This window comes from Curtobacterium sp. AB7 (assembly GCF_044909335.1).
Taxonomy (GTDB): domain Bacteria; phylum Actinomycetota; class Actinomycetes; order Actinomycetales; family Microbacteriaceae; genus Curtobacterium.
This window is the reverse complement of record NZ_JBIYED010000008.1, coordinates 1-54,542: the sequence shown is the minus strand read 5'-3', so window position 1 is coordinate 54,542 and position 54,542 is coordinate 1. Positions and strand designations below refer to the sequence as shown.

The following is a 54,542-nucleotide window of genomic DNA, read 5'->3' as shown; positions in this document are numbered from 1 at the left end:
GGCAGCGCGAGCTGCGCGTCCGCCTTGCCCCAGTACTTGACGAGGGCGATGTTGGGGTGCGCGACGGCGGTGGCGGTCATCAAGCGCGGGCTCCGATCGTGGTGGTCCAGGTGGCTGCGGCCCCTGCGCCGCGGAGTGCGGCCGCGATGCGGTCCGCGTGGTCGTCGTCCGCGGCGAGTGCGAGCACGCACCCGCCCCGCCCGCCGCCGGTCAGCTTCGCGCCGAGGGCGTCCGCAGCACGTGCGGCGTCGACGAGCCGGTCCAGGTCGGCACTCGACACGTCGAGTGCACTGAGCAGGTCGTGCGCGGCGTCCATCGTGGCACCGAGCCCCTGTGCGTCGCCAGCCTCGAGTGTCCCCCGCGCCCGGCGTGCGAGCGCACCGATCCGGTCGATGACCGCGTCGACGACGACCGGGTCCTGGTCGTGCCGTTCCCGCACGGCCGCGACCGCCTGCCGGGTGTGGCCGGGGACACCGGTGTCGGCGACGACGAAGGTGAAGCGGGCCCCGAGGGCGACGGGCTCGATGCGGCCCCCCTCGAACCAGACCGGCACCGCGGCGACGACACCGCGGGCGTCGAGTCCCGACGGGCGACCGTGGGCGACCCGCTCGCACTCCTGGATGAGGTCGTGGTGGGTGTCGGCGTCGAGGGTCTCGCCGAGGGCGTCCGCGACGGCTGCCGTCACGGCGGCGGCGACCGCTGCGCTCGACCCCATGCCCCGGGCGGTCGGGACCTCGCTGTCGACCCGGACGTGGAAGTGCCGGTCGGTCACGCCGAAGTGCCGCAGCGTCGCGGTGACGGCGGTGACGGTCGGCATCACCGCTGCGGGCGCGAGGTCGAGGGGACCGGTGTGCACCGTGGACTCGAGGGTGTGGCCTGGGGCCCCGCCGGAGACCGGCGTCACCGTCGCGACGACCCGGGCGTCGAGCACCGGCAGGACGAGTGCGGGTGCGCCGTAGACCACGGCGTGCTCACCGATCAGGATCGTCTTGCCGTGGGACGACGCCGATCCGTTGCCGGGGGTCGTGGTGGTGTCGAGGTGGGTGCTGGTCATCGTGGGTCACGTCAGCCTAACCGTCCGGGCCGTCGGCGTGTTCGTCGTGACCTGAGCATCCACTGCGATGAGTTGTGCACAACCGGGTTGCGTGACAGGCTGAAGCCATGCCCGTGACCGACGAGATGGTGTGCTTCTCCCTCTACGCAGCGAGCCGCGCGACCACGCAGGCGTACCGCACGATGCTCGAGCCCTGGGGCCTGACCTACCCGCAGTACCTGGTGCTCGTCACCCTGTGGGTGGAGGGCGACCAGACCGTCTCGAGCCTCGGGGAACACCTGCAGCTCGACTCCGGCACCCTGTCGCCATTGCTCCGCCGCATGGAGCAGAGCGACCTGGTCCGCCGTGAACGCCGCAGCACCGACGAGCGCGTCGTGACGATCACGCTCGGCGACCGCGGCCGCACCATCCGCGCCGACCTCGCGCACATCCCGGCGACGATCGCCGCCGGCATGGGGCTCCCCGACGAGCAGGCCGCCACGGAGCTCATCGCGACCCTGCACCGGTTGACCGAGACGATGCACGCCGCGGCCACGAACACACCGACTCGAGACTCGGCCTGAGCGACACTTCCCGCCGCGCAGCGCCCGAGATCTGTCGGCCAGCCCGAGTCTCGGGCCAGGCCGCGACTGACCCCACGAAGGAAGGAACACCATGGAAGCCCTCTACACCGCCGAGGCCCTCGCCACGGGTGACGGCCGCAACGGCCACGTCGCCACGAGCGACGGCACGGTCGAGTTCGACCTCGCCATCCCCAAGGAGATGGGCGGCTCCGGCAACGGCGCGAACCCCGAGCAGCTGTTCGCCGCCGGGTACGCCGCGTGCTTCCACTCCGCACTGCAGGGCGTCGCCCGCAGCCAGAAGGTGAAGATCGCCGACTCGTCCGTCGGCGGTCGCGTCCAGATCGGCCCGAACGGCGACGGCGGCTTCCAGCTCGCCGTGCTGCTCGAGGTCGTCCTGCCCGGGCTCGAGCACGACCAGGCCCAGGCCCTCGCCGACGCTGCGCACCAGGTCTGCCCGTACTCGAACGCGACCCGCGGCAACATCGAGGTCACCATCACCGTCTCGGAGGACTGAGCATGACCGACACCACCCCCACCACCATGCGCGCCGTCGTCCACGAGACCTTCGCCGAGCCCGCCGAGGTCCTCGGCGTCCAGGAGCGCCCGGTCCCCAGGCCCGGCGCCGGCGAGGTGCTCGTCCGCACGGTCCTCTCCCCCATCCACAACCACGACCTGTGGACCGTCCGCGGTACCTACGGCTTCAAGCCCGAGCTGCCCGCAGCCTCCGGCACCGAGGCGCTCGGCGTCGTCGAGGCCCTGGGCGAGGGCTTCACGAACCTGACGGTCGGCCAGCGCGTCGCCGGCGGTGCCTTCGGCGTCTGGGCCGAGTACTACACCGCGAACGCCGCCGGGCTCGTCCCGGTGCCGGACGCCATGACCGACGAGGCCGCAGCCCAGCTCGTCTCGATGCCGTTCAGCGCCATCAGCCTGCTGCACTCGCTCGACCTGCACGAGGGCGACTGGCTGATCCAGAACGCCGCGAACGGTGCCGTCGGGCGCATGGTCGCCCAGCTCGGCGCGGCCCGCGGCATCAACGTGATCGGCCTGGTGCGTCGCGCCGCCGGTGTCGAGGAGCTGCGCGAGCAGGGCATCGAGCGCATCGTCGCCACCGACGCGGACGACTGGAAGGACCAGGTCGCCGCGATCACCGGAGGCGCCCCGATCGTCGCCGGTGTCGAGTCCGTGGGCGGCAAGGCCGCCGGGGACATCGCCAGCGTGCTGGGCGAGAACGCGACCCTCGTCGTCTTCGGCGCGATGGCCTCGCCCACGCTCGAGATCCCGTCCGGCAAGGTCATCTTCGGCCAGCTCACGGTGAAGGGCTTCTGGGGCAGCGTCGTCAGCAAGACGATGCCGGCCGAGACGAAGGGCCAGCTCTTCGGCGAGCTCATCACCCGCGTGCTGGACGGCTCGCTGACGCTCCCCGTCGCGGAGACCTTCGCCTTCGAGGACGTCCGCGACGCCGTGCGCGCCTCGGACACCGCCGGCCGCGTCGGCAAGGTGCTCCTGCGCCCGTAGCGCGACCAGCAGACGGACGGGAGGCCCGGTGCCAGCTGGCACCGGGCCTCCCGTCCGTCTGTGCGCGCGATCACCGCGCCACGTGCGCGACCTAGCCGCGCGACGCCTTCTGCGGGACGGTGAAGATGTTGCCGGTGGTGACACCCTCTTCGACTTCTTCGAGGGTGCGACCGCGGCTCTCCGGCACGAACTTCCAGATGAAGAGCAGCGCGAGCAGACCGACGATCCCGAATCCGAAGAACGTGCCCGTGATGCCGGTCGCGGCGACGATCGTCGGGAAGTACAGCCCGAGGAACGCGTTCGCGATCCAGAGGCAGAACACCGAGATGCCCATGCCGAGCGCGCGGATCTGCGTCGGGAAGATCTCCGACAGCACCACCCACACGGCGATGTTGAGGAAGGTCTGCATCGAGCCGACGAACGCGACGACGAGGAACAGGATCACCCACGGGCGGGCCGGGTTGCCCTCGGGCAGCGCGACCGAGGCGATGCCGATCAGGAAGTGGCAGACCGTCGTGAGCGAGAACCCGATGATCAGGGTCGTCCGGCGGTTGATCTTCTCCATGTTGTACAGCGCGATGACGCCACCGACCACGGCGATCACGCCGGGGGCGATGTTCGCGATGAGGGCCGCCGACGCCTGGAACCCGGACTCGATGAGGACGGTCTGGCCGTAGTACATGATCGAGTTGATGCCGGTGAGCTGCTGGGCGACGCCGAGCCCGGCACCGATCAGCACGATGCGGATGAGCCACTTGTTCCCACGCAGCGTCTGCCACCCGCTGACGCGATCGACCTTCGCCTCGAGGTCGTTGCTCCGCTTGATGTCGTCGAGCTCGGCGGTCGCACGCTCCGTGGTCCGGACCTGCTGCAGGACGGACAACGCTTCGTCGTACCGCCCCTTCGACGCGAGCCACCGCGGCGACTCCGGCACCCGGAGCATGCCGACGAAGAGGGCGATCGCCGGGAGCGCACAGACGGCGAGCATGACGCGCCAGACACCGTTGCCCTCACCCCAGAGGTTGCCGATGATGGCGTTGACCACGAACGCGGCGAGCTGCCCGATGACGATCATGAGCTCGTTGCGGCCGGACAGCGAACCCCGGATCTCGAACGGGGCGAGTTCGGCGAGGAACACCGGGACGACGGTCGATGCCCCACCCACCGCGAGGCCGAGGAGCACGCGGCCGACGACGATCACTCCGAACGTCGGGGCGACGACGCAGATGAGCGTGCCGAGGAAGAACGTCACGGCGAGGGCGATGATCGTCTTGCGGCGGCCCCACCCGTCGGCGATGCGGCCGCCGAGCATGGCACCGATCGCGGCACCGAACAACAGGGAGCTGGTGACGACGCCCTCGGTGAAGTTCGTGAGACCGAGCTCGGCCTTCATCGGGTTCAGGGCACCGTTGATGACACCGGTGTCGTACCCGAAGAGCAGTCCGCCGAACGTGGCGACCAGGGCCAGGACGCCGAGGCGGCGTCGGTGTGGTCCGGTCCCGATCGGGGGCAGTGCGACAGTCGGGGCTGTCGGCTTGATGTCGACCATTCGGTGACTCCTTCGTCGGTGATCGCGCTTCAGTGCGTGCACCGATGGTAACCCGAATCCATGTCCTGTCAATTAGACATTCTGTCGTCAGGACGATTGGATCGGTCCACATAACGCCTGATCAGAGCGGGAGCGCTCCAACAGACCCTGCGGGTGCGTCAGGACTCGTCGGGCGCCGGGCTGTCCCCCAGCACGTCACCGAGCGACGCCATGTCCGCGCCGTGGTCGGTGTAACGCCGGACGGTTCGTCGTGCTGCTGCGCTCGCGGCACCGGACAGTGCCGGGTTGCGACGCGCGGCATCGGCCACCCGGCCCGCGTGCCCCGCGGTCGAGAGCAGGACGTTCGCCAACGCCCGGGCGTCACCGCGCTCGGGCACCCCCGTCACGGTCCACGCCGTGCGCACCTGGGCGTCCGGCGTCACACCCCGTCGGGTGCCCATGCGGTGCCAGTCGGACAGCACGCCCTCGGTCCGGGACGCCGCCCGGTCGGCCTCGCCGGCTCGACGGCGCGCGGCGTCGCGCGCGTCGGATTCGCTCGCGCCCTCGACCGTGTCGTAGCGGTCGGTGAGGCCGTCGGCTCGGCGGCGGACGCTCTCCGCCCGTTCACGAGCAGCGCCGTCGTCACCGCCTTCCTCGGCGATGCGGGCGGCGTGCGCGGCGGCAGCCGCGGCGAGGATCTCCGAACGCTCCATGGCCTCGACGGTAGCCGTTCCGACCGACACCGGCGACCGGCGCTCCGCCGGATCCGCGGTACGTCCGCAGACACACGACGAGCGCGCGGCGTTCAGCCCGGGGACACCGTGCGGTTAGCATCGAGCTGAGGGGGAATCATGAACCGGACGCTCGCGATCGGGGTCGTCGTCGCGGCCACCGTGGCGCTGTCGGGGTGCTCGCTGCTGCGCGGGTCGGACCAGCCCCTCCCCGCCCCGTCCACCCCGGCGACGACGCCGACCTCGTCCGCCACCTCGACACCGACGCCCGACGCCGACCCGGAGGGCGACCTCCTCGAGTCGTCGGCGCACCCCCGCACGCCGACCCCGGAACCCACCGAGCCGGCGGCTCCGGCTCCGACGCTGACGCCGATCCCCGCCGGGACCGTCCTCGCCCAGGGTGACGTCGCGTCCCCGAAGGGCAGCGTGCACTTCCGGTTCCGCGTCGTCGCGGTCGGCGACGACACGTTCACCGCGCAGTACTCCGGCTTCACCTCGACCCTGCCGGTGCCGGTCGGGGTCGGCCTGTTCGACCTGCCGCGCGCGGTCGGCGACGGACTGACCTACCCCGGCGTCGGCGACCGGACGCTCGGCGGGCCGACCAGCACGGCCAGCGCGGTGGACGTCCCACTGAGCGGCTCCGGCGTCGACCCGTCGCACCTCACCACGCTCGTGACCTACTCCGCGGCGGGGGCGGGGCAGGAGGTCCCGGTCGAGATCGGGGCCGGCAAGGTGCTCGCGGTGACCACCGTGCGGTGGTCCGTCCCGGCGCGGCAGACGAACGTGCACCCGGAGGACGCCGGTACCCGGCCGAACGCGACTGGTCCGGTCACCGCGACGACGACGGGCGGGGCACCGCGGTCGTACACGGTCGCGCCGGACGACCTCATCGGCGACGTCGCCGCGCGCTTCGGGATCAGCGTGCGGGCGCTCGTCTGGCTCAACGAGGGCGTGCAGGTGTTCGGGACGGACCAGCACCTGTACGAGGGAACGACGCTCAACCTCGACCCGCTCGGCCGCTGACCGCGAGTCTCGGAGCGCATGGCCCGAGACTCGCGCTCAGCGACAGTTCTAGGCGCGCGCGTCCCGCGAACTGTCGCTCACCCCGAGTCTCGGGCCGCGTCCGCCCCGCGCCCAGCGCGACCGGCAGACGGACGGGAGGCCCGTGGCGGATCCGCCACGGGCCTCCCGTCTCGCAGGTGGGCACCTCGCTACTTGCGCAGCTCCAGGTACTTCGCGATGAGCGCCTTGGTCGAGGCGTCCTGCGCGTCGAGCGCGGCCTGGTCGCCCTCGACGGCAGGCGTGACCTGCAGCGCCAGCTGCTTGCCGAGCTCCACGCCCCACTGGTCGAACGAGTCGATGCCCCAGATCGTGCCCTCGGTGAACACGATGTGCTCGTAGAGCGCGATGAGCTGGCCGAGCACGCTCGGGGTGAGCTCCGGCGCCAGGATCGACGTCGTCGGCTTGTTGCCCGGGAACGTGCGCGCCGCGACGATTCCCTCGTCGGTGGTGCCCTCGGCACGGACCTCGTCGGCGCTCTTGCCGAACGCCAGCGCCTTGGTCTGCGCGAAGAAGTTCGCCAGGAACAGCGTGTGCACGTCGGTGCCGGGTGCGACGCCCTTGCCGTCACCGGTCTCGTCCTTGAGCGGACGGGCCGGGTTCGCGACCGTGATGAAGTCGGCCGGGATCAGGCGGGTGCCCTGGTGGATGAGCTGGTAGAACGCGTGCTGGCCGTTCGTGCCGGGCTCGCCCCAGAAGACCTCGCCGGTCTCCGTGGTGACGGGCGAGCCGTCCCAGCGGACGCGCTTGCCGTTCGACTCCATGGTGAGCTGCTGCAGGTACGCGGCGAAGCGGTGCAGGTACTGCGTGTACGGCAGGACCGCGTGGCTCTGCGCACCGAGGAAGTTCGTGTACCAGACGTTGAGCAGGCCCATCAGGACGGGGACGTTCTGCTCGAGCGGCGTGGTGCGGACGTGCTCGTCGATGGCGTGGAAGCCGGCGAGGAACTGCTCCCAGTTCTCCTGGCCGATCGCGACGATGACGCTCGTGCCGATCGCGGAGTCGACGGAGTAGCGGCCGCCCACCCAGTCCCAGAACCCGAAGGCGTTCTCAGGGTCGATGCCGAAGGCCTCGACCTTGTCGAGCGCGGTGGACACGGCGACGAAGTGCTTCGCGACGGCGTTCTTCTTCTCGTCGTCACCGGCGTCGGTCAGGCCGAGCTTCTCCCAGAGCCACTGGCGTGCGAGTCGCGCGTTGGTCAGGGTCTCGAGGGTGCCGAAGGTCTTCGACGCGACGATGAACAGCGTGGTCTCGGGGTCGAGGTCCACGGTCTTCTCGTAGATGTCCGCCGGGTCGATGTTCGACACGAAGCGCGCCTCGAGGCCGGGCTGGACGTAGGGCTTGAGTGCTTCGTAGACCATGACGGGGCCGAGGTCGGACCCGCCGATGCCGATGTTGACGACGGTCTCGATGCGCTTGCCGGTGACACCGGTCCAGGAACCGCTACGCACCTGCGACGCGAACGCGTAGACCTTGTCGAGCGTGGCGTGCACGTCGGCGTCGACGTCCTGGCCGTCGACGGTCAGCGGCGCCGCCGGGACGAGGCCCTCGGTCGCCTTCGGACGGCGGAGCGCGGTGTGCAGGACGGCGCGGTCCTCGGTGACGTTGATGTGCTCGCCGGAGAGCATCGCCTGGAAGCGCTCGGCGACGCCGGTGTCCTTCGCGACCTGCAGCAGGGCGGCGAGGACGTCCTCGGTGACGAGGCCCTTCGACAGGTCCACGGTCAGGTCGGCGGCCTGGAACGTGTACTGCTCGGCACGGCCGGGGTCGCTGTCGAACCACCCGCGCAGGTCAGGGGTGAAGTCGGCAGCGATGCTGTCGAGCTTCTTCCAGCCTTCGGTCGATGTGGGGTCGACGGGAGCGGATTCGGTCACTTCGGTCCTCCTGGGATCACGTTCGAGACGTACAGCCCGCAGGTCACCGCACCAGTGCGTCGCGGACCGTCTTCGAGCGTAGTGCCGTCGGCACCGTCGTGCGCACCGCCGGACGGGAGGCGCGGGGCGCGTTCGCTGCGCGCGTCACGTCCGGCGGGTGGTCGGCCTCAGGGCCGGGGTGCAAAACGCCGCAGCCGCAGGCTGTTCGTCACGACGAACACCGACGAGAACGCCATGGCGGCGCCGGCGAGCACCGGGTTGAGCAGCCCCGCCATCGCGAGCGGGATCGCCGCCACGTTGTACGCGAACGCCCAGAACAGGTTGCCCTTGATGATGCCGAGCGTGGCCCGCGACAGCCGGACGGCGTCGGCGACGACGGTGAGCCGACCGCTCACGACCGTGATGTCGCTCGCCGCGATCGCCGCGTCGGTGCCGGCACCCATCGCGATGCCGAGGTCGGCCGCGGCGAGCGCCGCAGCGTCGTTGACACCGTCACCGACCATGGCGACGCTCCGTCCCTGGGCCTGCATGCCCCGGACGGCGTCGAGCTTGCCGGCCGGGGTCACGCGGGCGTGGACCTCGTCGATGCCGACCTGTGCGGCGACGGCCCGTGCGGCGCCGTCGTTGTCGCCGGTGAGCAGGACGGGGTGCAGGCCGAGCGCCACGAACCGCGCGACCGCGTCGGCTGCCTCGGGCTTGACGGTGTCGCCGACGACCACGACGCCGAGCACGCGGCCGTTCCGCGCGACGACCACCGCGGTGCCCCCGTCGGTTTCGGCAGCGGTGACCGCGGCCGTGGCCTCGTCGGGGACGGCGACCGCCCAGGACGCCGCGAGCCAGCGGGTCCCGCCGACGAGCACGACATCGCCGTCCACGACGGCCTGCACGCCGGCGCCGGCGGTCGACTCGAACTGCTCGGCGGTCGGGACGTCGAGGTGCCTGGCCGTCGCGGCCCGGACGACCGCACGCGCCACGGGGTGTTCCGAACCCTGCTCGACGGCCGCGGCGAGCCGGAGCACGGCGTCCGCGCCGAGGATCGCGTCCGTCGGGGTCACGGCGCGCAGGGTCATCTCGCCGGTGGTGACGGTGCCGGTCTTGTCGAGCACGATGGTGTCGACACCACGGGTCCGTTCGAGCACCTGCGGGCCGCCGATCAGGATGCCGAGCTGCGACCCGCGGCCGGTGCCGACGAGCAGTGCGGTCGGCGTCGCGAGCCCGAGGGCGCACGGGCAGGCGATGATGAGCGTGGCGACGGCCGCGGTGAACGCTGCGGTGACCGACCCGCCGAGCACGAGCCAGCCGACGAACGCCAGCACGGCGAGCGCGATGACGATCGGCACGAAGACGCCGGAGACCCGGTCGGCCAGGCGTTGGACGTCGGCCTTGCCGGTCTGCGCGTCCTCGATGAGCCGTCCCATCCGGGCGAGCTCGGTGTCGGCGCCGACGCGGGTGACGGCGACCACGAGCCGGCCGCCGACGTTGATCGTCGCGCCGGTCACCCGGTCGCCCGGTCCCACCTCGACGGGGACGGATTCGCCGGTGACCATGCTGCGGTCCACGGCCGAGGACCCGTCCTGCACGAGGCCGTCGCTGGGGATCCGCTCCCCCGGCCGCACGACGACGACGTCCCCGACGACGAGCGCCGACGCCGGGACACGCTGCTCGACGCCGTCGCGCAGCACCGTGGCCTCCTTCGCGCCGAGTTCGAGCAGGGCGCGGAGTGCCGCCCCGGACTGCTTCTTGGCGCGGGCCTCCATGTACCGGCCGGCCAGGATGAACACCGTGACGGCCGCCGCGACCTCGAGGTACAGGTCGGTCGCCTCGGGGTCGGTCGCGATCCACGAGAACGTCATGTGCATGCCGGTCGTGCCGGCGTCGCCGAGGAAGAGCGCGTAGAGCGACCAGCCGAAGGCCGCCAGCACACCCACACTGACCAGGGTGTCCATGGTCGCGGCACCGTGTCGGGCGTTCACCCAGGCGGCGCGGTGGAACGGGAGCGCACCCCACACCGCGACGGGCGCGGCGAGCGTCAGGGCGAGCCACTGCCAGTTCGGGAACTGCAGGACCGGCACCATCGAGAGCAGCACGACCGGCACGGCCAGGACCGTCGACACGACGAGTCGTCGGCGCAGCGCACCGGCCGGGTCGTCGGCGTCGTCGTCCGGCTCCGTCGTGTCGGCCGGCGGCGCGGGGACGGTCGCACCGTAGCCCGCGGACTCGACGGCGGCGATGAGGGCAGCGGGGTCGGCGGGGCCGTCAGGAGCGACCTGCACCTGTGCCTTCTCGGTGGCGTAGTTGACGGTGGCGGTGACCCCGGGGAGCTTGCCGAGCTTCCGTTCGATGCGGTTCGCGCACGAGGCGCAGGTCATGCCCGTGATGTCGAGCTCGACGATGCCGTCCGTCACGACGGCACGACCTCGTACCCCGCCTCGGCGACCGCGCCGCGCAGCGCATCGGGGTCGACGGGTGCGTCCGAGGTGACGGTCACCGACGAGGCACCGCCGGGGACGAGCGCGACGGCGACGTCGGACACCCCCTCGAGTTCGGTGAGTTCCTCGGTCACGCTCAGCACGCAGTGCTCGCAGGTCATGCCCTCGACGAGCAGCAGTTCGGTGGTCACGGTGTCTCCTCCTGTGGTTCGGGTGCGGACGGCGGTCACGAGCGCACGAGCCGGGCGATGGCCTGGCTCGCTTCGCGGACCTTCTCGTCCGCGGCGTCGCCGCCCTCGGCGACCGCCTCGGCGACGCAGTGCTTGAGGTGGTCCTCGAGCAGCGACAGCGCCACGCGTTCGAGCGCCCGGTTCGCCGCCGAGATCTGGGTGAGGACGTCGATGCAGTACGTCTCGTCCTCGACCATGCGGGCGATGCCGCGCACCTGGCCCTCGGCGCGACGGAGCCGCTTGAGCAGGTCGTCCTTGTCGCCGATGTAGCCGACGTGTTCGTGCATGGTGGCCTCCACGGTCCTCAATACGGTACCCCCCTAGGGTATTCCCTCAGTTGGACGCGCGGACACGAACGAGGGTATTCACCTCGCCGTGCCGTCGATGTCATGATTTCGACCATGACCGATCCGGCGACGAACGGCTTCCGCAGACTGCGGTTCGCCGACGGCGACGGCTCCGACTACTCCGACATCTTCGAGGCGGAGTACCACGGGTCCGACTTCGCCTCGGAGACGTACGCGACGAACGACACCCGCTACGAGTACACGGTGGTGGGCGACGACGACCTGACGCTGCGGACCATGCGCGCCGAGGGCGGGCGACGCGGCGGGGTCATCGGGGCGCGGGAGGACCACGTCGTCTTCTGGCTCACCAGGGGCCGGCTCGAGATGCACTTCCCCGACCGCACGCGCGTGGTCGAGCCGGGCAGCCCGTACATCGCGAGTGCGTCCGAGGCGTACCGCTTCGAGTCCGACGGCACCGTCTACAACGGGGTGCACATCGCGGACTCGTTCCTGCGGACCGTCGGGCGCGACCTCGGCTACCGGCTGCCGGACGGCCCGCTGCTGTTCGAGCAGCAGGACGAGGTCATCGCCCGCCGCGAACCCCTGCGCCACCTCATCGGGGAGCTCGGCCCGGCACTCGTGGACGACCGCGTGGTCGGTCCGATGCGGACGGCGCTGAACCGTCGACTGGCGGTCGTCGTGCTCGACACCTTCCCGATCCGCAACCGCGGCGACGACGTCCCCGTCGCGAACCGTCTGCGCGACGCGATCCGCTACGTGGAACAGCACGCAGCCGAACGTCCGGCGGTGTCGGACATCGCCGCGGCCTGCGGGCTCAGTCAGCGGGGGCTGCAGGACGTGTTCGCCCGCACCCTCGACTCCACGCCGCACCGGTTCCTGCGCGAGCACCGGCTCGACCGTGCCCGGAGCGAGCTCCTGCGCGCGGGCGACGACCGGGCCCCCGGTGCCGACGGGGTCGCCGTGGTCGCGCGTCGGTGGGGCTTCACCAATGCGGGCCGGTTCGCCTCCGCCTACCGCGAGCGGTTCGGCGAGGACCCCGCCACCACGCTCCGCACGTCGCTGTCAGCACGACCCGACAGTGGTCGGTCGTCGTGGCGTGTCCGCCGCGCGGTGGCGTTCATCGAGCAGCACGCCGACGACGACCTCTCCCTGCAGGACATCGCCGACGCCGCCGGGGTCCTGCCGCGACGCCTGCAGCAGCTCTTCCGGGCCGAGCGGGGCGAGTCCCCGATGGCGTGCGCCCGGGCGATCCGCGCCGCTGCAGAACGCAACGCGGCGGACGGAACACGCGAAACCGCCTGAGCGAACGACCAGGGGTACAGCCACACCCCCGTGTTCCCGCGGATTCCTGGACTTCTGCCGAATCCGGAAAGTCATGTGTGACGAATCTCTGGTGCAGCCCGTCTCATCCGTGAACAGCAACCGCTGGGAACGCCCGGCGGGTCAATCGGAAGGAACGAACCATGGCTGACTCCATCACCACCACCCCGGCCACCACCGCCGCGGCCCGGACCACCTCGCACGCCGGCTCGAACAGCGGCGTCACCGGCAAGACCGTCATCGACGACACCGTCGTGTCGAAGGTCGCCGGCATCGCCGCCCGCGAGGTCAACGGCGTGCACTCGCTCGGTGGCGGCGCAGCCCGCGCGATCGGTGCGATCCGCGACGCGATCGGCCAGCGCGACTTCGGTCAGGGCGTCAAGGTCGAGGTCGGCGAGAAGCAGGTCGCCGCGGACATCGTCATCGTCGCCGAGTACCCCGTGTCGCTCCAGCAGGTCGCCGACGGCGTCCGCAGCAGCGTCGCACGTGCCCTCGAGCAGATCGTCGGCATGGAGGTCGCCGAGGTCAACGTGACCGTCCAGGACGTCTTCATCCCGGGCGACGACGACGACAACGAGAACGACGAGAAGAAGGAAGCGCGAGTCGCATGAGCAACACACTGATCGGTGCCCTCATCGGTGCCGTCCTCGCAGTCGTCGCACTGCAATTCGGGTTCTGGGGCTTCGTCCTGGTCATCGTCTTCGGTGCGATCGGTGCCCTCGTGGCTGCCCTCGCCACCGGCAAGATCGACCGTGGCGCCCTGACCGACGTGCTCACCGGGCGCCGGAGCTCCCGGTGAACGCCGGCCCGGACGTCGTCCCGGGCCGCGTCGAGATCACCGCTCGTGCACTGACCTCGCTGGCGCGGGCCGTCGCAGCCGAACGGCTCGGCGCCCCCGCCAAGCGGGTCAGGGTCGGTCTCGGAGACGCGGCCGGAGCGATGGCCCTCGACGTCACCGGCCCCATCGCCGCGGGCGACGACCTCGTCGCCCGTTCGGCCCAGGTCGCCGACGAGGTCAAGCGCCGCGTGAGCGAACTCACCGGCCGCCGCGTCGGCAGTGCCCACATCGAACTCACCGGGATCGTGCGCGAGCGCGAGTCCCGAACCCGGTAGGAGACCATCATGAGCAACGGTTCCGTCGAACGACGCATCCGTCGTCGGAGCGTGCACCGCTCCCGCTCGACCGCAGTGGCGGTGGCGCTGGTGGTCCTCGCACTGGTCGCCGCGTGGATCGGCACGGAGTCGGTCCTGCGGGCGATCGGGCGGCCTCCGCTCCTCGCCGACCCGCAGACCGCCGTCGATGCCGCGCTGCAGCCCGACGCCGCGTTCGTCACGATCGCCGAGGTCATCGCCGTCGTGCTCGTGGTCCTGGGCGTCGTGCTGATCGTCCTGGCCCTGAAGCCGGGTCGCCAGCACCGTTCCGTCGTCCAGCACGACCGCGGCGCCGTCGTCATCGACACCCGCATCGTCGCCTCGACGGCGGCCAACGCCGCCGGCACGGCAGCAGGGGTTCCCGAGGGCAACGCCTCGGCCACCGCCCGCGGTCGGCGTACCGACGTCCGGATCGTGCCCGTCACCGGCATCCCGGTCGACGAGCAGGCCGTGCAGGCAGCCGTCCGTGACCGCCTGAGCGGCCTCGACGAACGGTTCGGCCACAACGTCCGCGTCCGCATCGACGAGAAGGGGACCCTCGCATGACCAAGAGCAACCGGACCATGAACCGGATCATCCTCTTCGTCCTCGGCCTCGTCGCCGTCGTCGTCGGCCTCACGATCGGCGCGGGCGTCCTGCCCGCCGTGCAGGACGCGATCAAGCCGTACGTCGACCTGCCGAGCAACCTGGACGTCCCCGCGTCCTCGCTCTGGATCGTCGCCGCCGCCTGCGCCGTCGTGATCGTGCTCGCCCTGGTCTGGGCGTTCAGCCGCGGCGGGGGCGGCACGTCCGTCGCCGTCCGCGAGCGCTCGGGTGAGGACGCCGTCACGGTGAACGTCGCACTCGTCCGCGACGTCGTCGAGCACGAGCTCGCCGGTGTCCGCGACGTCGTCGGCTCGCGCGTCGACACCTACCTGGTGCGCAAGCAGCGCGCCGCGCGCATCCGCGTCGCGGTCCGCCGCGGCGGGGACGCCGTCTCGGTGCTCGACGCCGTCGACCGCGCCGTCGCGGTCCTCGACCGCACGCTCGGCCGCCAGGTGCCCGTCCTGGTCCATCTCACCGGTGGCACCCGTTCGGCGCTCGCGAAGTCGACCCGCGTCCACTGACACCCGTCAGGCGGACGCAACCCCGGGCCTCCCGGCCCGCCGAAGACCCTCGCAACACCCACCACCGGGCGAACGCCCGACCGATGAAAGGACCCGTCATGGGACTCGACGACAAGATCAAGAACGCTGCCCAGGACCTCGCCGGCAAGGCGAAGGAGGCCGTGGGCAAGGCCCAGAACGACGACTCCAAGGTCGCCGAGGGCCAGAAGGACCAGGCCGCTGCGAGCGTCAAGAAGACCGGCGAGGACGTCAAGGACGTCTTCAAGAACTAGGACGCTCGATGCGTGTCGGGGCACTCGCGACGTCGAGTGCCCCGATGCGTTCCGCGGACCCGAACGAGGAGGAACCATGCAGCACGACCCCCATGCGCACACGCAGGTCACCGAGGTGGCCCTGCCCGCAGAACTGACGGAGCCGCTGCCCGACGACGCGACCCCCGCGATGCTCATCGCGCGCACCGCGGCGGAGACGGCGCTCGGCGTGCCCGGCGTGCACCACCTCGGCGGGACCGTGTCCCGAGCCGCCGACGAACTGCGGAAGCGGCTCGGCCGCTCCGCCGGGACCGCAGGCGTGCAGGTCGACGACGAGGACGGCACCTTCGCGGTGCAGGTCTCCGTGATCGTGACCTACCCACGGAACGTCCGCGAGGTCGCCGACGAGGTGAAGCGACAGGTCGCCGCAGCAGCCGGCCAGGTCGCCTCCGTGCCGACGACCGTGGACGTCCGCGTGCTGGACGTACACGGACCGTTCGACGACGAGCCCTCGCCCGTCGAGCGTGCGGCCACCGCTGTCGGTGATGCCGTGCAGGACGCCGCCAAGGCGACGAGCGAGACCACCAAGCGCGTGGCGACGGCGACCGTCGACGCCACGAAGCAGGCAGCCGACCAGGCCGCCGAGGCGACGAAGCGCGCTGCGGACGCCACTGCCGACGTCACGAAGCAGGCGGCCGAGGTCACTGCGGACGCCACCAAGCGTGCCGCCGAAGCGACGGTCGACACTGCCGAGCGTGCTGCCTCGGCCACCGCCGAGGCCACGAAGCAGGCCGCCGACCAGGCCGCGGACGCCACGAAGCGTGCCGCCGACGTCACCGCGGACGCCGCGGAACAGGCCGTGGACGCGACGACCGCCACCGCCGGCCGCGTGCACGAAGCCGCGTCCGATGCGCTCGACCGTGCATCCGAGGGCGCACGGGACGCCGCCGACACCGCGCGCGACGCCGCCGGCCGCGCACGTGCGGCCGTCGCCGACGAGGACACTGCGACCCCCGTCGTGGTCTCCGAGACGGCTGCCGACGCCGCCGTGCGTGCCGCCGACTCGGCCGAGGACGCCGCGCAGGACGCCGCCGACGCCGCAGCCGACGCGAGCGAGGCAGCGCGGGCAGCAGCCCGCGACGGCGACCAGCCGATCGTCCCGACCGCGGACCGACCGTGACCACCGCCTGGTCCGGGGGCCGTCGGCCCCGCACCCGGCGGCCCCGGCCGCGCGGCGTGTGGATCGCCGGTGGCATCGGCGTGGTCCTGGTCGCCGGGGTCCTGCTCGGGGCGTTCCTGCCCCTGGTCGGGTTCCTCGGCGGTGTCACCGCCACGACCGCGGGCCTCGTGCCGTTCCCGTTCGTGCGGGTCACGGTCGTCGCGGTCCTCGGGCTGGTCGTCGTGCTGGCACTCCTCGCGCTGGCGCTCACCCGTCGACACACCACGACGGCGACGATCTCGGTCGTGCTCGCCGTCCTGGTGAGCATCGCCGTCACGATCGTGCCCGTGGTGCTGGTGGCCGTCGGGTCCGCCGACCGCGCCGGCGACGTGTGGCCGATCGTCACCGAGCTCTGGCAACGCTTCACCGGCTGATCCGACAGCACCTGCACCATCGACCAAGGAGTCCCACCATGCGCAACCGCATCATCGTCATCGGCCTGATCGTCCTCGTCGGGTTCTGGTTCGGCTCCCGCGCCAACCGTCCGGTGATCAAGACGTCCAAGAGCGAGACCGTCCGCAAGGCCTGGAACGACCCGCACGCTCGCAAGGCCCGCAAGAAGCTGGGCAAGAAGATCGCCAAGGCCGCCAAGCGGCACGGCTGACACCTCCCGCATCACCATCGGATCACGACACGGACGCATCGTGTCGTGATCCGTGTCATGTTCGGCCTCTTCACGACATTGTCGTAGTGAAGGGAGCACCGTGGACAACACCGCAGATGACGACGCCGGCCTCGCACGGCGCCTCGCCTCGGGGGACAGAGCAGCACTCGCGACCGCGTTCGACCGGTTCGCGCCCACGCTCACCCGGTACGCGTGGGCGATCGCGGGCAGCAAGCAGGACGTCGAGGAGCTGGTCCAGGACACGTTCCTGACGCTCTGGCAACGCGCCGACGGCCTCCAGCTCCCCACCGGCACGCTCCTGCCGTGGCTGCTGGTCGTGTGCCGCAACCACGCGAAGAACCTCGGTCGGCGCAACGCGAAGCACGCCGGCGACGAACTGCCCTTCGACCTCGCCGCCCCCGCCGACACCACCGATGCTTCCGAGCAGCTCCGGTGGGTCCGGAGCGAGATCGCCGCGCTGCCGGAGACCGATCGCCGCATCTGCGAGCTGTGCCTGCTGCAGGGGTACTCCTACGCCGAGGCCGCACAGCTGCTCGGACTCAGTGTCGGAGCGGTCACCCAGCGGGTCTCGCGGTCCCGCCGACGACTCAAGAAGGCGGTGACGCACGATGAACACTGAGCCTCCCGAGGGAGACGACCTGCAGCGCATGCTCGTCTCGATGAAGCAGAACGTCCTCGAGCAGGCCACCCCTCGCCCGAAGCGCCACGGCCGTCGAGTCGGCACCGCGATCGGCGTCGTCGGGGTGCTCCTGCTCGGAGCCGCCGGCGGTGGGGTCGCACTCGGCCTCATCCCGACGTCGATCACCGCGGAACCCTCGCCGACCGCGTCACCGTCCACGGCACCGACGCCGACCGAGACGCCGTCGGGCGCCCCGGTCGTCGGACAGCCGACGCCGACGTCGACACCGTCGGCGACGCCCACCTCCAAACGGGCGCCGTACTCGCTGTCGGACCCGGACACGTGGACGATCTCCGGCAGCGAGGTGGGGCCGATCGCGCTCGGCGGGGAGTACACCGCCGAGACGGACGACCTGGACGGCGTGTACACGGCGAGCGACGGCTGCCTCAACCCGAACGTCGTGTTCTGGTACCCCGACGACCGCAACGACCCGGCACTGACCGTCGTGAAGGGCGACGACGGCACGATCGCGAGCGTCATGGTCGGGAGGAACTCCGACGAGGTGGCGGGACCGACGACGGCTGCGGGACTCGGGACCGGCAGCACCCTCACCGAGTTGCGAGCGGCGTACCCGGACCTGCACTACACGGAGCCGGGCAACGACGCCGCCCAGCCGTCGGACTCGCCCTACGGCGGCTGGACGACCACCGTCAACGGGGTGTTCGTGAGCTTCCGGTTCCCACCCGTGGGCTCGGGCGATCGGGCGAACTCGGTCTGGGTCAGCACCGTCGACCAGTCGCCACCGCCGGAGTTCTGCGGCTGACGCCGCGTCCGGACGGGAGGCCCGGATCACGTGCGCCGATCGGCGCACGTGATCCGGGCCTCCCGTCCGCTACCCTCGCGACGTGAAGCGTCTCTCCCCCGGCCAGCGCTGGGTCATCGGTCTCGGCGCGTTCGCGCTCGTCTGTCTCGTCGTCGGCATCATCGCGATCGCCGTCGGCGCCGGTTGGGGGATCCTCCTCGTCGTCGCCGGACTGCTGCACCTCGGCCTCACCGGCGTCACCGGCGCACTCGTGTGGACGTCGACCCCGACGATCGGTCCGAAGCCGATCCGTCGCTCCGCAGCGTGGTCCGGCACCACGCACCGGGTGTTCTCGTACGGCACGCTGCGGCAGCCGCTCGTGCAGGAGTCGCTGTTCGGCGAACACGTCCCCACCACCCCGGACACGCTGCCCGGCTGGCGACTCGACTGGGTGACGATCACCGACCCCGAGGTCATCCGGGCGAGTGGCTCGGACCGCCACCCGATCCTCCGCCGGGGCGCAGCGGGCGACGTCGTCGACGGCGTGGCCCTGACCCTGGGCCACGAGTGGCACCTGCGTGCCGTCGACGCCTACGAGGTGTCGGACTACCAGCGCATCCGGGTCGAGCTCACCTCGGGTCTGTCGGCCTGGGTCTACGTGGCGGCCGACGAGGTCTGAGCCGCGTTCGCGTGAGCGCGAGACTCGGGCTGCGCGACACTCCTCGGGGCGCAGCGTCCGAGAACTGTCGCTCAGCGCGAGACTCGGGCCGCGGCCGCCGCCAAGCGTGCGAGGCCCTCGTCGATCGACACCGACGGGCCCCACTGCAGGTCAGTACGGGTACGGCGCTGGTCGAACCAGTGCGCCGTGGAGAGCTGCTCGGCGAGGAACCGCGTCATCGGCGGCTCGTCCTGCCCCGGACGCACCCGCCACACGGCCTCGACCAGCGACCCCGCGGCCCGTGCGACCGCTGCCGGCACGTGCCACCGCGGTGCCGCGACCCCCGAGGCCGCGCAGATCCCGGCGAGCAGGTCCGCGACGGGCCGGGGCTCGCCGTTCGTGACGACGTAGGCGTTGCCGTGCACGTCGTCGTCCGCAGCGTGCTCGAGCGCCGCGACCATGGCCGACGCTGCGTTGTCGACGTACAGGGTGTCGATCAGGGCGGCACCGGAGTCCAGCAACGGCAGTCGCCCGGACCGTGCCCGTTCGACGATGCGGCCGATCAACTGCGTGTCCCCCGGGCCCCACACCAGGTGCGGCCGGACGGCGACGACGGCGAACCCGGGGGCGTCGGCCTCGAGCGCGAGGAGTTCGGCCGCGGCCTTCGTGCGGGCGTAGTCGCCGCGCGCATGCTGCGGTTCGGCGGCACCGGCCCCGGCGCCGACGAGCGACGACCCGGTGTGCGCGACCGACGGTGACGAGACGAACACGAACCGCTGGACACCGGCACGCCGCGCGGCGTCGACGAGCGCTCGGGTGCCGTCGACGTTCACGCGGACGAAGTCGGCCGGGTCACCCGCCAGGGAGACCTTGGCGGCGAGGTGCACCACGGCGTCGACCCCGTCGACCGCGCGGGCCACCGCCGCGGCGTCGGTCATCGAACCGGCGACGTCCTGCACGCCGTTGACGCCGGACGGCCGTCGCTGGAACGTGCGGACCTCGTGCCCAGCGTCCCGCACGGCAGCGGCCGTCGCCTGTCCGAGGAAGCCGCTCGCCCCGGTGACCAGGACCGTCACGGGCGGGCCATCCGTCCACCGGACAGCACCGAGGTCGCCCAGCGGGACAGCCGGGCGCGGTCGACCTTCGAGTTGTGCCGGATGTCGGTCGGCAGCACGGGAACCGTCAGCACGGCAGCGAGCGGGACCCCGGCCGCGGCCCGGACCGAAGCAGCCAACGCCGGCGGAGCCAGGGCGGGCCGTCGGGCTCGTCGCCTGCCGGTGGTCTCGACGACGGCCACGACCTGTTGCGTGCCGCGCGGGCCGATCCCCGCGACGCCGGCACGGCCGACCCCGGGTACGCCCTCGATGCGCTGCTCCGGTCCGACCGGGGTGACGACGCCGTGCGGGGTGGTGAGTACGTGCTGCATCCGCCCTTCGACCCAGAGCCGCCCGGAGGCGTCCAGGTGTCCGACGTCGCCGGTGCGGTGTCCGCGCGGGTCCTCGACACCGAGGCGCGCGACGCGGTTCGTCCGCCAGAGCCGGTCGTACCGGTCGCGCACGTGCGGTGCCGCGACGACGATCTCGCCGGTGACGCCCGCCGCGTCGGTGAGCGCACCGGTCGCAGCACCCGCGGCGTCGAGCGGCGCGATCCGCACCCGGACGTTCGCCGCCGGGAACCCGACGCAGATGCCCTCGTCGTCCGAGGCCGCTGCCGACCGGACGCCGTCCAGGTCGACATCGGTCATGAGCAGCCCTTCGGTCATGCCGTAGGGGGTGTGCGCACTCGCGTTCGGCATCAGCTCGGTCGCCGCGGTCAGCAACGCGGCCGACACCGGGGCGCCCGCCGACAGGAACAACCGGACGCGCGCGAGCGCCGCACGGTCGGCGTCGGTCAACTCCGACGCCGTCGCCACGACGTTCGCCAGTGCCGCCGGCGACAGGAACACCACGGTCGCGTCGGCCGCTGCCACCGACGCCGCGACGGCGCGCGCCGTCAGGGTGCGGGGCGCGGTGACGTCCATGTCCGGCGCCACCGACCGGGCCCCGAGGGCCGGGCCGAGCAGCGCGAAGGGCGCGAAGCCCGCGACGAGGCCGGTGCCGACACCGATGTCGTACTGGGCCGCCAGCACGTCGCGGACGGCACCGAGCTGTCCGTGCGTGTAGACGACGCCCTTCGCCGGTCCGGTCGACCCGGAGGTGAACAGGATCGCGGCCGGAGCGTCGGGCGCCGGCACCGTGGGCAGCACGGAACCGTGCGCCAGCCGACGGGCACCCCGCCGGGCGACGTCGACGAGCGTGTGCTCGACGCGCAGTGCACGCCGTGCGGGCGCGGGCAGCGGGACGGTCGCGATGCGCCGCCCCGGCCAGCCGAGTGCACGAGCGGCTCCGAGTCCGGGCAGCGCACCGATGATCCAGTCGGGCCGGGCTCCGCGCACCGCACGGGTCAGGCCACGCAGACCGAGTCCGGCGTCCGCCACCACGACGACCGCGCCGATCCGCACGCAGGCGTACAGGACGGCCGTCAGGTCGGCTCCCGGCGTGACGAGGAGCGAGACACGGTCACCGCTCCGGACACCGAGCTCGTCCAGCCCGGCGGCGATCTCGTCCACCCGACGGGCGAGCAGGCGCCACGTGATCGTGCGGGGACCGCCGGCCGCGGCCATCTCGACCAGGGCGGGTTCGTCGCTGTCGCGCAGGTCCTCGAGCGCGGCGCCGAGCGGGCGGCTCACGCTGCTCGTGTGCTGCACTCCGGCCGGGAGGCCCGTGGTGACCGACGCAGGCACGTGTCCGTCCGGCAGGCGGTCGCCGATCCAGTCGAACACCGCGCCCGCCACGTCGGCGTCGTCGGGCAGCAGGTGGCCGGCCCCCTCGAACCGGTGCACGTCGGCCTGTGGCAGCCGCTCGGACAGGTCGTCGAGGTAGCGCTCCAGGAACACCGGGTCGCGGGGACCCCAGAGCAGCAGCGCCGGGACGTCGAGCGCCGCGACCCCGGCAGCGATCCGGTCGAGCTCGGGAGCACTCCGGTGCCGGGCGTCGACGGGGATGTCCGCCACGAACCCGCCGATACCGCCACGACGTGCCGCACCGCGGTAGGGGGCACGGTAGCCGTCGGCCACGGCACGGTCGAGCTTCGGGTGCGCGATGCCGAGCGTCGTCTCGAGGAACGCCGGCGTCACGACGGTCGCACGGCCGAGCAGCCCCGGCCCCAGGGCGAGCCGCAGCGGCGCCGGGATCGGGGCGTCGTCGGGCTGGTGCACGGCGGTGTTGCACGTCATCACGGCAGCCAGGACGTCGGGGTGGTCGACCGCCCAGCCGAGCGACACCACGCCGCCCCAGTCGTGGCCGAGGGTGACGACCGGGCCGGTCAGCCCGAGTTCGTCGGTCAGTGCTCCGAGGTCCGCGACGCGCTGCGGCAGCCCCCGTTCCACCCCGGTGCGCTCCGAGAAGCCCATGTCGAGCTGGTCGACGGCGACCACGCGCCAGGCCGGGCCACCGGCCCGTGCGACCTCGAGCGAGGTGCGGAGCACCGACCGCCACAGGTACGACCACGTGGGGTTGCCGTGCACGCACAGGATGGTGCCGACCGGTTCCACGCCGAGCGCGGCCAGGGACCCGGCCGTGTCGAGGAGGTGCCAGGTGCGCGCGGCGCGATCCGTTCCTCCCGTTCGCTCTGCAGACCACGCGGGGACAGTGACCAGACGCGACCACGCCGGATCGAGACCGGGCAGGGAGGGCGGCTGCGTCGCCGGAGCCGTGCTCGCGGCGACGCGGGGAAGCCGGGACCTCACCAGTGCAGTTCCATCATCGCCGTGTTGATGCCGGAGCCCACGCCACCCAGGAACACGCGGTCGCCGCGGCGGATGCCGCCGGACTCGACCTCGTCGGCCAGGGTGATCGGGATCGACGCCGGACCGACGTTGCCGAACCGCTGGTACGTGGTGGGGACCTTGTCTCGCGGGATGCCGATGGCCTCGACGAACGCGTTGGTGTGCACATCGGAGACCTGGTGCAGGACGTAGCGGTCCATGTTCGCCCAGTCGAAGTGGGCGCGGGCCTCGGTCCACGCGGCGACGACGAGCTCCATGCCGCCCTTGAGCAGCATCTTGGCGTCCGTGAACATGCCGTCCACGCTGCCGACGCACAGGTCGTACCACTGGGTCGCCGCGCGGGTGACGCCGCCGACGATCCGGTGACCCTCGGGGTGCAGGTCCGCCGGGCCGAGCACGGCGGCTGCGGCGCCGGACCCGAGGGTCAGGCTGGCGAACTCGCTCATGAAGTCCTTGCGGTTCCGTCCGCCCTGGTTCAGACGGTCGATGGTGTTGAGCTGCACCTGGTCGGCGTCCTCGCCGTCGACGACGAGCGCGTACTTGATCTGACCGGAGTCGATCATGCCCGCCGCGACGCTCATGGCGTTGACGAAGCCCAGGCATGCGTTCGCGATGTCGAAGTTGATCGCCGACGACGGCAGGCCGAGCCCGTGGTGCAGGCGCACGGCGACCGACGGCTCGAGGTGCGGACGGGTCACCGAGGTGTTGATGAGCAGCCCGATCTCGTCGGGACGCACACCCGCCTCGGCCATCGCGCGACGACCGGCGTCGATGGCGGCGTCCTGGAAGGTCTGGCCCTCGCCCCAGTTGCGTCGCTCGATCACACCGGCGACGCGCTCGAGCAGGCCCATCGGCAGACGGAGTCGGCGGAGCACGCCGCGGAGCCGGGCCTCGATGTCCGCAGAGGTCGTCACGCGTTCGGCCGTCGTCGTCGCCACGGACAGCAGGGAGACGTTGTGGTGCTTCGCCGTGGCGTTGCCGGGCTGCTCGGGTTCGCTGCTCGGCGTCCGTTCACTGCCTGCACGTTCACCGCTCGCTGCCCGGTCGACCGGCCGTTCCGTCATGATCGTCACCGATACATACTTCCCCATCCGGGCTGTGTGTGCGATCCGGATACGCCGAATCGCACCCGCCGCGCCGCAACGTACTGCACATCGAGCTCGACTCGCCCTTGAACGACGGCAGCCACGACCTCGAGATCGTGGTCGAGGACAAGGCCGGCAACGAACCTGACCACTGCGCCGAGCTCGGCGGTTGGCTCGTCGCAGCGCTGAGTGCTCTCGGCCTGGGTGTCGTCCTGCGACTGCTCGGGCGTCGCCGCCGCGAACGCGACGTGCGCGGCGACTGAACCGAGGCCCGAGACGGAAGGCCCGGCTCGCGCTCCCCTCGCGGGGGACGCGGGCCGGGCCTCCGGTCCGTCAGCTCTCCGACTGGAGCGGCTCCTTGGGAAGCTTCCGCACCTTCGCCCGACGCTTCCGGCGTTCGGGGATCATGGAGCGCATCTCCTCGAGTTTGCCGAAGCACAGCAGGCGGTCGCCGGGTTCGAGAGCGACGCCGCTGCGCGGGTTCGGGATGACGTTCGAACCGCGGTGCAGGGTGAGCACCGTGATGTCGCGGTCCCAGAGTCCGGACTCCTTGATGGTCTTGCCGACCAGATCGGCGTTCGTGTGCACGAGGAGCTCGGCGACCCCGTACCCCGTCGACACCGACAGGCGCTGCCGGACGTCGATCTCCGGGAACGCGACCTGGTTCGCCATGAAGTCGATGATCGCGCCCGCGATGTCGAGACCGGTCGCGCGCTCGACTCCCTCGAGTCCCGGTGACGAGTTGACCTCCATCACCAGCGGCCCGTCGTTGCCCTCGAGCATGTCGACGCCCGCGACCTTCAGGCCCATGATCTGCGCCGAGCGCACGGCCACGGCCTCGTACTCGGGCGACAGCGTGACCTTCTCGACGGTGCCGCCGCGGTGCACGTTCGACCGGAACTCGTCGCCGGACGCCGTCCGGCGCATCGCGGCCACGACGCGGTCGCCGACGACGAGCGCACGGATGTCCCGGCCGCGGCTCTCCGAGATGAACGACTGGATCAGGACGTTCTGCTTGGTGGAGTGCAGGGTCTCGACGATCGACTCGGCGACCTTCGCCTCCGGTGCCAGGATCACGCCGATGCCCTGCGTGCCCTCGAGGAGCTTGATGACGACGGGCGCGCCACCGACCCGTTCGATCGCCCCGCGCACGTCGTTGCGGCCGGCCACGAAGGTCGTCGCCGGCATGCCGATGTCGTGTCGGGACAGGATCTGGTTCGCCCGGAGCTTGTCGCGCGAGTTCGTGATGCCGTTCGCGGTGTTCGGCGTGTACACGTCCATCTGCTCGAACTGCCGCACGACGGCGGTGCCGTAGTAGGTGATCGAGTTGCCGATCCGGGGCAGCACTGCGTCGTAGTCGGACGGGAGCTTGCCGCGGTAGAGCAGGTCCGGGTCGTCGCCGGACAGGTCGATCGCGAAGCGCAGGGTGTTCAGGACCTTGACGTCGTGGCCGCGGTCGAGCGCTGCGGCACGGAGGCGCTGGGTCGAGTACGCCTGCGGGGCGCGGGACAGGATGGCGAGTTTCATCGAGGGGTTCTCCGCGGGGTGGGATCGTCGGCGACGGTCCATCCAAGCACGCGAACACCGCTCTCGGGCGTACGACAAGATGGGGCCATGGCCCGTGCTCCGAAGTCCCCCGACGGCGGGCTCGTCGTCGCCGGCTGGCGCGAGTGGGCCGGCCTGCCGGACCTCGGCCTGCCGTGGATCAAGGTCAAGCTCGACACCGGTGCACGCAGCTCGGCACTGCACGCGTTCGACCTCGAGGAACTGCCCGGCGACCGGGTCCGGTTCTCGGTGCACCCCTGGCAGGACACCGATGCCGACGCCGTCACGATCGAGTGCGACGTGCACGACCGGCGCATCATCCGCAGCTCGACCGGGCACACCCAGGAGCGCATCGTCGTGCTCACCACGATCGCCCTGGCCGGGCGCGCCGTCGTGTCCGAGGTCACCCTGAGCAACCGCGACCAGATGGGGTTCCGGATGCTCGTCGGGCGCGAGGCCCTGCGGCAGGGCTTCCTCGTCGATCCTGCGAGGTCCTTCATGGCTGGTCGGGCGCCGAAGGAGATCCGGCGCCGCAACCGCGGGCGAGCCTGAGCGCTGCTCGCCTCGCGGCACGGGCCGTGGACGCGACCGGTCGACGGTCTGGAGGCGCGGTGCGGGGCCGCCACGGGCCTCCCGTCCGTCTCGGCGACCGCCCATGGCGCGGGCTGGGTCAGCGACCGAGGTGACGGCCGAGGAAGGCGACCTGCTGCGGCGCCAGGCGGCGCCAGTAGCCGTGCGTGTGGGCGCCGGGCTCGAAGCCCCCGGCGGGCGGCGTCGCGAAACCGTCGACGTAGGCGTGGGCCGCAGGAGCGAACCCGTCACCGTTGCCGCAGTCGACACGGACCGCGATGCCGTCCAGCGCGCGCTGCCGACCGAGGACGGTGTTCGCGCGGAAGTCGGCCGCGTCGTCGAAGGCTCCGCGCGCGGTGTCCGCAGCCGATGTCCAGAGCGCCGGGCTGATCGCCGACACCGCGCGGACGCGGGATGCACCGAGCACCCCGCCGAGCCGGAGCGCACCGAACCCGCCCATCGAGTACCCGGTCAGCGCGAGCCGGTCGGTGTCGAACCCCCGCCGTGCGATCCGGGGCAGGAACTCGTCGACCACCATCGCCGCAGGGTCGTCCCCGTCCGAGCGGTGGTGCCAGTACCGGTTGCCGCCGTCGATCGAGGCGATCGCGAAGGGCGCCCCACCGTCTGCGATGTGCGCCGCGAGGAACCGGTCCCAGCCGAGCTCCCGCCCGAAGAACGCCGCGTGGTTGTCGCCGTAGCCGTGCAGTGCGACGGCCACCGGCAGCGGGGTGTCCGACTCCGGAGCGGCGATGGTCCAGCCGACCGTGCGCCCCGCGCGGGCCGCCGACACGAAGGTGCCGGAGACCGAGGGGACCGGGTCGACGTCGGGGATCGTGCCGTCGGCACCGTTGAGCCCGAGCACGCGGTACATCGTCGACCGGCCGGGCAGGAGGTCGAGGTCCACCGCCTCGGCGGCTGCACCCGCGGCGACGATGCCGGCTCCCCCGATCAGCAGCGACCGACGGGTGATCGTCGACGCACGCGAACGGGTCATCCGAGGGGCACCGTTCCGTCAGAGGTCACGCGCTGCATGACGAGGGTCGAGGAGAGTCGCTGCACACCGGGCAAGATACCCAGCGTGGCGTCGGAGAACCCGGGGCGCTGACAAGCGGTCAGGCTGCTGCGACGAGCGCGGCGGCGACCGTGCGCGCCGTCGCCGTGCCGACCGACGGATCGCGCAGACGCATCGCGAGGTACCCGGAGACGACGAGCAGCAGCTGGTCGGCCAGGGCGCCGGCGCGCTCGCCGACGACGGGTGCGGCACGTTCGGTCAGCCGGGTCCGGAGCGCACCGGTCTCGCGGTCGAGCACCTCGTGCACCTCGGCGGGGGCGTCCGCGTACTCGGCAGCGGTCCCGAGGAACGCGCACCAACGCGAGCCTGCGGCGGTCGACCGGTAGTCGTCGAGCGCGTCGAACACCGCGAGCAGGCGCCCACGATCGTCCGGAGCGGCCTCGACCGCGCGGTCCCACGTGGCGAGCCAGTCGTCGTGCCGGCGGTCGAGGGCCGCGGCGACCAGGGCTTCCTTGCTCGCGTAGCCGCGGTAGAGCGTGGCGCTCGAGATCCCGGCGCGGTCGAGCACGGCGTCGATCGGGGTGGCGGCGATGCCGCGCGTGAAGAAGAGCTCCTCGGCCGCGTCGAGCAGCCGCTGCTCGGTTCCTGGACGCATCGCCATGCAAGCACCCTAGGCTCTCAAAAGTGAAACGATCGTTTTCGTTACGACAGTGGGTGCTCCTCGGCAGCGGGCTGGCCCTGATCGCGGCGACGTACGGGCTGGTACGCCTGGCGTTCGGCCTCTTCCTGCCCGACGTCCAACGCGACCTCGGCCTGCGCCCGGACGCTGCTGGGTGGGTCTCCTCGGGGGCCTCGGCGATGTACTGCATCGGCGCGGTGGTCGGGTTCCTGGTCGCCGCACGCGTCCCCCGGGTGCTCGTCGCCGCAGCCGCCGCGGTCGCCGGGGTCGGTGCGCTCGCGATGGCAGCGGCGCCGGGGCCGTGGCCCTTCGGGATCGCCGCCGTGGTCGCCTCCACCGGGGCCGGGCTCGCCTCCCCGGCCCTCGTGCAGCTCGTGTCACGCGCGGTGCCCGGTTCCGCGCAGGGAACGGCGCAGGCGGTCGTCAACTCGGGGACCGGTCCGGGGCTGGTCGCCGCCGGGGCGCTCGCACTCGTGCTCCTGCCGGACTGGCGGACGGCCTGGGCGTGGTCCGGGGTCTCCGCGCTCGTCGTCGGCATCGTGCTGTCGGCGGTGTCCCGTCGGAGCGGGTCCGGCGGCGACCGGCCAGCCGCACCGGGGACGGCGTGGTTCGCAGCGCACCGACGGGTCATCGTGCTCGCGCTGCTCTTCGGCGCCGGGTCGGCGGTCGTGTGGACGTACGGCCGCTCCGCGCTGGTCGACGCGGGCGCGCCCGTCGTGGTGTCGGTGTCGGCGTGGATCGCGCTCGGGGTCGGCGGTGCTGCGGTCGCCGTGACGGCACGGTGGACGAGCGGACTCCGCGCACGGACGCTCTGGGCGCTGACCGCGGGCGCCGTGGCGGTGGCGGTCGTCGCACTCGGTACCGCGCCGCAGTCCACGGCGCTGGCGATGCTGGCGTGTGCGGTGTTCGGTTGGGGCTACACGGCCGCGACCGGCGCGTTGATCGCCTGGACGACCGAACTCGACGCTGCGCGGTCGTCGGCCGGGACGTCGATGCTCTTCGTCGCGCTCGTGCTCGGGCAGGCCGTGGGAGCGGCGGCAGCGGGAGCGCTCGTCAGTACGGCGGGCTACGCGGCGACGTTCCTGGTCGGGGCGGGCGTCACCGCGGCGAGCGCCATGCCCGCCGCGGTCGGCAGGCGCGGAGGCCCTCCGCACGGTGACGCCGCCGTCACAGGAGCGGACGCAGCTCGATCTTCCGGTTGCACGCCTGCGACGCCTCGTGCGCCACACGGAGCGCGGTCTCGGCGTCCGGCAGCTCCATGACCCAGAACCCCGCGACGAACTCGGAGCTGTCGGCCACCAGTCCGGGCGTGGTGTCCGAACCGCCACCGCGGGCGTCGACGACGGTGCCGTCGGCGGGCGCGGACACCCCGGCGGCGAACACGACGGCGTCACCCAGGCGTTCGTTCAGGGCGTCGACCGCAGTGGCCTCGGCCTCGGTGGCGGACTCCGTCCGACCGGCGGCGACGGCCTGCCCGTCGTCGAAGACGTTGACGAGGAACTGCATGGTGACTCCCCTGCTCGTTGGCGGGAGGCTACTCCCCGACCACCCGCTTCCGTGACGCTCCGTGACGGGCGACGGGACCGCGAACCCTGGGACGTGCCTACGCTCCCTCCGACGGCGACCCGGCCGCCCACGACCACGGAGTACCCGATGCCCCACGACACCATCGCTCGTCGAGTCGACGAGTTCAACGCCGGCTTCACCGCGCAGATCGGCCCCGAGCTCAGCGCCGTGTTCGACCGGGAACAGGCCGACCTGCGTGCCGACGGCGTCCCCGACGGCGTCCTCGCCGTCGGGGACGACGCGCCGGATGCTCCGCTGCTGGACGCGACGGGCGCCGCCACCTCGCTGGGCGCCGCGCGTTCTGACACGCCGACCGTGCTGGTGTTCTACCGCGGCGCCTGGTGCCCGTACTGCAACCTCACGCTCCGCACCTACCAGCAGGAGCTGCTCCCCGCACTGCAGGGACGCGGGGCACGCCTCGTCGCCGTCTCGCCGCAGACCCCCGAGGGCACCGAGCTGTCGATCGCGAACGGCGAGCTGGCGTTCCCGGTCCTGTCCGACCCGGAGAACGTGCTCGCCGGTCGGTTCGGCGTCGTCACGGCACCGAGCCCGGAGGCTCGAGCAGCCCACACGGAGCTCGGGTTCGACGTCGCCGACAGCAACGCCGACAGAACCGCCGCGATCCCGTTCCCCTCGGTCTTCGTCATCGACGAACACGGTGTGGTCCGGTTCGTGGACGTGCACGTCGACTACACGACGCGCACCGAGGTCGCAACGGTCCTCGAGGCCCTCGACGGCCTGGACGAGGGCGGCACCCGCTAGCGTTCTCTGCATGGGGACGACGACGGAGTGGTCGCGGCTGCCCGTGGGGCGCCGCGAGCACCGGCAGGACGCCGTGCTCGCGCTCGTGCTCGCCGCGGGCCTGGCCGTCACCACGGTCCTGTACGGGTCGGCCGGGACCTACGGCGACGACCAGGCGGCCTGGTGGGTCTCGGCGCTGATGATCGTCGCGAACGCCGTCCCGATCGCGTTCCGCCGCCGGTTCCCGATGTCGGCCGCCGTGGTGTCCGCGCTGGCGTTCGCGGCCACGCAGCTGCTGCAGGTGCCCGAGGTGTTCCTGGTCAACTTCACCCTGTTCATCTCGCTGTACTCGGTCGGCGCGTGGTGCTCCGACCGGGTGCGTGCCGAGGCGGTCCGGTGGGTCGTCATCGGCGGGATGTTCGCGTGGCTGTTCATCGCGATCTCGTTCGGGTGGGCGGTGCCGAACGCGCTGCCGAACGACGAGGGTTCCCTCATCCCGCCGTACATCGCGTACTCGCTGCTGAACATCGTGATCAACGTCATCTACTTCGGTGCCGCCTGGTACGCGGGCAACCGGGCGTGGGCCTCGGCGGTTGCCCGGCACCAGCTCGACGAACGCACCGCGGAGCTCGCGGCCGAACGGGAGCGCAGCGCCGCCCAGGCCGTGACGATCGAGCGCGTCCGGATCGCCCGCGAACTGCACGACGTCGTCGCCCACCACGTGTCCCTGATGGGCGTGCAGGCCGGCGCTGCCCGACGGGTCATCGACCGTGATCCCGACCAGGCGACGGCGTCGCTCGGCGTGGTCGAGGAGAGCGCGCGCACGGCAGTGGAGGAGCTCCGGCGGATGCTCGGCACCCTGCGGTCGGCAGACGAACCGGGCGCCGGCGACCATGGTGTCGGGGACGCTCCGAGCACCGAGGGCATCGCACGCATCGCCGAGCTCGCCGAGTCCGCCAGGGTCGCCGGTCACCCGACCGAGTACGTGGTCGTGGGCGACGAGCGTCCCGTGCCGCCGACGGTCGCCGCCGTGGCGTACCGGATCGTGCAGGAGGCCGTGACGAACGTCCTCAAGCACGCCGGCCCCACCGCCCGCGCGGACGTCCGGCTCCGGTACCTCGACGACGGCGTCGAGGTCGAGGTCACCGACGACGGGCACGGCGACCGTGCTGCGCGGAACCCGTCGGGCAGCGGCCTCGGGCACATCGGCATGCGGGAGCGGGTCGCCGCGGTGGACGGACGGATCGAGATCGGGCCACGCGCCCGGGGAGGCTACCTGGTGCGGGCATGGCTGCCGACGACCTGACGATCGTGCTCGCGGACGACCAGGAGCTCGTGCGCGCCGGGTTCCGCGTGATCCTGGAGTCCGAGCCGGGGTTGCGGGTGATCGGCGAAGCCCCCGACGGAGCCCGTGCGGTCGAGGCCGTCCGGACCCTGCGCCCCGACGTGGTGTGCCTCGACGTGCAGATGCCCGGCGTCGACGGGCTCGAGGCCGCTCGGCGGATCGCGGCGTTGCCGGACCCGCCGGCGGTGCTCATCCTGACGACGTTCGACAGCGACGACGCGCTCTTCCAGGCGCTCGAGGCGGGTGCCAGCGGCTTCCTGCTGAAGAACGCCTCCCCCGAACGGCTGATCGACGCCGTCCGGACCGTCGCCGCCGGGGACGCCCTGCTCGCCCCCGACGTCACGCGCCGGGTGATCAGCCGGGCGACGGCGGCCCCGGCTGCGAGCGGCCGTGCCCCCGACCGCTCCGACGCCGCCGCCCTGGCAGCAGCCGGGCTCACCGAGCGCGAGACCGAGGTGCTCCGGCTGCTCGCCCGGGGGCTCAGCAACGCCGAGATCGCCGCCGAGCTGTACGTCGGTGACGCCACCGTGAAGACCCACGTGTCGAACGTGCTCCAGAAGCTCGCGCTGCGGGACCGGATCCAGGCCGTCGTCTGGGCGTTCGAGCACGGTGTCGCCGGCTGACCGAGGCCGACTCGCCGACCGACCGGCCGCCGCCGCCGCCGCGAAGTCCGACGTTCCACGAGACGTTCGACGCGTGGAACGTCGGAACATGCACACGCATCCGGCCTGGAGGCACGTCGCGGCACCACGGGACGACGCCGCCCACCCGCCCCCTCCCCCGCGCGGTGGAGCCGACCACCCGCCCGAGTCCCGCCGGACGGCGGAGGCGCCCCGGGCCTCCCGGCCAATAGCGTCGACGCAGGCGGCGCAGGCCGTCGCGAGAGGGGTACGACATGCTCACCATCGAAGGGGTGACCAAGCACTTCGGCGACCGCCGGGTGCTCGACGACGTGGGGTTCACGGTCGGCAACGGCCGCCTCACCGGGTTCGTCGGCGGCAACGGCGCCGGCAAGACGACCACCATGCGCATCATGCTCGGTGTGCTGCAGGCCGACGCGGGATCCGTCTCGATCGACGGCACCGTGGTCCGGCCCGCCGACCGCCGCCGCTTCGGCTACATGCCCGAGGAACGCGGGCTGTACCCGAAGATGCCGGTGGCCGAGCAGATCACCTACATGGCCCGGTTGCACGGCGTCGACAAGCGCGCGGCGACCACGCGGACCACCGAGCTGCTCGAACGGCTCGAGCTGACCGGCCACGCCGACGACGCCGTCGAGAAGCTGTCGCTCGGCAACCAGCAGCGGGTGCAGATCGCCGCGGCCCTCGCCCACGATCCCGAGGTGCTGGTGCTCGACGAGCCGTTCTCGGGCCTCGACCCGATGGCGGTCGACACGGTGCTGGGCGTCCTGCGCGAGACCGCGGCGCGCGGGGTCCCGGTGCTGTTCTCGAGCCACCAGCTGGACGTCGTCGAACGGCTCTGCGACGACGTCGTCGTGATCGCGGGCGGCACCATCCGTGCCGCCGGCCCGCAGGACGAACTCCGCAAGCAGGCAGGGCCCGCCGCCTGGGAGCTGCTGGTCGACGGCGACGTCGCCTGGCTCCGCGACGAGCCCGGTGTGACGGTCCGCGATTTCGACGGCGGCTACGCCGTCTTCGAGGCCGACCCGTCCACCGCCCAACACGTCCTGCAGCGGGCCGTCCAGCACGGCACCGTCGGGTCGTTCGCCCCGCGGGTCCCGCGGCTCAGCGAGGTCTTCCGGGAGGTCATCCGATGAACGACTCCTTCGTGCAGGCCGTGCGGCTCGTCTCCGCACGCGAGATCCAGGCACGCATCCGCAGCAAGGCCTTCGTGGTCTCCGCCCTCATCCTGATCGGCATGGTCGTCGCGTCCATCGTGGTCGGCGGGATCGTCGGCAAGGCCACCGCCGACGACACCACGCCGGTCGCCGTGGTCGACGGCGTCTCCCTGCCCACCACGAGCGGACTCGACGTCACGAAGTCCGGTTCCGTGGCCGACGCCGAACAGCTCGTGCGGGACGGCGACGTCGACGCGGCGGTCGTGCCGTCCGACGACCCGCTCGGCTACAAGGTCGTCGGACTCGACGAGGCCCCGACCGACGTCGTCTCCGCGCTGAGCGTCACACCGCGGATCGAACTGCTCGACCCGGACGCGCTGCCCGGCGGACTCGTCTACCTCATCGCCATCGCGTTCGGCGTCGTGTACTTCGCCTCGGCCGTGACCTTCGGCCAGTCGATCGCGCAGAGCGTGGTCGAGGAGAAGTCGACCAGGGTCGTCGAGATCCTGATGTCCGCGATCTCGGCCAGGGCGCTGCTCGCCGGCAAGGTCCTCGGCAACAGCGTGATGGCGTTCGCGCAGATCGTCGCCGTGGCCATCGCCGCGGTCGTCACCCTGGCGGTGACCGGGCAGGACAACATGTTCTCGATGCTCGGCCCGAGCATCCTGTGGTTCGTCGGGTTCTTCGCCGTCGGCTTCGTGCTCATCGCGTCGCTGTTCGCCGCGGCGGCCGTGCTGGTGTCGCGCCAGGAGGACGTCGGCAGCGTCACCACGCCGGTGATGATGCTCGTGATGATCCCGTACATCCTGATCATCGTCGCGTACAACAACCCGACGGTGCTCGGCATCATGTCGTACGTGCCGTTCAGCGCACCGATCGGCATGCCGATGCGGATCTTCCTCGGCACGGCCGAGTGGTGGGAGCCGATCCTGTCGCTCCTGATCGTGGTCGCCGCGGTGGTCGTGGTCGTCCTGGTGGGCGCCCGCGTCTACGAGAACGCGCTGCTGCGGACGGGCAGTCGCGTGAAGCTGACGGAGGCGCTGCGCGGCTGACGCCGCGATCTGACCGGGAGGCCCGGATCACGTGAGCAGGTCAGCTCACGTGATCCGGGCCTCCTGTCCGTTGCCCGGTGTCGGTCCGGCACGCAGCGCCGGTCCGACACGCAGCGCCGGTCCGGCACGCAGCGCCGGTCAGGCGCTCAGCGTCGCGAAGGCGGACCGGTGCCAGACCAGCGGGCTGTGCGCGAAGTCGGACATGAGTCCGAGCACCCGGAGCACGACGATGTCGTGGTCGCCGGCGGGGTACGTGTGCTCGACCGAGCACTCCAGCCAGATCGGGGCCCCCTGCAGGAAGACCGCTCCCGTGTCGGAGACCGTCGTGTCGACCCCGACGAACCGGACCGACTTGTCGCGTGAGGCGAGCTGCCGCGTGACCTGTGCGTGCCCCTCGCCGAGGATCGAGACGCCGATCGTGCCGGCGTCGCGGAGCACCGGCCACGTGGTCGAGGTGTGCTGCACGGCGAACATCACCAGCGGTGGGTCCTGCGAGACCCCGACGGTGAACGACGACGCGACGAGCACGGTCGGTTCACCGTCCACGACGGCGGACAGGGCGGCGACACCGCAGGGGAAGCCCGAGAACGCCTGCTTGAGTGCGGAGAGGTCAGGGGCCTCGGTGGAGTAGGGGCTGATCATGACGCGGTTCCTTCCGGGTGGCTGACGGTCGCACCGAGGACGACGTCCCGCCAGCGGGCGAGCCAGACGTCGGTCGACGCGGGGTCCGAGTACTGCTTGTCGTTCAGGTACAGGGCGGGGGCGGGGACGGTCGCGCCGAGTTCGACCAGCACCGGTTTGAGGAAGACCTCGGGGGCGAGCGCGTGGGCCGGACCGGCACCGAGCATGAGCGGCACCGCGACGACGCCGGCGAGCCCGTCTCCGGTGCCGAACTGGTCGAGGAACAGCTTGAGCACGCCGGTGTAGGTGGCCTTGAACGTCGGCGACGCGACGACCACGAGGTCGGAGCCGGCGACGGTCCGGACGGCGTCGGACACCGCTGTGTCGCCCCAGCCGAGCAGACCGGCGCCGAGGTCGATGACGTCGACGACGTGGTCCGGGGCGCGACCGGTGAGGCGTTCGAGCACGACCGTCGCGGCGTCGAGCGTCCGTGAGGCCGGCTTGGGGTTGCCGGCGACGACGGTGGTGATCATCGGGGTGCTCCTGTCGTGGTGGCGGGGGAGGTTCGTTGGTGCAGTCCACCGCTCGTTCGTTTCGCCGCCGTGCCGGATCCGTATCGGCTGGGTTACGCCAGCGGCCCCCGGACCGGCGACGCCGGAATGTCCCGGTCAGCCGGGCTGTGCGGCCGGGGACCCGGGGCATTCCGCCAGCCGTGGTGCGCGGTCGCCGCCTGCGACTTGTGAGAGCGCCGTTACCGGAAGTCGCCTCGGATGCGTCCGGCGTGTTTCGCCCCGCCGTCGCCGCCCCGTCACCGCCCGGATCCGTGCGGGCGCGGGCCTCGGTGGCGCAGTCGTCCGCCGCGGAACCACGCGGCTGACACCCCGCGCGCACCATCGCGGCAGGTGGCCTAACACCAGCGAAACAAACGCCTAACAGGACCGTTACCGGGCGACCGCCTGCTGGCTCCCCGCTGCCGTTACATTCGCATCAGCCCCACTGCAGCGGCCGGCGTCACCCCGACGCCCCGCCGCCGGTGAACGTCTCCCGGCTCCCTGCACACGCCACCCCGCGCCGCGGGGTGTTCGTCGTACCCGCTGCAGCTTCCCCGTACCTTCCCTGCTCCACCCGTCCAGGAGGTCCCCGACCGATGTCGTCCCCCGCACCGTCCCGAACGCGTCTCCCCCGTCCCGCGCTCCTCGCCGCCGCACTCTCCGGCGTGCTGTTCCTGTCCGCCTGCTCGGCCACCTCGACCGCGTCGACGAGCTCCGGCGACGACACCGCCGGGGTCGAGCACGCCACGAGCCAGATCGAGGCGGCCAGCGTCGACCCCGAGTTCACCTTCGAGGGCGAACCCTTCGACATGTCGGGGATCGCCGGCAAGACGATCTTCAACATCCCGAACTCGTCCGCCGTCCCCTTCATCACCGCGGTCGACGAGGCCGGCGAGAAGGTCGCCGAGCAGTACGGCGCGAAGTGGATCGAGTACACGAACCAGGGCACGCCCACCGAGCACTCCGCCGGCATCGACCAGGCGATCAGCCGCGGCGCCGACATCATCGTGCTGGCGCAGGGCGTCAACGGTGAACTCATCGTCCCGGCGCTGAAGCGTGCGAAGGCCGCGGGGATCCCCGTGCTGATCAGCCACACGTACCAGACCGGCGAGGCGCTGCCGGACCAGCTGCAGGACCTCGTCGCCGCGCAGGTGACCGCCCCGTTCCACGAGGCCGCGAAGCTCAACGCCGACTGGGCCATCAAGGAGACGAAGGGCCAGGGCGACGTCCTGATCATCACGTCCTCCGAGGTCCCCCCGTCCGACGGCATCGTGCAGGCGATGCAGGACGAGTTCGAGGCGCAGTGCGACGGCTGCACCGTCAAGGTGACGAACGTGCCGGTCGCCGACTGGGCGACGAAGATCTCGTCGACCGTGCAGTCCGCCGTGCAGTCCAACCCGAACCTCGACTACGTGCTGCCGGTCTACGACTCGATGACCCTCTACGTCGAGGCCGGCGTGACCGCGGCGGGCAAGACCGGCCAGGTGTTCACCTCGTCGTACAACGGCACCCCCGCCGTGCTGAAGATCCTGCAGGACGGCAGCGTCCTCACGATGGACATCGGCGAGAACATGGAGTGGCTCGCGTACGCCACGCTCGACCAGGCCGGCCGCATCCTGACCGACACCCCGATCATCGAGGACGGCGACGAGAAGACCCCGCTCAAGGTCTTCACGAAGGACAACGTCGACGAGACCGGCACTCCGCCGGCGCCGAGCAAGGGCTACGGCGACGCCTACAAGACCGGGTACGAAGCCATCTGGGGCGCGGCGAAGTGACCGCCACGCCGGTGCTGCGGATCAGCGGACTCACGAAGCGCTTCGGCGGACTGACCGCACTCGACGACGTCGACCTCGAGGTCCTGCCGGGCCAGGTCCACGCGCTCCTCGGCGAGAACGGCTCCGGCAAGTCCACCCTCATCAAGATCCTGTCCGGCACCTACGCGCCGGAGCCGGGAGCGACGATCGAGGTCCGTGGCGCCCGACTGCCACTGCCGGTGCCGCCCGGGTACTTCCGCCGCGTCGGGATCAGCTTCGTCCACCAGGACCTCGCGCTCGTCCCGTCGCTCGGCGTGACCGAGAACCTGCGGCTCGCGACCGTCGTGGCCGGCCGGGGCCCCTTCGTCCGCTGGGGCGCCGAGCACCGCGCCGCCGCCGAGCTGTTCGCCCGGTACGGGGTCGACATCGACCCCCGCGCACGGATCGACGAGCTCTCCGACACCCAGAAGGCGCTCGTCGCGATCCTGCGGGCCGTCGCCGAACTCGGCGACGACCGCGCGCTCATCGTGCTCGACGAACCGACGGTGTTCCTGCCGAAGGAGGACGCCGACCTGCTGTTCCGGGTCGTCAAGGACCTCGTCGCGGACGGTCGCACCTCGGCACTGCTGGTGTCGCACGACATGTCCGAGGTCCTCGAGCACGCCGACCGGGTCACCGTCCTGCGGGCCGGCCGGGTCCAGGCGCACCGTGACACCGCCACGACGACGGCCGACGAGCTCGTCGCGCTCATCGTCGGCCGCGGGCTCGACGGCGCCGCCGCCAGGACCCCGCGTCCGGCGACCACCGGTGACGCCGTCGTGGCGGTCCGAGACCTCCGGGTCGGTGTCGTCGACGGCCTGTCGTTCGACGTCGCGGACGGCGAGGTCGTCGGCATCACGGGCCTCGCCGGCTCGGGCGTCGAGGACGTGCTGCCCGGCCTGTACGGCGCACGACCTGCGACCGGTTCGCTCACCGTGCGGGACCACGAGGTGCAGGCAGCCCCGATCGACCTGGCCCGGGTGTCGCCCGGTTCCTCCATCGCCCGCCGTGTCGTGTACGTCCCCGCCGACCGCAAGCGCGAGGGCGGTGCGCTCACCCTGTCCGTCGAGCAGAACGTCACGCTCCCCGTCCTCGGGAAGCTCCGCGGACTGCTCGGCCTCTCGCCCGCGCGGGAACGGTCGCACGTCGCGGGACTCGTCCGTGACTACGACGTCCGACCCGCCGACCCGTCCGCCCTGTTCGGCACGCTGTCCGGCGGCAACCAGCAGAAGGCCGTCCTGGCGAAGTGGATGCAGGACGACCCCCGGCTCGTGCTGCTGCAGGAACCGACCCAGGGCATCGACGTCGGCGCCCGTGCTGCGATCTTCTCGATGCTCCGCCGGAGTGCGGAGCAGGGCGTCGCAATCGTCTGCGCCTCCACCGACTACGACCAGCTCGCGCAGCTGTGCGACCGCGTCGTCGTCCTCGCCCACGGTCGCGTGCACGACGTGCTGACCGACGGACGCGTCGACCGCGACGTCATCGCGGCCGCCGTCGTGGCGAGCCTCGTCGACGCGGCCGAACCCGCCGCGCCGTCCCCTGCTGCTCCGTCCCCTGCTGCTGTTCCCTCCCTCGTCAAGGAGAACGCCTGATGTCCACCACCGCCGACCCCGTCCTCGAGACCTCGATCGTCCGTCCGACCCGCCCGCGCTTCTCGTGGGGGCACACCGAGCGCTACGCCCTGCTCGGTGCCTGGCTCGTCATCGTCATCGCGTTCAGCATCGTGCTGCCCGACACGTACCCGACCCTCGGCAACCTGCAGAACATCCTCGGGTCCCAGTCGGTGCTGCTCATCCTGGCGCTCGGGTTCCTCTTCCCCCTGACCGCGGGCGAGTTCGACCTGTCCGGCGCCTCGACGATGTCGCTCTCCGCCATGACCATCGCCGTGCTCAACGCGAAGATGGACGTCCCACTCGTGCCCGCGATCGCCGCCGGTCTCGTCATCGGCGTCGTGGTCGGGCTCGTCAACGGCCTGCTCACCGTCGGCTTCCGCATCGACTCGTTCATCGTCACGCTGGGCACCTCGACGTTCATGATCGGGATCATCCAGTGGATGAGCGCCTCGTCGTCGGTGACGGGCATCGATCCCGCCCTGGTGCAGGCCACGGTCGGGTGGCGCGGGCTCGCCGGCCTGCCGCTGGCCTTCGTGTACGGCCTGATCGCCACCGTCGTCGTCCTGGTCGTGCTGAGTGCCACCCCGGTCGGCCGACGGCTGCTGTTCGTCGGCACCGGCCGAACCGTCGCCGAGCTCTCCGGGCTGAACGTGCGACGGCTCCGGGTCGGTGCGTTCGTCGGCGCCGGCCTCACCGCCGCGGTCGCCGGGGTCGTCTACGCCGGCACGCTCGGCGGCGCAGACCCGTCGAGCGGACAGTCGTTCCTGCTCCCCGCGTTCGCCGCCTGCTACCTCGGCGCGACCGCCATCATCCCGGGCCGCTTCAACGCGATCGGCACCTTCATCGCCGTGTACTTCCTGTTCTCCGGGGTCGTCGGCCTGCAGATGCTCGGCGCCGACAACTTCGTGCAGCAGCTGTTCTACGGCGGCGCCCTCATCGTCGCCGTCGCCGTGTCGCAGACCATCCGGCGGCACTCCGTCGCGACCGCCGCCAAGGCCGCCGCGAAGCGTTCCTGACCCACCTCGTCCTCCCCTCCCTGCTCGACACCCACCACAGAAAGCGAGTCCCCCATGGACATCGGAGTCTTCATCCCGATCGGCAGCAACGGCTGGCTCATCTCCACCACGTCGCCCCAGTACAAGCCGTCCTTCGACCTGAACCTCGAGATCGTGCAGAAGGCCGAGGCGTACGGCTTCGACTTCGCGCTGTCGATGATCAAGCTGCACGGGTACGGCGGCCCGAGCGGATTCTGGGACGAGAACCTCGAGTCGTTCACGCTGATGGCCGGTCTCGCCGCCCGCACCGAGCGGATCCGCCTGTTCGCCACCACCGCGGTCCTGACGATCCCGCCGGCGATCGCGGCGCGCATGGCGGCGACGGTCGACTCGATCTCGCACGGTCGCTTCGGGCTGAACCTCGTCGCGGGGTGGCAGAAGGCCGAGTACGACCAGATGGGCCTGTGGCCCGGCGACGACGTGCACTTCAAGCGCCGCTACGCCTACCAGACCGAGTACATGCAGGTCATGAAGGAGCTCTGGGAGCACGGCGAGTCCGACTTCAAGGGCGACTACTTCACGATGAACGACTGCAAGATGCTGCCGAAGCCGACCGGACACATCCCGATCGTCTCGGCCGGCCAGTCGTCCCAGGGCATGGCGTTCGCCGCCCAGTACTCCGACTACAACTTCTCGATGGGCGTCGGCGTGAACACCCCGACCGCCTACGCCGACCAGAACAAGGCCCTCATCGAGGCGCGGGCGAAGACCGGTCGCGACGTCGGCTCGTACGTGCTGTTCATGGTCATCGCCGACGAGACCGAGGAGGCCGCCCAGGCCAAGTGGGCGCTCTACAACGACGGCGTCGACGTCGAGGCGATCTCGTGGATGACGGGCCAGGCACTCACCGACACCGAGGGCGAGGAGGGCAACACCGCCAAGCGGATCTCCCTGCCCGAGGGCGCCGTGAACATGAACATGGGCACGTTGGTCGGCTCGTACGAGCAGGTCGCGGCGATGCTCGACGAGGCCGCCGTCGTCGAGGGCACGAAGGGCATCATGCTCGTGTTCGACGACTTCCTGCAGGGCATGGACGACTTCGGCACGCGCATCCAGCCGCTGATGCGCACCCGCGAGGGCGTGGAGTCCGTCGCCCCGAGCGCGGTCACCGCATGAGCGCCGCATCGAGCCGACCGGTCATCGAGGTCGCGGTGGTGCAGGCCGGACAGACCCCGGCCGACGGCGACGCCGCGCTCGACGAACTCATCACCCTGTTCGAACAGGCGGCCGAGGGCGCCGACCTCGTCGTGTTCCCCGAGCTCTGCACCACGCCCTACTTCTGCGGCGTGGTCAACGACAGCCGCAAGGCCTGGGCGCAGCCCGTCCCCGGCCCGGCGACCGCACGGTTCGCCGCCGCGGCGAAACGTCTGGGTACCGCCGTCGCCTTCGGCCTGTACGAGGACGCGGGCGACGCGCAGTACAACAGCGCCGTGCTCATCGACGCCGACGGCACGCTCGTGCACGGTACCGACGTGCACGGCGAGCAGGTGGCGTCGTACCGCAAGACCTCGATCCCGACCAACGCGATCTCCGACGTCGACGAGAAGCACTACTTCGCCGCCGGCTCCGGACCGGTCGTGTTCGACGCGCTCGGCACCCGCTTCGGCATGCTCATCTGCTACGACCGGAGCTTCCCGGAGTACTGGCTCGCATCGCGGGCCGCCGGTGCCGAGGTGATGCTCGTGCTGGTGTCGTCGATGGGCTTCCGCGAGACCCTGTTCACCCAGGAACTGCAGGTCCGCGCGCTCGAGACGCAGACGTGGATCGTCGCCCCGAACCGCGGTGGCGAGGAGACCGTCGACGGCAAGACCGTGAGCTACTTCGGTCGGTCGTCGGTCGTCTCACCGCGGGGCGACCTGGTCGTCTCGGCACCTGCCCACCAGGCGGGGCCGATCATCCGGGCCACCGTCGACGTCGGCGAGGTCGCGGCGGCACGCGACGACTTCCCACTCGGACGCGACCGCCAGCCCGGGGTGTTCCGGTACCTCGCCGACGCCCACGCACCGGCGGCGGTCCCCGCATGACGGACGTCGCCGCCGTGGTCCGCGGCACCATCGCCCCGCAGCTCGACCGGGCGCTGGCCGCCAGCCGCGCGAACCCGTTGCCGGCCGCCCCGTCGGCGCTGCGCGCGGAACCGGCACACAGTGCGCAGCTGTTCGACCGGCTGCTGGGCGCCGCGATCGACGCTGCGCCCACCGCAGCACGGCCCGAAGACCCGCCGTCGGCATCCCGCCCCGCCGCCGACCCCGCCGCCGACCCCGCCGCCGACCCCGCCGCCGACCCCGCCGCCGACCCCGCCGCGGCCACGGTCGTCGAGCTCCTCGACGCCTACCGTTCCGGCACCACCACCCCGTCCGCCGTCCTGGCCGCACTCGCTCCACACTGGACGAGCGACGACGTCTGGTCGGACGCGGTCCTGCGCCTGGTGGACGGGGCCGAGGCGGCCGCCGCCGAGTCCACCCGTCGCTGGGCGAACGACGAGGCCCGACCGCTCGAGGGCATCCCGTTCGCCGTGAAGGACATCATCGACGTCGCGGGGACGATCGTCACCAGTGGCTCGCTCCAGACCGGCGACCGTGTGGCCCCGGCCGACGCGACCGTCGTGGCCCGACTCCGTGCAGCCGGCGCGATCCCCGTGTTCACGGCGGCCACGACGGAGTTCGCCTGCGGTGGGCCGCACAACGCCCGGTACGGTGCCGTGCGGAACCCCTGGGACCCCGAGCGCTGGACCGGTGGCTCGTCGACCGGGTCGGGTTCGGCGCTCGCCGCCCGGATCGTCCCGTTGGCGCTCGGATCCGACACCGGCGGGTCGATCCGCGTGCCCTCTGCGCTCTGCGGCACCACCGGGATCAAGCCGACCTACGGCCTCGTGCCGCGCACCGGGGTCGCGAGCCTGTCGTGGACCCTCGACCACGTGGGTCCGATGGCCCGCTCCGCCGAGGACCTCGCGCTCGTCCTGGCGGTCGTCGCGGGGTCCGACGGCGAGGACCCGACGTCGTTCACCGCCGTCCCGCTCATCGAGGCGGCACCGGAACGGGTCGAGGGGCTCCGCATCGGGGTGCCGCGCGGCTGGTTCACCGAACGCGTCGACACGGCGGTGCTCGACGCCCACGCCGCCACGACCGAACGGTTCCGCGGACTCGGGGCGACCCTCGTGCCGATCGAGTTCGACGACCTCGAGTCGATCGACGCGGAGTGCTGGACCGTCTTCTACGGCGAGCTCGCCGCGAACCAGGAGGCGAACGCCGCCACGGCCGACCTGTTCGACGCCGGGACCCGCGTGCGGTTCGACGTGTCGTTCCTGCCGACCGCGGCGGACTACCTCCGGGCACTCCGCCGCCGCCCGCTCGTGCAGGCCGCGATGGTCGCCCGGATGGACGAGGCCGGCGTGGACGTGGTGCTCACCCCCGGCATCGGGGCCACCGCCCCGCGACTCGACGACCTGACGATGTCGGTCGATGGCGAGCGGTTCAACCTGCACGACGTCGTCCCCCGGAACACCCGCCTGTTCGACTACGTGGGGTTCCCGGCGCTGATGATGCCGGCGGGCACCGCGCCCGACGGTCTGCCCGTCGGCGTGCAGCTCGTCGCGCGGCCGTGGGACGACCGCCTGGTGCTGTCCGCCGCCGCCGCCTTCCAGCGGGTCACGACGCACCACCGCCTGGTGCCGCCGTCGTCCGCCGTGCGAGGGCCGACCGATCAGTAGCCGCACCATCGACGAGGGCGTCGCCCGACGACGCGCCTGGCAGGTGCTCTGCGCATCGAGCCTGAGCGTCGTCCTCGTCTTCATCTCCTCGAGCGCCCTCCTCGTCGCACTCCCCGACGTCAGCCGCGACCTCGACGCCAGCGCGGTGCAGTCCAGCTGGGTGCTCCTGAGCTACATGCTCACCACGACCACCCTGATCCTGGTCTTCGGACGGATCGCCGACCTGGTCGGCCGGCGGCGCCTGTACATCGCCGGCATCCTCGTCTTCCTGCTCGCCTCGCTCGCGTGCGGGTTCGCCCCGGACGCCGCCGTCCTGCTCGGTGCCCGGCTCGTGCAGGGCGTGGGTGCGGCGGCCATCGTCACGAACACGACCGCACTGCTCACCGACGTCTTCCCGGAGTCGATCCTGTCGCTCGGCCTCGGCCTGAACGCCACCGTCGCCGCGGTGGGGCAGGTCATCGGCCCGGTCGTGGGCGGGTTGGTCGCCGAGTCCTTCGGGTGGCGCTGGATCTTCCTCGCCGGCGTGCCGATCTCACTCGCCGGACTCGTCTGGTCGCTCCGGTTGATCCCGCACAGCACCCGTCCCCGTTCCGGCGAGCGCCTCGACGTACCGGGGTCGATCCTGTCCGTCGCGGCCGTCGGCCTGCTCGTCGGTGCCGTCTCGATCGGCGGCTCGATCGGCTGGTCGGCCGTGCCCGTCGTGGCGATGGCCTCGGGCGCAGTGGTCCTCGGTGGCGTCTTCGTGTGGGCCCAGCGGCGGGTCGCACACCCGCTGGTCGACCCGGCGATCTTCCGCGACCGCGCCACCATCACCCTGTTCTCCGCCGCCGGGCTCTGCGCCCTGTCCAGCTACGCGCTCGTGCTGCTGGCGTCCCTGTCGTTCCAGGCCGTCGACGGCAAGGACGCCGTCGAGGCCGCCCTCTGGGTGCTCCCGACCCCGATCGGCACGACCGTCGCCGCCGTGAGCGCCGGGTTCCTCGCCCGCCGAGTGGCCGCGCGGACCCTGTCGACCATCGGCATGCTCCTCATCGCACTCGGCGCCGCGGTGCTCGCGGTCTCGCTCGCCGACGGCAGCGCCTACGTCGTCACCGCCACCGGCCTGGGCGCGGTCGGGGTCGGGACGGGCGTGTTCATGACGCCGAGCACGTCCGCACTGATGACCCGGGTCCCGGAACACCGACGCGGCATCGCCAACGCCATCCGCTCCGCCCTGCAGAACGCCGGCTTCCTGTTCTCGACGGCCCTCGGACTCGCGATCGCGACGGGTGGACTGTCCGCCTCCCAGGCGGCAGCCGCCTACGACGGCAGCCTGCTCGGTCTGCCGGCCGGCGACGTCCAGGTGTTCGTCGACGGCGTCCGCGCCGCAGCGCTGACCTTCGCCGGCTGCGCGGCCCTCGGCGCGCTCATCGTCGCGTTCGGTCCGTTCGGACCACCCGACCGGGAGGCACCACTCCGGCCCGACAGGTCGGGTCCGGTCCCCGAGCCGGGGGCGTCCACGTGACCGTCCCCACCCTGGCAACGACCACCCACGACGGAAGCAGGACCCCATGACCGACGACCACCAGGACTACGCGGCGGCCGGGTTCACCGGCGCGCTGCAGCCAGGACGACGCGCCGCGCTCGTCGTCGTCGACCCGGTCCGCGCCTACGTCGACCCCGACTGCGGGCTCTACGCCGGGGTCGAGGAACCCGTCGAGCGGATGCGGGAGCTCACGACCGCTGCCCGCGCCGCCGGGGTGCACGTGGCGATCACCACCATGGCACTGTCCGCCGACGGGTCGAACGCCGGGGTGTTCTTCCGCAAGGTGCCGGCGCTCGCCGCGTACCTGCCGGGGGCGTCCACGGGCGCGTTCGTCGACGGGCTCGAGCCCCAGGCCGGGGACACCCTGGTGCCCAAGCAGTACCCGAGTGCGTTCTTCGGCACCTCGCTGGCCGCCGACCTCGTCGCCCGCGGTGTGGACACCCTCTTCATCGCGGGGCTGTCGACGAGCGGGTGCATCCGCGCGACCGCCACGGATGCCATGCAGCACGGGTTCGTCCCGATCGTCGTGCGCGAGGCGGTGGGCGACCGGTTGCCGAGCGTGCACGAGGCGAACCTGTTCGACATCGCCGCCAAGATCGGCGAGGTCTGGAGCATGGACCGGGTCCTCGAGCACTGGGACGCGGCATGAGCCCCGCGACGAGCACCACGGCGAGCACCGAGGCGCCGGCCCGCGGTCGGCCTCGGAGTGCCGCCGTCGGCGAGTCCGTCTACACGGCGTGCGTCGAGATCCTGGCCGAGGGCGACCCGCGCGCGTTCACGATCCGGGCCGTCGCCGACGCTGCCGGGGTGGGGGCGGCGACGATCTACCGGCGGTGGTCGAGCAAGGAGGTGCTGCTCACCGAGACCGTCATCCGGTTGATGGAGGAGCACATCCCCACGATCCAGGACGCCCCGATCGCCGAGGGTGTCCTCGGGCTCACCCGGGGGTGGGTGCACGCCCTGGTCGCGACGCCGGTCGGCCGCGCACTCCCGCTCATCGTGGAGACCGCGTCGCACGAGCCGCGCGTCGCCGAGGCCGTCACCGAGTGGCACCTGGACCGACGGTTGCGGGTGAACGCGATGCTGCAGCGGGCGATGGACGCCGGCGACCTGCGCCCGGACGTCGACCTCGGCATCGCCGTCGACCTGCTCGGCGGGCCGACGTTCTACCGACGCGTGTTCGTCTCGCTCGACATCCAGGCGCCCGACTACCCGGTGCGACTGGCCCGGGAGTTCCTGCGATGGGCCGGCTGGACCGGCGACGTCTCGACGGTGGGGGTGGCCTCGTGACCGGGATCGTGCCGGAGGAGTTCGCCCCGACCGCGGCCTGGACCGACATGGGCGTCGGGACGACCCCGTCGGCGCCGGGGCACTGGATCGGGTTCAACCGACGCTCCGACGCGGCGCGCCAGGTGTCCGACCTGATCCGGGCCGACATCGTCGCGGGCCGGTTCACCGGCCCGCTGCCGTACGAGTGGGAGCTGCTCGACCTGTACGGCACGACGCGGAACGTCCTGCGGGCTGCGCTGACGTTGCTCAAGGAACAGCGGCTGCTCACCCGTGCACCGCGATCCGGCACGTTCGGTGTCCGGCCCGTCGCCTCGGTGAGCCTGGCCCGTACGTCCGACGAGGTCACGATCTACGGCGAGACGGCCGGCGGCAGCGTGTTCGAGTCACCCCGGCTCAGCATCGTGCACCTGTGCGTGCAGCAGGTGACCGCGCCGGAGACCGTCCGGCGCAACCTGCAGATGACCGGCAGCAGCGCGTTCTTCGTCGAGAGCCTCATCTCGTTCGACGGCGAACCGAGCCGGGTCCGGACGAGTTGGGTACCGCACGAGCGCTTCCCCGATCTGGTCGCCGAGCCGCTCACCGAGTACGTGCCGGACGTGCTGGTCCGGAAGGCCGGTGCGCGTCCGGAGGCCCGGCGGCTGCTGCTGAGCACCGTGAACGCCGACCAGTGGACGGCCGACCTGCTGGACATCGACCCCGGTCAGGCGATCTTCCACATCGAGCGGTTGATGTGCCTGGCGGACGGGACGCCCGTCGAGTACGGGTTCTCGCGGTACCGCGGCGACCGGGCGGTGATCGACTCGCGGATCATCTGAACCGTGCGCCCGGGCTCAGTCGGTCCGCACCGAGAAGACGTCGCCCGGCTGGCACCCGAGCTCCTGGCAGAGCCGGGTGAGCGTGGAGAAGCGGATCGCGCGTGCCCGGTTGTTCTTCAGCACCGACAGGTTCACCACGGTCACCCCGACCCGGTCCGCGAGCTCGGTCAGCGTCATGCCCCGAGCGGCGAGCAGCTCGTCGAGGTGGCAGACGACCGCGTGGCCGTCCTCTTGTTCCGGGGGCATCAGACCAGCCCGGACTGGTCGCGCACCATCCGCTGCGAGGCGGTCAGGGCGAACCGGAAGCAGATGACGACGAGCAGGCCGAGGTACACGGGCACGAACTGGTGGTCGACATCGGGCGTCGGCAGGCGCCCGTCCCAGCCGAGCCCCGACACCACCCAGTTCCACCCCATCCGGCGGACGAACTGGGGCACGAACCCGGCCACGAGCACCACAGCCGCGAGCCAGTCGAGGATCCGGGTCGTCGACCGGTCGAACAGCCCACCGCGCGAGATCTTCCACGCCACCGCCGCCACGAGGGCGATGAGCGCACTGACGAACAGGACCTCGAGCGCATCACCGACCCGGATGTACCCGATCGCCCCCGCCGGCACGTCCGCGATCGGGGCCCGGAGCACGAGGTGGTCGGCGGTGACGGTCGCACCGCCGGGCGGCTGCGGAACGTCGCTCGTCGCGGTCATCCGGACGGGCACGGACACCGTTCCGGAGCTGACCGAGCGGACGAGCAGGTCGACGTACCGCCAGACGACGAGCGCGATGCCGATCACGCAGCAGGCGACGTAGGCGAGGTAGGAGTTCCGGCCGCGGGGCGGTTCGTACACGGGTGCGGTCATTGCGTCTTCCCCTGTCGATCATCGATACCATCGAATTTCGATACAACGATAAACGATGGGTACGACCGGTGCAAGCCCCGTCTCGCTCCGACCTACAGCAGGCCGAACACCGCCTGCGCCGCGAGGCTCGTGCCCGCCACCAACACCCAGAGCGCGATACCGAGCAGCATCGGACGGAAGCCGGCACGTCGCAGCGCCGCGAAGTCCGTCGAGCACCCGATCGCCGCCAGGGCCACCGTGATGAGGAACGACGCCGCGGTCGAGAACTCCGGGGCAGCGTCAGCCGGCAGCACCCCGACGGTCCGGAGCAGCACCACCACGAGGAACCCGATCAGGAACCACGGGACCAACCGGAACACGCGGAACCCGCTGCGCGACCCCGTGTCGGGCGCGACCTGCTCGCGGGAGGCGCGTCGGGCCTCCAGTCCGGCCAGCCCGATGACGATCGGGATGATCATCAGGGTGCGCACCAGCTTCACGACGACCGCCGTGTCGGTCGCCTGGCGACCGTAGACCGTCGCGGTGGCGACGACGGACGACGTGTCGTTCACCGCCGTCCCCGCGAACACGCCGAAGGCGTGCTGGCTGAGGCCGAGGGCGTGGCCGAGCAGAGGGAAGGCGAACACCGCGGCGATGTTGCAGAGGAAGATCGTCGACATCGCGTAGGCGACGTCCGCGCTGACCGCACCGATGACGGGCGTGACGGCCGCGATCGCGGACGCACCGCAGATGCCGGTCCCCACGCCGATCAGGGTGCGGAGGGCGCCCGACACCCGGAGCAGTCGGCCGATCCCCCACGCTGCTCCGAGACACACGACGAGCGTCGTGAGCATCACCGGCAGGGTCTCACCGCCGATGCGCAGGACCTCGCCGATCGACAGCTGCGCGCCGAGCAGGACCACCGCGAACTGCAGCACACGGCTCGACGAGAACTTCACGCCGGGGGCGAGTGCCGCCAGGTCGCCGCCGGTCCGACGGCGGACGAGCCAGCCGAGCACCGCGCCGATCAGGACGGCGGGGACGGGTCCGCCCACGACCGGGACGACCGATCCGATCAGGGTCGCGACGAGGCCGATCGCGACGGCGACGGCGACACCGGGAGCGGCGGTGCGGGCGAACTGCATGGGAACAGCATCTCGTGCTCGCGGCCGTGGTGCGGTCCAGCCGGGCAGGATGGCGTGGTGGAGTACTCGGGCGAGCGGTGGGTGCAGCGGCTGCGTGACGGCGAGATGCCGAAGCGGTGGCCGTTCCTGGTCGGCCTCGCGATCGTCACGGTGACCGGCGGGATCGGGGTGTACTTCTCGGCGACCCACCTCGACGGCATCCTGCACTCGGACGCCCGACGCCCGTTCGCCGTGCCGTTGTTCTCGGTGCTGCTGCTCGGGTTCGGACCCGTGGCCGCGGTGCTGTCTTGGTTGCGCGGGCGGCGCGACCGCGTGGTGCTGGACCGGATCCGCCGGAACGGGACCACGACGCGCTTCCACCTGCCCGTCCTCCGCACGGGCCCGTACGCCGCCGACGACTTCCCGGACCCGAGGCCGGAGCTGTGGACGGTCGACGCGGCGGGCCTCCACGCGTGGTCACCCGAGCGCGACGATCCCGTGTTCGACCTGGTGTGGGACGACGTCCGGACGATCGAGCTGGCCTCGACGGACGTCCGCGGACAACGCACCGATACCGGCATCTGGATCGTCACCGAAGCAGTGGGCCGGTTCGTGCTGCTGCCGCGCGCAGTCATCGGGCGGCCGTTCGGCGCGAGCGTGACGAAGATCCACATCCTGATGCAGGTGCTCCGGTCGCTGCGGCGGGAGTTCGATCCGCACCACGGAGCGCGCGAGCGCCGCTGAGCCACCGACGCCGGGTCAGCCGACGGGCGGGACCTCGCCGGTCATGTCGACGCGCTCGGTGCCGTCGTTCCAGATGTACGTCGCGGTGGTGCGACCGGATGCGTCAGCGTTCGCCTCGTTCGCCTTCGCGTACGTGTAGGTGACCTTGATCGAGGCGTCGGCCAACCGCTCGATGGCCGGCTCGAACGCGTACTGCTCGGACGTCGCGGTGCCGAGGTACCGGCCCTGGTGGAAGAGCAGGATCGCGTACGGCGACCCCGCGGTGCCGAACTCGGGCGCGACGACGGACCAGGACAGGGTGGCGCAGGCGTCGTAGCCGGTGTAGTCGGCGTTCGCAGCGTCCCACTTGGTGTCCTCGAGGCCGGCGGGCGAGGGCAGCGCAGCGACCCCGGCGGCTGCTGCCTCGGAGCCGGTCGCGGGACCACAGGTCGGGGTGGGGGTCGGCGTCGGTGTCGGCGTGCTCGTCGGCGACGGGGTGGCTGCCGTGTCCGTCGGCGCCGCGGTCACGGTCTCGGTGACGGTCGGGGTCGCGTCGCCACCGTCCCCGCCACCGGAACAGCCGGTCAGCAGGGCGACCACGGCCGCGCCGGTCAGGAACAGAGCAGTCTTCGAGGTGCGCACCACTCCACGGTGCACCGACGGCAGTGTCGGCGCTCGCATCGTTACCGGCCCGTAGTCTGCTGGCATGCGGGGACAGGGCATCGGGGCATCGGCGGACGTCGTGGACGACCACGTCGTGGGTCCGCACGGACCGGTCCCGATCCGGCGCTACCGCCCGCAGGACCCCGCCCCAGCTCCGACGCTGGTCTGGCTGCACGGGGGTGGGTTCTTCCGGGGCAGCCTCGACCTGCCCGAGTCGGACGCCGTGGCCCGTGCACTCAGCGCCCGCGGCATCCCGGTGATCACCGTCGACTACCGCCTCGGTCCGCTGCCCGGCATGCCCTGGATCGGGCGGACGGGTCCACGAGCACGCCGACGTGCACCGCACGCGCGGGACGAGGTCGTAGCGGTGCTCCGCTCGCTCGCGGAGGAGTGCCCGGCCGGCCTGGTGCTCGGTGGCGCGAGTGCCGGCGCATGCCTCGCGGCGTCGGCGGTCGCCGCTGGCCCGCCCCTGGCCGGCACCGTGCTCGCGTACGGGTTCTTCCACGCGCGACTCCCCCGCGACCCAGCGGTGCAGCGCCTCGTCCGCGGGCACCGGCGGATCACGCACGCTCCACTGTTGCTCGACGCCGCGAACCGCACCTACGCCGGGCCGCTCGGCGCCGGAGCGTTCCCGGCACCGGAGGACCTCAGCACGTTCCCGCGCACCCTGGTGCTCGACGCCGAGCGGGACACGATGCGCGCATCCGGCGACCGGTTCGCACGGCAACTCGGTGCCGCGGGGGTCGATCTCGAACGTCACGTCCTGCCCGACAGCCGGCACGCCTTCCTCAACCGACCGGGCAGCATCGACTTCGCGGCTGCCGTCGACCTGATCGCTTCGTGGGTGGTCCGCCGACCCGACTGAGCGATCGAGCGTGTGCGACCGTCGGACATTCCGGTGACGCCACGGCGAACCGGACGTATTCTGCTGTCGGAAGCAACGGCGGTTCCGAACACCCTTCGCCACGTTCACCGTCGTGGCGTCCCGCCTCTGCGACGAAGAGTCCAACCGTGACCGAACACCTCATCGAGTACGTCGCCCGTGACCGCACGGGCATCACCGCCGTCGTGACGACCACCAGCGTCATCGACGTCGACACCGTGATCCAGCACATCAGCTCCGGCCACACCGGCTACTACGTGGCTGCCGACTCCTGGAAGCGCACGCCGGTCCGGAGCATGTCGTTCATCGGCGGCACCTACCTGTTCGCGAACTGGGACGGCTCGAAGCGGAACATGCTGCACGACCTGGCGTTCCGGTCGCCGACGCGCGCGGTCCGGACAGAGGAGCCGACGGAGACCCGCTTCGCGCGCTTCCTCAGCGCGGTGTTCGGCCGCCGACTGCCGCAGCCCTGACCCCCGCCTACCCTGCCGCTGCCGCTGCCGCTGCGCACGTCCGTGAGAGCATGACGGGCATGCAGAAGGGGGAGCACATGCTCGCGAAGGACGTGTCCGACAAGCGGTTCCGACCGACCAAGTGGCGGGAGGGCTACGACCAGGGTGAGGTCGATGCGTTCCTCGACCGGATCCAGACCACCCTCGCCGGGTACGAGCAGGGGCGGCCGGTGGATCCGCTCACGCCGGATGACGTGACCGCCGTGCGGTTCCAACCGACGAAGTTCCGCGAGGGCTACGACCAGGACCAGGTCGACGACTTCCTCGACCAGGTCGTCGTGGCACTCCGCTCGCACGCAGCTCGCTGAGACCGGCGCCGACGCAGAACGACATCCCCGTCGTCGTACGACGTCGGGGATGTCGTTCCGGGTCGATCCCGCCAGTCGAGCGAGCCCTCAGACCTGCGCGCCCTCCAGCGTCGCCGCGAGCGGGTCGAAGTCCTCGGGCAGCGACGCGATCGGTGCGACGGTCGACTCGACCTCGATGAACGAGCGGGCGGCGATCGACTCCTCGACCGCGACCATGGTGTCGAGCACGTGGTACCCGACCTCGCCGGTCGCGATGTGCGACCCACCACCGCGGATCGCCCGCGCCATGTCGAGCACGCCGAGCCCACGGCCGACGGTGGGCTCCTCGTCGAGCAGCACGTCCCACTCCTGCGAGAAGGGGAACGTCGCGTCCGCGGTCAGCGGTCGCGCGATCCGGATCGGGTGCCCACCACCGAACGTGTTCGGGTCGGGCAGGACGATCGTGCCCTCGGTCCCGTTGACCTCGAACACGCCGTGGCGGAACAGCGGGGTGTCGAACGACAGCAGCGACTGTGCGTTGCCGCCCTGCTCGAACGAGGTCAGGACGGAGACATGGGTCGGCACCTCGACGGGGAACGAGTCGCCGGCGTTCGGTCCGACGACCAACTGCCGCGTCGACCGCGACTGAGACCCCGTCGCGACGACGGAGTCGATCGGTCCGAGCAGGTGCACGAGCGCCGTGAAGTAGTACGGGCCGATGTCGAACAACGGGCCCGCACCCTTGGCGTAGAGGAACGACGCGTTCGGGTGGAACACGTCCGGCCCCTGCCACTGCATGCTCGTGACCGCGGTGAGCGGGGTGCCGATCACACCGGCCTCGATCGCTCGCTTGGCGGTCTGCCAGCCCGGGCCGAGCACGGTGTCGGGGGCGATGCCGAGCTTCAGGCCGAGGGAGTCGGCGAGTTCGACGAGCGATGCGGCCGAGGCACGGTCCACGCCGATCGGCTTCTCGCTCCACACGTGCTTGCCGGCACGCAGTGCGTCCATCGAGACGGCGACGTGCGTGGCGGGGAGCGTCAGGTTGATGACGATCTCGACGTCGGGGTCGGCGAGCACGGATGCGCCGTCGCCCGAGGCCGCGACACCCCACTTCGAAGCCGACGCCGCGGCGCGCTCCGTGTCGATGTCGCCGATCCGGACGACCTCGACGTCGGGGAACGTCGTGAGGTTCGCCAGGTACTGCTCGCTGATCATGCCGGCGCCGATGAAGCCGATGCCGACGCGTCCGGTGCGGGTCATGCGGACACCTCCGATGCGGACGACGAACCGGCCGGCGCGAGCTGTGCCGCGAGCCACTCGTACGACTGCTGCACGCCGTCGAAGACGTCCCCGTCGAACCCGTCGAACTCGATGACGGCGTACTCGAGCGCCGTCGCCGCACGCAGCGCCTCGGCGAGCCGGACGTCGCCCTGGCCGGCCGGGGTCTGGTCGGTGGGGATCGTCGCGGTGGAGATGTCGTCGCGCATCGGACCGTCCTTGACGTGCACGGCGACGATGCGGTCACCGAGCTCCTCGATGAACGCGACGACGTCGATGCCCGCGGCCGATGCCCAGTACAGGTCGAGCTCGAGCACCACGGCCGGGTCGAGCAGCGACGCGAGCACCTGCAGCGCGGGCTGCCCGTCGATCTGCGGACGGAGCTCGTGGTCGTGGTTGTGGTAGCCGACGCGCAGACCGTGCTCGGCGGCCTCGACGGCGGCGGCGTTCAGTCGTGCGGCGACGCGCTCGACGCCCCCGCGGGTCGTCCACGCGTCGGGCCCGACGAACGGATCGATGACGATCTCGAGGCCGAGTTCCTTCGCCGCGGCGAACGTGTCGGCGTGCGACGGAGCGGTCATCACGGTGCCGTCGGGCAGCGGGATCGTCTCCTCGACCAGGAACGCGTGGCCGGTCTTCGCGGTGATGCCGTAGGCGTCGAACGCGGACTTGAGCTGCGGTGCTCGGTCCACGAACGCGAACGCCTCGACGGTGTCGAAGCCGATCTCGGCAAGGCGGCGGACGCCGCCGTCGAGGTCGGGCTCCAGCGCGGCGTTCACCGTGTAGAGCTGCAGGGAGATGGCGGGAGCCATGTCGGGTCCTTTCCGGGGGTGGTACAGGTGACTGCCTGGAGGCGGGGGGGGGGGGGGGGGGGGGCGGGCGGCGGCGCGGCGGGGGGGGGGGGGGGGGGGCGGGGGGGGGGCGCCCGGGGGGGGGGGGGGGGGGGGGGGGGGCCCCCGCCGGCGCGGGGGGGGCGGGGCGTGGGCGGGGGGGGGGCGGGCGGGG

61 protein-coding genes and 2 pseudogenes (1 of these 63 running past the window's edge) are annotated in these 54,542 nt (G+C 72.0%); 40 read left to right on the top strand and 23 right to left on the bottom strand.

Translation table 11 applies throughout. The features are described from left to right. Together mvaD and mvk are read right to left on the bottom strand one after the other, a co-directional pair. Nucleotides 1-80: the beginning of a diphosphomevalonate decarboxylase gene (gene mvaD, locus ABH929_RS15260; RefSeq protein WP_240347421.1), read on the bottom strand. 946 nt of this gene lie to the left of the window's left edge; the window shows 80 of its 1,026 coding nt (coding positions 1-80); its start codon is at nt 78-80; its stop codon lies off the left edge, out of view. Beyond that, nucleotides 80-1,054, bottom strand: a complete 975-nt coding sequence (gene mvk, locus ABH929_RS15255; protein ID WP_404561806.1) for a mevalonate kinase — start codon at nt 1,052-1,054, stop codon at nt 80-82. Before mvk ends, mvaD begins: the two co-directional genes overlap by 1 nt. A 107-nt stretch (nt 1,055-1,161) precedes the next feature. On the opposite strand from mvk, the gene ABH929_RS15250 reads away from it, so the two are divergent. The 3 genes from ABH929_RS15250 to ABH929_RS15240 all read left to right on the top strand — a co-directional run bounded on the left by ABH929_RS15250 (nt 1,162) and on the right by ABH929_RS15240 (nt 3,132). Next, nucleotides 1,162-1,617 (top strand): MarR family winged helix-turn-helix transcriptional regulator, encoded by a 456-nt coding sequence (locus tag ABH929_RS15250; protein WP_205463058.1) that lies wholly within the window; start codon nt 1,162-1,164, stop codon nt 1,615-1,617. Between the two features lie 91 nt (nt 1,618-1,708). Continuing rightward, nucleotides 1,709-2,131 carry an organic hydroperoxide resistance protein gene (locus ABH929_RS15245; RefSeq protein ID WP_205463059.1) on the top strand — a complete coding sequence of 141 codons (423 nt, stop codon included), beginning with the start codon at nt 1,709-1,711 and terminating at the stop codon, nt 2,129-2,131. 26 nt (nt 2,132-2,157) lie between these two features. Continuing rightward, nucleotides 2,158-3,132 carry a zinc-binding dehydrogenase gene (locus ABH929_RS15240; RefSeq protein ID WP_404561872.1) on the top strand — a complete coding sequence of 325 codons (975 nt, stop codon included), beginning with the start codon at nt 2,158-2,160 and terminating at the stop codon, nt 3,130-3,132. Between the two features lie 91 nt (nt 3,133-3,223). Here ABH929_RS15240 and ABH929_RS15235 read toward each other — a convergent pair whose 3' ends face one another. Together ABH929_RS15235 and ABH929_RS15230 are read right to left on the bottom strand one after the other, a co-directional pair. Continuing rightward, the gene (locus ABH929_RS15235; RefSeq protein WP_404561805.1) at nt 3,224-4,681 is read right to left on the bottom strand and encodes a sugar porter family MFS transporter; all 1,458 of its coding nucleotides are present in this window, start codon (nt 4,679-4,681) and stop codon (nt 3,224-3,226) included. 158 nt (nt 4,682-4,839) lie between these two features. After that, nucleotides 4,840-5,373: a hypothetical protein gene (locus ABH929_RS15230; protein ID WP_205463060.1), complete on the bottom strand. Its 534-nt coding sequence runs from the start codon at nt 5,371-5,373 to the stop codon at nt 4,840-4,842. 138 nt (nt 5,374-5,511) lie between these two features. On the opposite strand from ABH929_RS15230, the gene ABH929_RS15225 reads away from it, so the two are divergent. Beyond that, the gene (locus ABH929_RS15225; protein WP_404561804.1) at nt 5,512-6,414 is read left to right on the top strand and encodes a LysM domain-containing protein; all 903 of its coding nucleotides are present in this window, start codon (nt 5,512-5,514) and stop codon (nt 6,412-6,414) included. A 188-nt stretch (nt 6,415-6,602) separates the two neighbouring features. Here the strand turns inward: ABH929_RS15225 and pgi are convergent, their stop codons facing one another. The 4 genes from pgi to ABH929_RS15205 all read right to left on the bottom strand — a co-directional run bounded on the left by pgi (nt 6,603) and on the right by ABH929_RS15205 (nt 11,270). After that, a complete protein-coding gene (gene pgi / locus ABH929_RS15220) occupies nt 6,603-8,324 on the bottom strand; it encodes a glucose-6-phosphate isomerase (RefSeq protein WP_404561803.1) in 1,722 nt (573 codons plus the stop codon). A gap of 167 nt (nt 8,325-8,491) precedes the next feature. Beyond that, nucleotides 8,492-10,729, bottom strand: a complete 2,238-nt coding sequence (locus ABH929_RS15215; protein WP_404561802.1) for a heavy metal translocating P-type ATPase — start codon at nt 10,727-10,729, stop codon at nt 8,492-8,494. Continuing rightward, complete coding sequence (locus tag ABH929_RS15210; RefSeq protein ID WP_240347422.1) at nt 10,726-10,944, bottom strand: heavy-metal-associated domain-containing protein; 219 nt, start codon at nt 10,942-10,944, stop codon at nt 10,726-10,728. The genes ABH929_RS15215 and ABH929_RS15210 overlap by 4 nt, the downstream gene beginning before the upstream one ends. Nucleotides 10,945-10,979: 35 nt before the next feature. After that, nucleotides 10,980-11,270 (bottom strand): metal-sensitive transcriptional regulator, encoded by a 291-nt coding sequence (locus ABH929_RS15205; protein WP_111084793.1) that lies wholly within the window; start codon nt 11,268-11,270, stop codon nt 10,980-10,982. Nucleotides 11,271-11,384: 114 nt separating this feature from the next. Here ABH929_RS15205 and ABH929_RS15200 point away from each other — a divergent pair, with 114 nt between their 5' ends. From ABH929_RS15200 to ABH929_RS15140, 13 genes are all read left to right on the top strand, one after another. Beyond that, on the top strand, nt 11,385-12,593 hold the full coding sequence (locus ABH929_RS15200; RefSeq protein ID WP_404561801.1) for a helix-turn-helix domain-containing protein: 1,209 nt from the start codon (nt 11,385-11,387) through the stop codon (nt 12,591-12,593). A 161-nt stretch (nt 12,594-12,754) separates the two neighbouring features. Beyond that, nucleotides 12,755-13,222, top strand: a complete 468-nt coding sequence (locus ABH929_RS15195; protein ID WP_205463064.1) for an Asp23/Gls24 family envelope stress response protein — start codon at nt 12,755-12,757, stop codon at nt 13,220-13,222. After that, nucleotides 13,219-13,410 (top strand): DUF2273 domain-containing protein, encoded by a 192-nt coding sequence (locus ABH929_RS15190; protein WP_123291766.1) that lies wholly within the window; start codon nt 13,219-13,221, stop codon nt 13,408-13,410. Before ABH929_RS15195 ends, ABH929_RS15190 begins: the two co-directional genes overlap by 4 nt. Continuing rightward, nucleotides 13,407-13,724, top strand: coding sequence for a hypothetical protein (locus ABH929_RS15185; protein ID WP_123291765.1), 318 nt, complete (start codon nt 13,407-13,409; stop codon nt 13,722-13,724). Before ABH929_RS15190 ends, ABH929_RS15185 begins: the two co-directional genes overlap by 4 nt. A 9-nt stretch (nt 13,725-13,733) precedes the next feature. After that, entirely contained in the window at nt 13,734-14,309 is a 576-nt protein-coding gene (locus ABH929_RS15180) for a DUF6286 domain-containing protein (protein WP_205463065.1), read from the top strand. Next, complete coding sequence (locus ABH929_RS15175; RefSeq protein ID WP_404561800.1) at nt 14,306-14,869, top strand: hypothetical protein; 564 nt, start codon at nt 14,306-14,308, stop codon at nt 14,867-14,869. Before ABH929_RS15180 ends, ABH929_RS15175 begins: the two co-directional genes overlap by 4 nt. A gap of 98 nt (nt 14,870-14,967) precedes the next feature. After that, nucleotides 14,968-15,141, top strand: a complete 174-nt coding sequence (locus tag ABH929_RS15170) for a CsbD family protein (RefSeq protein ID WP_205463067.1) — start codon at nt 14,968-14,970, stop codon at nt 15,139-15,141. A gap of 76 nt (nt 15,142-15,217) precedes the next feature. Then, entirely contained in the window at nt 15,218-16,300 is a 1,083-nt protein-coding gene (locus tag ABH929_RS15165) for an Asp23/Gls24 family envelope stress response protein (RefSeq protein WP_404561799.1), read from the top strand. Further along, a complete protein-coding gene (locus ABH929_RS15160; RefSeq protein ID WP_263091373.1) occupies nt 16,297-16,713 on the top strand; it encodes an MFS transporter permease in 417 nt (138 codons plus the stop codon). The genes ABH929_RS15165 and ABH929_RS15160 overlap by 4 nt, the downstream gene beginning before the upstream one ends. Before the next feature lie 38 nt (nt 16,714-16,751). After that, nucleotides 16,752-16,943 carry a hypothetical protein gene (locus ABH929_RS15155; RefSeq protein ID WP_205463070.1) on the top strand — a complete coding sequence of 64 codons (192 nt, stop codon included), beginning with the start codon at nt 16,752-16,754 and terminating at the stop codon, nt 16,941-16,943. Between the two features lie 100 nt (nt 16,944-17,043). After that, nucleotides 17,044-17,583, top strand: coding sequence for an RNA polymerase sigma factor (locus ABH929_RS15150; protein ID WP_263091375.1), 540 nt, complete (start codon nt 17,044-17,046; stop codon nt 17,581-17,583). After that, on the top strand, nt 17,573-18,406 hold the full coding sequence (locus tag ABH929_RS15145; RefSeq protein WP_404561798.1) for a hypothetical protein: 834 nt from the start codon (nt 17,573-17,575) through the stop codon (nt 18,404-18,406). The genes ABH929_RS15150 and ABH929_RS15145 overlap by 11 nt, the downstream gene beginning before the upstream one ends. Nucleotides 18,407-18,488: 82 nt before the next feature. Further along, on the top strand, nt 18,489-19,064 hold the full coding sequence (locus tag ABH929_RS15140; RefSeq protein WP_404561797.1) for a gamma-glutamylcyclotransferase family protein: 576 nt from the start codon (nt 18,489-18,491) through the stop codon (nt 19,062-19,064). Nucleotides 19,065-19,135: 71 nt separating this feature from the next. On the opposite strand, the gene ABH929_RS15135 is transcribed toward ABH929_RS15140, so the two are convergent. From ABH929_RS15135 to ABH929_RS15125, 3 genes are read right to left on the bottom strand one after another with little or no spacing between them, the layout of a single operon-like run. Continuing rightward, nucleotides 19,136-20,119 (bottom strand): NAD-dependent epimerase/dehydratase family protein, encoded by a 984-nt coding sequence (locus ABH929_RS15135; protein ID WP_404561796.1) that lies wholly within the window; start codon nt 20,117-20,119, stop codon nt 19,136-19,138. Continuing rightward, entirely contained in the window at nt 20,116-22,830 is a 2,715-nt protein-coding gene (locus ABH929_RS15130) for an alpha/beta fold hydrolase (protein WP_404561795.1), read from the bottom strand. Before ABH929_RS15130 ends, ABH929_RS15135 begins: the two co-directional genes overlap by 4 nt. Further along, nucleotides 22,827-23,933, bottom strand: coding sequence for a 3-oxoacyl-ACP synthase III (locus ABH929_RS15125; RefSeq protein ID WP_404561871.1), 1,107 nt, complete (start codon nt 23,931-23,933; stop codon nt 22,827-22,829). The genes ABH929_RS15130 and ABH929_RS15125 overlap by 4 nt, the downstream gene beginning before the upstream one ends. A 38-nt stretch (nt 23,934-23,971) precedes the next feature. On the opposite strand from ABH929_RS15125, the gene ABH929_RS15120 reads away from it, so the two are divergent. Beyond that, complete coding sequence (locus ABH929_RS15120; protein ID WP_404561794.1) at nt 23,972-24,217, top strand: hypothetical protein; 246 nt, start codon at nt 23,972-23,974, stop codon at nt 24,215-24,217. Nucleotides 24,218-24,287: 70 nt separating this feature from the next. Here the strand turns inward: ABH929_RS15120 and ABH929_RS15115 are convergent, their stop codons facing one another. Next, nucleotides 24,288-25,481, bottom strand: coding sequence for a RimK family alpha-L-glutamate ligase (locus tag ABH929_RS15115; protein WP_404561793.1), 1,194 nt, complete (start codon nt 25,479-25,481; stop codon nt 24,288-24,290). Nucleotides 25,482-25,568: 87 nt separating this feature from the next. On the opposite strand from ABH929_RS15115, the gene ABH929_RS15110 reads away from it, so the two are divergent. After that, the gene (locus ABH929_RS15110; protein WP_205463076.1) at nt 25,569-26,051 is read left to right on the top strand and encodes a RimK/LysX family protein; all 483 of its coding nucleotides are present in this window, start codon (nt 25,569-25,571) and stop codon (nt 26,049-26,051) included. 118 nt (nt 26,052-26,169) lie between these two features. Here ABH929_RS15110 and ABH929_RS15105 read toward each other — a convergent pair whose 3' ends face one another. After that, a complete protein-coding gene (locus ABH929_RS15105) occupies nt 26,170-27,063 on the bottom strand; it encodes an alpha/beta hydrolase (protein WP_404561792.1) in 894 nt (297 codons plus the stop codon). Nucleotides 27,064-27,181: 118 nt separating this feature from the next. Beyond that, the gene (locus ABH929_RS15100) at nt 27,182-27,742 is read right to left on the bottom strand and encodes a TetR/AcrR family transcriptional regulator (RefSeq protein WP_123341169.1); all 561 of its coding nucleotides are present in this window, start codon (nt 27,740-27,742) and stop codon (nt 27,182-27,184) included. A gap of 53 nt (nt 27,743-27,795) precedes the next feature. On the opposite strand from ABH929_RS15100, the gene ABH929_RS15095 reads away from it, so the two are divergent. Then, nucleotides 27,796-29,022: an MFS transporter gene (locus tag ABH929_RS15095; RefSeq protein ID WP_404561791.1), complete on the top strand. Its 1,227-nt coding sequence runs from the start codon at nt 27,796-27,798 to the stop codon at nt 29,020-29,022. Here ABH929_RS15095 and ABH929_RS15090 read toward each other — a convergent pair. Continuing rightward, complete coding sequence (locus ABH929_RS15090) at nt 28,928-29,266, bottom strand: YciI family protein (protein WP_404561790.1); 339 nt, start codon at nt 29,264-29,266, stop codon at nt 28,928-28,930. The genes ABH929_RS15095 and ABH929_RS15090 overlap by 95 nt on opposite strands. A 147-nt stretch (nt 29,267-29,413) precedes the next feature. Between ABH929_RS15090 and ABH929_RS15085 the strand changes: the two genes are divergently transcribed. From ABH929_RS15085 to ABH929_RS15065, 5 genes are all read left to right on the top strand, one after another. Then, on the top strand, nt 29,414-30,088 hold the full coding sequence (locus ABH929_RS15085; protein ID WP_123673682.1) for a peroxiredoxin-like family protein: 675 nt from the start codon (nt 29,414-29,416) through the stop codon (nt 30,086-30,088). Nucleotides 30,089-30,098: 10 nt separating this feature from the next. After that, a complete protein-coding gene (locus ABH929_RS15080) occupies nt 30,099-31,373 on the top strand; it encodes a sensor histidine kinase (protein WP_263091387.1) in 1,275 nt (424 codons plus the stop codon). Beyond that, nucleotides 31,355-32,035, top strand: coding sequence for a response regulator transcription factor (locus ABH929_RS15075; RefSeq protein WP_263091388.1), 681 nt, complete (start codon nt 31,355-31,357; stop codon nt 32,033-32,035). Before ABH929_RS15080 ends, ABH929_RS15075 begins: the two co-directional genes overlap by 19 nt. A 272-nt stretch (nt 32,036-32,307) precedes the next feature. Further along, nucleotides 32,308-33,189, top strand: coding sequence for an ABC transporter ATP-binding protein (locus ABH929_RS15070; RefSeq protein WP_404561789.1), 882 nt, complete (start codon nt 32,308-32,310; stop codon nt 33,187-33,189). Further along, nucleotides 33,186-34,262 (top strand): ABC transporter permease, encoded by a 1,077-nt coding sequence (locus ABH929_RS15065; protein ID WP_404561788.1) that lies wholly within the window; start codon nt 33,186-33,188, stop codon nt 34,260-34,262. Before ABH929_RS15070 ends, ABH929_RS15065 begins: the two co-directional genes overlap by 4 nt. A 138-nt stretch (nt 34,263-34,400) precedes the next feature. On the opposite strand, the gene ABH929_RS15060 is transcribed toward ABH929_RS15065, so the two are convergent. Then, on the bottom strand, nt 34,401-34,904 hold the full coding sequence (locus ABH929_RS15060) for a flavin reductase family protein (protein WP_404561787.1): 504 nt from the start codon (nt 34,902-34,904) through the stop codon (nt 34,401-34,403). Beyond that, nucleotides 34,901-35,416 (bottom strand): NADPH-dependent FMN reductase, encoded by a 516-nt coding sequence (locus ABH929_RS15055; protein ID WP_404561786.1) that lies wholly within the window; start codon nt 35,414-35,416, stop codon nt 34,901-34,903. The genes ABH929_RS15060 and ABH929_RS15055 overlap by 4 nt, the downstream gene beginning before the upstream one ends. A 614-nt stretch (nt 35,417-36,030) precedes the next feature. Here ABH929_RS15055 and ABH929_RS15050 point away from each other — a divergent pair. Genes ABH929_RS15050 through ABH929_RS15005 form a run of 10 tightly spaced genes read left to right on the top strand, consistent with a single transcriptional unit; the run spans nt 36,031 to nt 47,231 of the window. Next, entirely contained in the window at nt 36,031-37,212 is a 1,182-nt protein-coding gene (locus tag ABH929_RS15050; protein ID WP_404561785.1) for a sugar ABC transporter substrate-binding protein, read from the top strand. Beyond that, nucleotides 37,209-38,822: a sugar ABC transporter ATP-binding protein gene (locus tag ABH929_RS15045; RefSeq protein ID WP_404561784.1), complete on the top strand. Its 1,614-nt coding sequence runs from the start codon at nt 37,209-37,211 to the stop codon at nt 38,820-38,822. Before ABH929_RS15050 ends, ABH929_RS15045 begins: the two co-directional genes overlap by 4 nt. Then, nucleotides 38,822-39,859, top strand: coding sequence for an ABC transporter permease (locus tag ABH929_RS15040; protein ID WP_263091464.1), 1,038 nt, complete (start codon nt 38,822-38,824; stop codon nt 39,857-39,859). The genes ABH929_RS15045 and ABH929_RS15040 overlap by 1 nt, the downstream gene beginning before the upstream one ends. Before the next feature lie 54 nt (nt 39,860-39,913). Continuing rightward, nucleotides 39,914-41,014, top strand: a complete 1,101-nt coding sequence (gene rutA, locus ABH929_RS15035; protein WP_263091463.1) for a pyrimidine utilization protein A — start codon at nt 39,914-39,916, stop codon at nt 41,012-41,014. Continuing rightward, entirely contained in the window at nt 41,011-41,922 is a 912-nt protein-coding gene (locus tag ABH929_RS15030; RefSeq protein WP_404561783.1) for a carbon-nitrogen hydrolase family protein, read from the top strand. The genes rutA and ABH929_RS15030 overlap by 4 nt, the downstream gene beginning before the upstream one ends. Beyond that, a complete protein-coding gene (locus tag ABH929_RS15025; RefSeq protein ID WP_404561782.1) occupies nt 41,919-43,604 on the top strand; it encodes an amidase in 1,686 nt (561 codons plus the stop codon). Before ABH929_RS15030 ends, ABH929_RS15025 begins: the two co-directional genes overlap by 4 nt. Before the next feature lie 43 nt (nt 43,605-43,647). Further along, entirely contained in the window at nt 43,648-45,105 is a 1,458-nt protein-coding gene (locus ABH929_RS15020) for an MFS transporter (RefSeq protein ID WP_404561781.1), read from the top strand. Between the two features lie 46 nt (nt 45,106-45,151). Then, nucleotides 45,152-45,775, top strand: a complete 624-nt coding sequence (locus ABH929_RS15015; protein ID WP_263091459.1) for an isochorismatase family protein — start codon at nt 45,152-45,154, stop codon at nt 45,773-45,775. After that, on the top strand, nt 45,772-46,416 hold the full coding sequence (locus ABH929_RS15010; protein ID WP_404561780.1) for a TetR/AcrR family transcriptional regulator: 645 nt from the start codon (nt 45,772-45,774) through the stop codon (nt 46,414-46,416). The genes ABH929_RS15015 and ABH929_RS15010 overlap by 4 nt, the downstream gene beginning before the upstream one ends. After that, nucleotides 46,413-47,231, top strand: coding sequence for a GntR family transcriptional regulator (locus tag ABH929_RS15005; RefSeq protein WP_131846589.1), 819 nt, complete (start codon nt 46,413-46,415; stop codon nt 47,229-47,231). Before ABH929_RS15010 ends, ABH929_RS15005 begins: the two co-directional genes overlap by 4 nt. A 15-nt stretch (nt 47,232-47,246) precedes the next feature. Here the strand turns inward: ABH929_RS15005 and ABH929_RS15000 are convergent, their stop codons facing one another. The 3 genes from ABH929_RS15000 to ABH929_RS14990 form a co-directional block, all read right to left on the bottom strand. Further along, nucleotides 47,247-47,477: a helix-turn-helix transcriptional regulator gene (locus ABH929_RS15000; RefSeq protein ID WP_123341187.1), complete on the bottom strand. Its 231-nt coding sequence runs from the start codon at nt 47,475-47,477 to the stop codon at nt 47,247-47,249. Continuing rightward, nucleotides 47,477-48,088: a hypothetical protein gene (locus tag ABH929_RS14995; protein ID WP_404561779.1), complete on the bottom strand. Its 612-nt coding sequence runs from the start codon at nt 48,086-48,088 to the stop codon at nt 47,477-47,479. Before ABH929_RS14995 ends, ABH929_RS15000 begins: the two co-directional genes overlap by 1 nt. Nucleotides 48,089-48,180: 92 nt before the next feature. Then, nucleotides 48,181-49,212, bottom strand: coding sequence for a YeiH family protein (locus tag ABH929_RS14990; protein ID WP_404561778.1), 1,032 nt, complete (start codon nt 49,210-49,212; stop codon nt 48,181-48,183). A 57-nt stretch (nt 49,213-49,269) separates the two neighbouring features. On the opposite strand from ABH929_RS14990, the gene ABH929_RS14985 reads away from it, so the two are divergent. Beyond that, complete coding sequence (locus ABH929_RS14985; protein ID WP_404561777.1) at nt 49,270-49,935, top strand: hypothetical protein; 666 nt, start codon at nt 49,270-49,272, stop codon at nt 49,933-49,935. A gap of 15 nt (nt 49,936-49,950) precedes the next feature. Here ABH929_RS14985 and ABH929_RS14980 read toward each other — a convergent pair whose 3' ends face one another. Beyond that, complete coding sequence (locus ABH929_RS14980) at nt 49,951-50,556, bottom strand: LppP/LprE family lipoprotein (protein ID WP_404561776.1); 606 nt, start codon at nt 50,554-50,556, stop codon at nt 49,951-49,953. A gap of 64 nt (nt 50,557-50,620) precedes the next feature. Here ABH929_RS14980 and ABH929_RS14975 point away from each other — a divergent pair, with 64 nt between their 5' ends. From ABH929_RS14975 to ABH929_RS14960, 4 genes and pseudogenes are all read left to right on the top strand, one after another. Then, nucleotides 50,621-51,442, top strand: a complete 822-nt coding sequence (locus ABH929_RS14975; RefSeq protein ID WP_404561775.1) for an alpha/beta hydrolase — start codon at nt 50,621-50,623, stop codon at nt 51,440-51,442. Nucleotides 51,443-51,588: 146 nt separating this feature from the next. Beyond that, nucleotides 51,589-51,933 carry a hypothetical protein gene (locus tag ABH929_RS14970; protein ID WP_205463089.1) on the top strand — a complete coding sequence of 115 codons (345 nt, stop codon included), beginning with the start codon at nt 51,589-51,591 and terminating at the stop codon, nt 51,931-51,933. Between the two features lie 50 nt (nt 51,934-51,983). After that, nucleotides 51,984-52,103, top strand: a pseudogene (locus ABH929_RS14965) (DivIVA domain-containing protein); the annotation flags it as partial. Nucleotides 52,104-52,142: 39 nt separating this feature from the next. Beyond that, nucleotides 52,143-52,262 (top strand): annotated as a pseudogene (locus ABH929_RS14960) (DivIVA domain-containing protein); the annotation flags it as partial. A gap of 105 nt (nt 52,263-52,367) precedes the next feature. On the opposite strand, the gene ABH929_RS14955 reads toward ABH929_RS14960, so the two are convergent. Together ABH929_RS14955 and ABH929_RS14950 are read right to left on the bottom strand one after the other, a co-directional pair. Further along, nucleotides 52,368-53,519, bottom strand: a complete 1,152-nt coding sequence (locus ABH929_RS14955; protein WP_205463090.1) for a Gfo/Idh/MocA family protein — start codon at nt 53,517-53,519, stop codon at nt 52,368-52,370. Then, nucleotides 53,516-54,349 carry a sugar phosphate isomerase/epimerase family protein gene (locus ABH929_RS14950; protein WP_404561774.1) on the bottom strand — a complete coding sequence of 278 codons (834 nt, stop codon included), beginning with the start codon at nt 54,347-54,349 and terminating at the stop codon, nt 53,516-53,518. Before ABH929_RS14950 ends, ABH929_RS14955 begins: the two co-directional genes overlap by 4 nt. Nucleotides 54,350-54,542 lie beyond the last annotated feature (193 nt).

What these genes read in the sequence shown, in the direction of transcription:
- ABH929_RS15070 (WP_404561789.1), top strand. Translation starts at nt 32,308, where the DNA reads ATGCTCACCATCGAAGGGGTGACCAAGCACTTCGGCGACCGCCGGGTG.
- ABH929_RS15165 (WP_404561799.1), top strand. Translation starts at nt 15,218, where the DNA reads ATGCAGCACGACCCCCATGCGCACACGCAGGTCACCGAGGTGGCCCTG.
- ABH929_RS15240 (WP_404561872.1), top strand. Translation starts at nt 2,158, where the DNA reads ATGCGCGCCGTCGTCCACGAGACCTTCGCCGAGCCCGCCGAGGTCCTC.
- ABH929_RS15205 (WP_111084793.1), bottom strand. Translation starts at nt 11,270, where the DNA reads ATGCACGAACACGTCGGCTACATCGGCGACAAGGACGACCTGCTCAAG.
- ABH929_RS14975 (WP_404561775.1), top strand. Translation starts at nt 50,621, where the DNA reads ATGCGGGGACAGGGCATCGGGGCATCGGCGGACGTCGTGGACGACCAC.
- ABH929_RS15015 (WP_263091459.1), top strand. Translation starts at nt 45,152, where the DNA reads ATGACCGACGACCACCAGGACTACGCGGCGGCCGGGTTCACCGGCGCG.
- ABH929_RS14990 (WP_404561778.1), bottom strand. Translation starts at nt 49,212, where the DNA reads ATGCAGTTCGCCCGCACCGCCGCTCCCGGTGTCGCCGTCGCCGTCGCG.
- ABH929_RS15010 (WP_404561780.1), top strand. Translation starts at nt 45,772, where the DNA reads ATGAGCCCCGCGACGAGCACCACGGCGAGCACCGAGGCGCCGGCCCGC.
- ABH929_RS15105 (WP_404561792.1), bottom strand. Translation starts at nt 27,063, where the DNA reads ATGACCCGTTCGCGTGCGTCGACGATCACCCGTCGGTCGCTGCTGATC.
- ABH929_RS15195 (WP_205463064.1), top strand. Translation starts at nt 12,755, where the DNA reads ATGGCTGACTCCATCACCACCACCCCGGCCACCACCGCCGCGGCCCGG.
- ABH929_RS15110 (WP_205463076.1), top strand. Translation starts at nt 25,569, where the DNA reads ATGGCCCGTGCTCCGAAGTCCCCCGACGGCGGGCTCGTCGTCGCCGGC.
- ABH929_RS14950 (WP_404561774.1), bottom strand. Translation starts at nt 54,349, where the DNA reads ATGGCTCCCGCCATCTCCCTGCAGCTCTACACGGTGAACGCCGCGCTG.
- ABH929_RS15250 (WP_205463058.1), top strand. Translation starts at nt 1,162, where the DNA reads ATGCCCGTGACCGACGAGATGGTGTGCTTCTCCCTCTACGCAGCGAGC.
- ABH929_RS15115 (WP_404561793.1), bottom strand. Translation starts at nt 25,481, where the DNA reads ATGAAACTCGCCATCCTGTCCCGCGCCCCGCAGGCGTACTCGACCCAG.
- ABH929_RS15245 (WP_205463059.1), top strand. Translation starts at nt 1,709, where the DNA reads ATGGAAGCCCTCTACACCGCCGAGGCCCTCGCCACGGGTGACGGCCGC.
- ABH929_RS14955 (WP_205463090.1), bottom strand. Translation starts at nt 53,519, where the DNA reads ATGACCCGCACCGGACGCGTCGGCATCGGCTTCATCGGCGCCGGCATG.
- ABH929_RS15175 (WP_404561800.1), top strand. Translation starts at nt 14,306, where the DNA reads ATGACCAAGAGCAACCGGACCATGAACCGGATCATCCTCTTCGTCCTC.
- ABH929_RS15100 (WP_123341169.1), bottom strand. Translation starts at nt 27,742, where the DNA reads ATGGCGATGCGTCCAGGAACCGAGCAGCGGCTGCTCGACGCGGCCGAG.
- ABH929_RS15180 (WP_205463065.1), top strand. Translation starts at nt 13,734, where the DNA reads ATGAGCAACGGTTCCGTCGAACGACGCATCCGTCGTCGGAGCGTGCAC.
- ABH929_RS15085 (WP_123673682.1), top strand. Translation starts at nt 29,414, where the DNA reads ATGCCCCACGACACCATCGCTCGTCGAGTCGACGAGTTCAACGCCGGC.
- rutA (WP_263091463.1), top strand. Translation starts at nt 39,914, where the DNA reads ATGGACATCGGAGTCTTCATCCCGATCGGCAGCAACGGCTGGCTCATC.
- mvk (WP_404561806.1), bottom strand. Translation starts at nt 1,054, where the DNA reads ATGACCAGCACCCACCTCGACACCACCACGACCCCCGGCAACGGATCG.
- ABH929_RS15030 (WP_404561783.1), top strand. Translation starts at nt 41,011, where the DNA reads ATGAGCGCCGCATCGAGCCGACCGGTCATCGAGGTCGCGGTGGTGCAG.
- ABH929_RS15040 (WP_263091464.1), top strand. Translation starts at nt 38,822, where the DNA reads ATGTCCACCACCGCCGACCCCGTCCTCGAGACCTCGATCGTCCGTCCG.
- ABH929_RS15190 (WP_123291766.1), top strand. Translation starts at nt 13,219, where the DNA reads ATGAGCAACACACTGATCGGTGCCCTCATCGGTGCCGTCCTCGCAGTC.
- ABH929_RS14995 (WP_404561779.1), bottom strand. Translation starts at nt 48,088, where the DNA reads ATGACCGCACCCGTGTACGAACCGCCCCGCGGCCGGAACTCCTACCTC.
- ABH929_RS15025 (WP_404561782.1), top strand. Translation starts at nt 41,919, where the DNA reads ATGACGGACGTCGCCGCCGTGGTCCGCGGCACCATCGCCCCGCAGCTC.
- ABH929_RS15230 (WP_205463060.1), bottom strand. Translation starts at nt 5,373, where the DNA reads ATGGAGCGTTCGGAGATCCTCGCCGCGGCTGCCGCCGCGCACGCCGCC.
- ABH929_RS15200 (WP_404561801.1), top strand. Translation starts at nt 11,385, where the DNA reads ATGACCGATCCGGCGACGAACGGCTTCCGCAGACTGCGGTTCGCCGAC.
- ABH929_RS15225 (WP_404561804.1), top strand. Translation starts at nt 5,512, where the DNA reads ATGAACCGGACGCTCGCGATCGGGGTCGTCGTCGCGGCCACCGTGGCG.
- ABH929_RS15060 (WP_404561787.1), bottom strand. Translation starts at nt 34,904, where the DNA reads ATGATCAGCCCCTACTCCACCGAGGCCCCTGACCTCTCCGCACTCAAG.
- ABH929_RS15050 (WP_404561785.1), top strand. Translation starts at nt 36,031, where the DNA reads ATGTCGTCCCCCGCACCGTCCCGAACGCGTCTCCCCCGTCCCGCGCTC.
- ABH929_RS15125 (WP_404561871.1), bottom strand. Translation starts at nt 23,933, where the DNA reads ATGACGGAACGGCCGGTCGACCGGGCAGCGAGCGGTGAACGTGCAGGC.
- ABH929_RS15235 (WP_404561805.1), bottom strand. Translation starts at nt 4,681, where the DNA reads ATGGTCGACATCAAGCCGACAGCCCCGACTGTCGCACTGCCCCCGATC.
- ABH929_RS15055 (WP_404561786.1), bottom strand. Translation starts at nt 35,416, where the DNA reads ATGATCACCACCGTCGTCGCCGGCAACCCCAAGCCGGCCTCACGGACG.
- ABH929_RS15075 (WP_263091388.1), top strand. Translation starts at nt 31,355, where the DNA reads ATGGCTGCCGACGACCTGACGATCGTGCTCGCGGACGACCAGGAGCTC.
- ABH929_RS15090 (WP_404561790.1), bottom strand. Translation starts at nt 29,266, where the DNA reads ATGCAGTTCCTCGTCAACGTCTTCGACGACGGGCAGGCCGTCGCCGCC.
- ABH929_RS15155 (WP_205463070.1), top strand. Translation starts at nt 16,752, where the DNA reads ATGCGCAACCGCATCATCGTCATCGGCCTGATCGTCCTCGTCGGGTTC.
- ABH929_RS15170 (WP_205463067.1), top strand. Translation starts at nt 14,968, where the DNA reads ATGGGACTCGACGACAAGATCAAGAACGCTGCCCAGGACCTCGCCGGC.
- ABH929_RS15080 (WP_263091387.1), top strand. Translation starts at nt 30,099, where the DNA reads ATGGGGACGACGACGGAGTGGTCGCGGCTGCCCGTGGGGCGCCGCGAG.
- ABH929_RS15000 (WP_123341187.1), bottom strand. Translation starts at nt 47,477, where the DNA reads ATGCCCCCGGAACAAGAGGACGGCCACGCGGTCGTCTGCCACCTCGAC.
- ABH929_RS15145 (WP_404561798.1), top strand. Translation starts at nt 17,573, where the DNA reads ATGAACACTGAGCCTCCCGAGGGAGACGACCTGCAGCGCATGCTCGTC.
- ABH929_RS15065 (WP_404561788.1), top strand. Translation starts at nt 33,186, where the DNA reads ATGAACGACTCCTTCGTGCAGGCCGTGCGGCTCGTCTCCGCACGCGAG.